Annotated in this window: 50 protein-coding genes (2 of these 50 cut by a window edge); 28 read left to right on the top strand and 22 right to left on the bottom strand. The window is 48.3% G+C overall.

The features are described 5' to 3' along the window. The 4 genes from serS to GWG06_RS22780 all read left to right on the top strand — a co-directional run. Positions 1 to 406 carry the 3' end of a serine--tRNA ligase gene (gene serS / locus GWG06_RS22765; protein ID WP_160716225.1) on the top strand. It extends 863 nt beyond the left edge of the window, so the window shows 406 of its 1269 coding nt (coding positions 864-1269); its start codon lies off the left edge, out of view; it ends in the stop codon at positions 404 to 406. A gap of 216 nt (positions 407 to 622) precedes the next feature. Then, entirely contained in the window at positions 623 to 1165 is a 543-nt protein-coding gene (locus tag GWG06_RS22770; RefSeq protein WP_160716227.1) for a GNAT family N-acetyltransferase, read from the top strand. 25 nt (positions 1166 to 1190) lie between these two features. Continuing rightward, the gene (locus GWG06_RS22775; RefSeq protein ID WP_127039634.1) at positions 1191 to 2276 is read left to right on the top strand and encodes a HesA/MoeB/ThiF family protein; all 1086 of its coding nucleotides are present in this window, start codon (positions 1191 to 1193) and stop codon (positions 2274 to 2276) included. Between the two features lie 2 nt (positions 2277 to 2278). Further along, entirely contained in the window at positions 2279 to 3022 is a 744-nt protein-coding gene (locus GWG06_RS22780) for a sulfite exporter TauE/SafE family protein (protein ID WP_158631496.1), read from the top strand. On the opposite strand, the gene moaA is transcribed toward GWG06_RS22780, so the two are convergent. Both moaA and GWG06_RS22790 read right to left on the bottom strand, forming a co-directional pair. Then, on the bottom strand, positions 3023 to 3997 hold the full coding sequence (gene moaA / locus GWG06_RS22785) for a GTP 3',8-cyclase MoaA (protein WP_160716229.1): 975 nt from the start codon (positions 3995 to 3997) through the stop codon (positions 3023 to 3025). It lies immediately after the preceding gene. Between the two features lie 3 nt (positions 3998 to 4000). Continuing rightward, entirely contained in the window at positions 4001 to 4372 is a 372-nt protein-coding gene (locus tag GWG06_RS22790; RefSeq protein WP_127039643.1) for a DUF7009 family protein, read from the bottom strand. A 79-nt stretch (positions 4373 to 4451) separates the two neighbouring features. On the opposite strand from GWG06_RS22790, the gene moaD reads away from it, so the two are divergent. Next, positions 4452 to 4685: a molybdopterin converting factor subunit 1 gene (moaD, locus tag GWG06_RS22795; protein ID WP_160716231.1), complete on the top strand. Its 234-nt coding sequence runs from the start codon at positions 4452 to 4454 to the stop codon at positions 4683 to 4685. Positions 4686 to 4697: 12 nt separating this feature from the next. Further along, a complete protein-coding gene (locus GWG06_RS22800) occupies positions 4698 to 5096 on the top strand; it encodes a molybdenum cofactor biosynthesis protein MoaE (RefSeq protein WP_127039649.1) in 399 nt (132 codons plus the stop codon). On the opposite strand, the gene GWG06_RS22805 is transcribed toward GWG06_RS22800, so the two are convergent. Both GWG06_RS22805 and moaC read right to left on the bottom strand, forming a co-directional pair. Beyond that, positions 5093 to 5686, bottom strand: coding sequence for an NTP transferase domain-containing protein (locus GWG06_RS22805; protein ID WP_160716233.1), 594 nt, complete (start codon positions 5684 to 5686; stop codon positions 5093 to 5095). The two genes, GWG06_RS22800 and GWG06_RS22805, sit on opposite strands and share 4 nt — an antisense overlap. Then, a complete protein-coding gene (gene moaC / locus GWG06_RS22810; RefSeq protein WP_127039655.1) occupies positions 5670 to 6155 on the bottom strand; it encodes a cyclic pyranopterin monophosphate synthase MoaC in 486 nt (161 codons plus the stop codon). Before moaC ends, GWG06_RS22805 begins: the two co-directional genes overlap by 17 nt. A gap of 43 nt (positions 6156 to 6198) precedes the next feature. On the opposite strand from moaC, the gene GWG06_RS22815 reads away from it, so the two are divergent. From GWG06_RS22815 to GWG06_RS22825, 3 genes are all read left to right on the top strand, one after another. Next, positions 6199 to 7407 (top strand): molybdopterin molybdotransferase MoeA, encoded by a 1209-nt coding sequence (locus GWG06_RS22815; RefSeq protein WP_202183098.1) that lies wholly within the window; start codon positions 6199 to 6201, stop codon positions 7405 to 7407. A 99-nt stretch (positions 7408 to 7506) separates the two neighbouring features. Continuing rightward, complete coding sequence (locus GWG06_RS22820; protein WP_235938500.1) at positions 7507 to 8955, top strand: DUF1800 domain-containing protein; 1449 nt, start codon at positions 7507 to 7509, stop codon at positions 8953 to 8955. An 18-nt stretch (positions 8956 to 8973) separates the two neighbouring features. Then, positions 8974 to 10167, top strand: coding sequence for a DUF1501 domain-containing protein (locus tag GWG06_RS22825; RefSeq protein ID WP_160716235.1), 1194 nt, complete (start codon positions 8974 to 8976; stop codon positions 10165 to 10167). 1 nt (position 10168) lies between these two features. On the opposite strand, the gene GWG06_RS22830 is transcribed toward GWG06_RS22825, so the two are convergent. The 3 genes from GWG06_RS22830 to GWG06_RS22840 all read right to left on the bottom strand — a co-directional run bounded on the left by GWG06_RS22830 (position 10169) and on the right by GWG06_RS22840 (position 14782). Next, complete coding sequence (locus GWG06_RS22830) at positions 10169 to 10684, bottom strand: hypothetical protein (protein ID WP_160716237.1); 516 nt, start codon at positions 10682 to 10684, stop codon at positions 10169 to 10171. Between the two features lie 131 nt (positions 10685 to 10815). Beyond that, positions 10816 to 12861, bottom strand: coding sequence for an OPT family oligopeptide transporter (locus tag GWG06_RS22835; protein ID WP_160716239.1), 2046 nt, complete (start codon positions 12859 to 12861; stop codon positions 10816 to 10818). 208 nt (positions 12862 to 13069) lie between these two features. Then, on the bottom strand, positions 13070 to 14782 hold the full coding sequence (locus GWG06_RS22840; protein WP_127041331.1) for a peptide MFS transporter: 1713 nt from the start codon (positions 14780 to 14782) through the stop codon (positions 13070 to 13072). A gap of 169 nt (positions 14783 to 14951) precedes the next feature. Between GWG06_RS22840 and purD the strand changes: the two genes are divergently transcribed. The 12 genes from purD (at position 14952) to GWG06_RS22900 (ending at position 33729) form a co-directional block, all read left to right on the top strand. Further along, positions 14952 to 16229 (top strand): phosphoribosylamine--glycine ligase, encoded by a 1278-nt coding sequence (gene purD, locus GWG06_RS22845; RefSeq protein ID WP_160716241.1) that lies wholly within the window; start codon positions 14952 to 14954, stop codon positions 16227 to 16229. A 302-nt stretch (positions 16230 to 16531) separates the two neighbouring features. Then, positions 16532 to 17554, top strand: a complete 1023-nt coding sequence (locus GWG06_RS22850; RefSeq protein WP_078669179.1) for a rod shape-determining protein — start codon at positions 16532 to 16534, stop codon at positions 17552 to 17554. A gap of 89 nt (positions 17555 to 17643) precedes the next feature. After that, positions 17644 to 18531 carry a rod shape-determining protein MreC gene (gene mreC / locus GWG06_RS22855; RefSeq protein WP_160716243.1) on the top strand — a complete coding sequence of 296 codons (888 nt, stop codon included), beginning with the start codon at positions 17644 to 17646 and terminating at the stop codon, positions 18529 to 18531. Next, positions 18528 to 19037: a rod shape-determining protein MreD gene (mreD, locus tag GWG06_RS22860; RefSeq protein ID WP_127041337.1), complete on the top strand. Its 510-nt coding sequence runs from the start codon at positions 18528 to 18530 to the stop codon at positions 19035 to 19037. The genes mreC and mreD overlap by 4 nt, the downstream gene beginning before the upstream one ends. 134 nt (positions 19038 to 19171) lie before the next feature. Continuing rightward, entirely contained in the window at positions 19172 to 21106 is a 1935-nt protein-coding gene (gene mrdA / locus GWG06_RS22865) for a penicillin-binding protein 2 (RefSeq protein WP_127041339.1), read from the top strand. 36 nt (positions 21107 to 21142) lie between these two features. Next, entirely contained in the window at positions 21143 to 22429 is a 1287-nt protein-coding gene (gene rodA / locus GWG06_RS22870; RefSeq protein ID WP_127041341.1) for a rod shape-determining protein RodA, read from the top strand. 168 nt (positions 22430 to 22597) lie between these two features. Beyond that, positions 22598 to 26884: a DUF5977 domain-containing protein gene (locus GWG06_RS22875; RefSeq protein ID WP_160716245.1), complete on the top strand. Its 4287-nt coding sequence runs from the start codon at positions 22598 to 22600 to the stop codon at positions 26882 to 26884. A gap of 18 nt (positions 26885 to 26902) precedes the next feature. After that, positions 26903 to 31072: a DUF6443 domain-containing protein gene (locus tag GWG06_RS22880; protein ID WP_160716247.1), complete on the top strand. Its 4170-nt coding sequence runs from the start codon at positions 26903 to 26905 to the stop codon at positions 31070 to 31072. Between the two features lie 257 nt (positions 31073 to 31329). Then, the gene (locus GWG06_RS22885) at positions 31330 to 31611 is read left to right on the top strand and encodes a hypothetical protein (protein ID WP_160716249.1); all 282 of its coding nucleotides are present in this window, start codon (positions 31330 to 31332) and stop codon (positions 31609 to 31611) included. Positions 31612 to 31742: 131 nt separating this feature from the next. Continuing rightward, a complete protein-coding gene (locus GWG06_RS22890) occupies positions 31743 to 32489 on the top strand; it encodes an MBL fold metallo-hydrolase (protein ID WP_127041347.1) in 747 nt (248 codons plus the stop codon). Between the two features lie 12 nt (positions 32490 to 32501). Beyond that, on the top strand, positions 32502 to 33347 hold the full coding sequence (locus GWG06_RS22895; RefSeq protein WP_160716251.1) for an AraC family transcriptional regulator: 846 nt from the start codon (positions 32502 to 32504) through the stop codon (positions 33345 to 33347). A gap of 37 nt (positions 33348 to 33384) precedes the next feature. After that, entirely contained in the window at positions 33385 to 33729 is a 345-nt protein-coding gene (locus tag GWG06_RS22900; protein ID WP_127041351.1) for a nuclear transport factor 2 family protein, read from the top strand. Positions 33730 to 33879: 150 nt separating this feature from the next. Here the strand turns inward: GWG06_RS22900 and GWG06_RS22905 are convergent, their stop codons facing one another. From GWG06_RS22905 to GWG06_RS22940, 8 genes are all read right to left on the bottom strand, one after another. Then, positions 33880 to 34371, bottom strand: a complete 492-nt coding sequence (locus GWG06_RS22905; RefSeq protein WP_127042670.1) for a hypothetical protein — start codon at positions 34369 to 34371, stop codon at positions 33880 to 33882. 3 nt (positions 34372 to 34374) lie between these two features. Continuing rightward, positions 34375 to 35091 (bottom strand): hypothetical protein, encoded by a 717-nt coding sequence (locus GWG06_RS22910; protein ID WP_127042668.1) that lies wholly within the window; start codon positions 35089 to 35091, stop codon positions 34375 to 34377. Between the two features lie 97 nt (positions 35092 to 35188). Then, on the bottom strand, positions 35189 to 35746 hold the full coding sequence (locus tag GWG06_RS22915; RefSeq protein ID WP_127042666.1) for an RNA polymerase sigma factor: 558 nt from the start codon (positions 35744 to 35746) through the stop codon (positions 35189 to 35191). A 196-nt stretch (positions 35747 to 35942) separates the two neighbouring features. Next, complete coding sequence (locus tag GWG06_RS22920) at positions 35943 to 36908, bottom strand: transketolase family protein (RefSeq protein ID WP_127042664.1); 966 nt, start codon at positions 36906 to 36908, stop codon at positions 35943 to 35945. 50 nt (positions 36909 to 36958) lie between these two features. Next, complete coding sequence (galE, locus tag GWG06_RS22925) at positions 36959 to 37987, bottom strand: UDP-glucose 4-epimerase GalE (RefSeq protein WP_160716253.1); 1029 nt, start codon at positions 37985 to 37987, stop codon at positions 36959 to 36961. Positions 37988 to 38018: 31 nt separating this feature from the next. Beyond that, positions 38019 to 38891, bottom strand: a complete 873-nt coding sequence (rfbA, locus tag GWG06_RS22930) for a glucose-1-phosphate thymidylyltransferase RfbA (RefSeq protein WP_127042661.1) — start codon at positions 38889 to 38891, stop codon at positions 38019 to 38021. A 149-nt stretch (positions 38892 to 39040) separates the two neighbouring features. Next, positions 39041 to 40045: an inorganic phosphate transporter gene (locus GWG06_RS22935; RefSeq protein WP_127042659.1), complete on the bottom strand. Its 1005-nt coding sequence runs from the start codon at positions 40043 to 40045 to the stop codon at positions 39041 to 39043. A 42-nt stretch (positions 40046 to 40087) separates the two neighbouring features. Further along, on the bottom strand, positions 40088 to 40738 hold the full coding sequence (locus GWG06_RS22940; RefSeq protein WP_127042657.1) for a DUF47 domain-containing protein: 651 nt from the start codon (positions 40736 to 40738) through the stop codon (positions 40088 to 40090). A gap of 181 nt (positions 40739 to 40919) precedes the next feature. Between GWG06_RS22940 and GWG06_RS22945 the strand changes: the two genes are divergently transcribed. The 4 genes from GWG06_RS22945 (at position 40920) to GWG06_RS22960 (ending at position 46860) form a co-directional block, all read left to right on the top strand. After that, positions 40920 to 41750 carry a UDP-2,3-diacylglucosamine diphosphatase gene (locus tag GWG06_RS22945; RefSeq protein ID WP_160716255.1) on the top strand — a complete coding sequence of 277 codons (831 nt, stop codon included), beginning with the start codon at positions 40920 to 40922 and terminating at the stop codon, positions 41748 to 41750. 141 nt (positions 41751 to 41891) lie between these two features. Further along, complete coding sequence (locus GWG06_RS22950) at positions 41892 to 42326, top strand: hypothetical protein (RefSeq protein WP_127042653.1); 435 nt, start codon at positions 41892 to 41894, stop codon at positions 42324 to 42326. Positions 42327 to 42584: 258 nt separating this feature from the next. Further along, a complete protein-coding gene (locus GWG06_RS22955; protein WP_160716257.1) occupies positions 42585 to 45377 on the top strand; it encodes a TonB-dependent receptor in 2793 nt (930 codons plus the stop codon). An 85-nt stretch (positions 45378 to 45462) separates the two neighbouring features. After that, complete coding sequence (locus GWG06_RS22960; RefSeq protein WP_127042649.1) at positions 45463 to 46860, top strand: hypothetical protein; 1398 nt, start codon at positions 45463 to 45465, stop codon at positions 46858 to 46860. A gap of 362 nt (positions 46861 to 47222) precedes the next feature. On the opposite strand, the gene GWG06_RS22965 is transcribed toward GWG06_RS22960, so the two are convergent. The 6 genes from GWG06_RS22965 to GWG06_RS22990 all read right to left on the bottom strand — a co-directional run bounded on the left by GWG06_RS22965 (position 47223) and on the right by GWG06_RS22990 (position 53041). Then, positions 47223 to 48293, bottom strand: a complete 1071-nt coding sequence (locus tag GWG06_RS22965; protein ID WP_160716259.1) for a cytochrome-c peroxidase — start codon at positions 48291 to 48293, stop codon at positions 47223 to 47225. A 24-nt stretch (positions 48294 to 48317) separates the two neighbouring features. After that, positions 48318 to 48599, bottom strand: coding sequence for a YHS domain-containing protein (locus GWG06_RS22970; protein ID WP_160716261.1), 282 nt, complete (start codon positions 48597 to 48599; stop codon positions 48318 to 48320). Between the two features lie 17 nt (positions 48600 to 48616). Further along, the gene (locus tag GWG06_RS22975) at positions 48617 to 49423 is read right to left on the bottom strand and encodes an MbnP family protein (protein WP_160716263.1); all 807 of its coding nucleotides are present in this window, start codon (positions 49421 to 49423) and stop codon (positions 48617 to 48619) included. A 9-nt stretch (positions 49424 to 49432) separates the two neighbouring features. Then, positions 49433 to 50341, bottom strand: coding sequence for a transporter family protein (locus GWG06_RS22980; protein WP_160716265.1), 909 nt, complete (start codon positions 50339 to 50341; stop codon positions 49433 to 49435). Between the two features lie 141 nt (positions 50342 to 50482). Further along, entirely contained in the window at positions 50483 to 50854 is a 372-nt protein-coding gene (locus GWG06_RS22985) for a hypothetical protein (protein WP_160716267.1), read from the bottom strand. 126 nt (positions 50855 to 50980) lie between these two features. After that, positions 50981 to 53041: a M13 family metallopeptidase gene (locus GWG06_RS22990; RefSeq protein WP_160716269.1), complete on the bottom strand. Its 2061-nt coding sequence runs from the start codon at positions 53039 to 53041 to the stop codon at positions 50981 to 50983. A gap of 155 nt (positions 53042 to 53196) precedes the next feature. Here GWG06_RS22990 and GWG06_RS22995 point away from each other — a divergent pair, with 155 nt between their 5' ends. The 3 genes from GWG06_RS22995 to GWG06_RS23005 are packed head-to-tail and all read left to right on the top strand — an operon-like array spanning position 53197 to position 55376. Beyond that, positions 53197 to 53682, top strand: a complete 486-nt coding sequence (locus GWG06_RS22995; RefSeq protein ID WP_160716271.1) for a hypothetical protein — start codon at positions 53197 to 53199, stop codon at positions 53680 to 53682. 10 nt (positions 53683 to 53692) lie between these two features. Continuing rightward, on the top strand, positions 53693 to 54094 hold the full coding sequence (locus tag GWG06_RS23000; protein ID WP_127041166.1) for a group III truncated hemoglobin: 402 nt from the start codon (positions 53693 to 53695) through the stop codon (positions 54092 to 54094). A gap of 25 nt (positions 54095 to 54119) precedes the next feature. Beyond that, on the top strand, positions 54120 to 55376 hold the full coding sequence (locus GWG06_RS23005) for a replication-associated recombination protein A (RefSeq protein ID WP_160716273.1): 1257 nt from the start codon (positions 54120 to 54122) through the stop codon (positions 55374 to 55376). 128 nt (positions 55377 to 55504) lie between these two features. On the opposite strand, the gene pbpC is transcribed toward GWG06_RS23005, so the two are convergent. Further along, positions 55505 to 57671, bottom strand: the 3' portion of a protein-coding gene (pbpC, locus tag GWG06_RS23010) for a penicillin-binding protein 1C (protein WP_160716275.1). Its footprint extends 239 nt past the window's final position; only the last 2167 of its 2406 coding nucleotides appear in the window; its start codon lies off the right edge, out of view; its stop codon occupies positions 55505 to 55507.

Consider the following 57671-nt stretch of genomic DNA (forward strand, 5'->3'; position numbering starts at 1 on the left):
CGTGCAGATCGTACATCCGGAAAAATCCTACGAGGCGCTGGACGAAATGGTGGCGCATATCGAAAAACTGCTGAACGCACTGGAACTGCCTTACCGCATCCTGCGCCTCTGTGGTGGCGATATGAGCTTTGCTTCTGCCATCACCTACGATTTTGAAGTGTACAGCGCCGCCCAGCAAAAGTGGCTGGAAGTAAGCTCTGTATCCAACTTTGAAGCCTACCAGACCAACCGGATGAAGATCCGTTATAAAGAAAACAACGGCAAGCCACAGCTCACCCATTCCCTGAATGGCAGCTCCCTGGCACTGCCACGTATCATGGCCAGCCTGCTGGAAAACAACCAGACCCCGGATGGAATCAGGCTGCCGGAAGTACTGCACAGGTATTTCGGCGATACCACCATTTAATAGCTGGCTATTTGATTATTTGAGATTTCTCTTTGTTATAAGTGCCCTCTGGTCCATCCGGAGGGCACTGTTATTTGGTTATTTGGTTATTTGAGATTTGGTTATTTGTCATGCAGCGAAGACCTGAGTGGAAATGAATATATGCTCAGGTCTTCGCTGCATGACAAATAACCAAATCTCAAATACCCAAATAATCAAATAAATCTATTTTTGTGTATGCGACACTTTTTGCCCAATGGGGAGGAGCTTACTATCAGATGGCCTGAGATCGGCGATGCGCCTGGTTTGCTGGCGAATTTTCAACGGATGATCGGAGAAACGGACTTCCTGTTGTTTACGCGGCAGGAGGCGGGAGAGCTGGATGTAAAGTCAGAAGAAGAGTTTATTAAGTCTTATCTTAACTCCGGCGATCAGCTGATGCTGTTGGCGGTGGCAAGAGATACCATTGTAGGATCTGTTACGGTGAATCACAGCGGGTATCATAAGAAGGGACACATCGCTGAAATGGGTATTGCCGTGGAGAGAGCCTGGGGGAATATGGGAATCGGGCGGCGGCTGATGACGGCCATGATACGATGGGCGGAAGCGCATAAAAAGCTGCAGATCATTTACCTGAATGTATTTTCTACCAATGAGAAAGCCATGCAGCTATACCGTAACTTTGGTTTCCTGGAATGTGGCCGTATGCCGGCAGGTATAGCCCCGCGCGATGGTGAATATGCCGACCTTGTAATGATGTACCGTCGCGTGAAACCATAATTTTTCACGATTCAAGCAGAAGAATATGCAACGATATGACCGTCAGACGAGACTGGAAGGCTTCGGGCCGCAGAAGCAGGCCCTGCTGCAACAGGCTGCCGTACTGGTAATAGGCGCGGGAGGCCTGGGAGTCCCGGTTTTACAGTATCTAACGGCAATGGGTATAGGAAAAATCGGTATCGTGGAAAATGATACCGTTTCCGTCACCAATCTGCAAAGGCAGGTACTTTATGCTACCGCCGATGCTGGTAAGCCAAAATTGCAGCAGGCCGTTAAACGCCTGCAGGCACTGAATCCGGAGGTGACCTTTATATCGCATGATACCTGGCTTACCGTTGATAATGCCCTGGAAATTATCAGCGCCTATGACGTAGTAGCAGACTGCTCCGATAACTTCGGCACCCGTTACCTGGTCAGCGATGCCTGTGTGATTGCCGGAAAGCCGCTCGTGTACGGCGCTATCTATAAGTATGAAGGGCAGGTCAGCGTATTCAATTACGATGGCGGCGCCACCTATCGCTGTATTTTTCCGGAAGCGCCGGAAGACGGAGAAATGCTGAACTGCAGCGACATCGGCGTATTGGGCGTACTGCCCGGTATCATTGGCTGCTACCAGGCCAACGAAACGGTGAAGGTCATCACCGGTATCGGTACCCCGCTGAAAAATCAACTGCTTACGATAGATACCCTGCATAATACCCATCTTATTTTTAACATAACCCCGGTGCCGGCCAATCAGCAGCTGACGCAGCTGCAGGCAGACTACCACCAGACCGTTTGTGAAGTGAACCAGATACAATCCTTATCCGTTCAGGAATTGAACGAACGTCTGCTGACAGACGATAACCTGCTGCTCCTGGATGTCAGGGAAGATGATGAATGGCAAATATGCCATATTCCGCAGGCACTGCATATCCCTATGGGACAGGTGTTACAGCGGGTGCAATCGCTGCAGCCGGAAAAACCGGTGGCGGTCATCTGTCATCATGGTATGCGTAGTCGCGCGGTAGGCCAGCGGCTGGCAGAGCTGGGCTTCCGCCAGGTGTATAATGTGGAAGGCGGTATTCATGCGTGGGCCTGCGTAATTGATCCTCAGATGCAAACCTATTGATAGTGGTAACAGAACTCTGCTTTCTTTTTTTCCTGGTGGCGCTGGCCTATTCTGCTGCCGGTTTTGGCGGCGGTTCCAGCTACCTGGCGCTGATGGCGCTGTGGAGTGTGGATTTTCAGCTGATGAAATCCACTGCATTGCTATGTAACGTAGCCGTAGTTGCCGGCGGTGTCTATCATTTTTACAGAAGCGGGCACCTGCCGCTGAAGAAGGCCTGGCAATTATCGCTGGTGAGTGTGCCCCTGGCCTTTGCAGGTAGCTACCTGCCATTGAAGCAGGAGACTTTTTTCCTGTTGCTGGGCATTGCATTAACACTGGCGGCGGTGTTTATGTGCTACCGGCTTTTCTTTGAGAAAGAAGGCGATCCGGCAGCGCTGCGTAGCGGAAACGGAATGCTGTATGGTGTTATCGGCGGTGGTATAGGGCTGCTGTCCGGTATGACAGGCATTGGCGGCGGCATTTATCTGTCGCCGGTATTGCGGCTGGGAAAGTACGATACTGCGAAGAATATAGCTGGTCTCAGCAGCTTTTTTATATTGGTGAATTCTATTGCCGGTCTGCTGGGGCAGGCGGCGAAACATGCCATTGTTTTTAAGTGGGATTTTGCCGGCCCGTTATTACTCTCCGTGATTATCGGCGGCCAGGTTGGCTCACTGCTCAGTGCGCGGATACTCAAACCGCGGTGGGTGGCCGGTGCTACGGCATTGCTGATATTATATGCAGGGGTGAGAATGCTGATTAAATAATTATCCTCCTATTACAGACATGCTTTCCGGCAGATGCAACAGTTGCTTTTCTGCTTCAAATCCGTTTGCAGCACGGTGTTGCAGCGCCTCGCGAACTGCCCCCAGCAGCGCGGGGGCGCCGGCATTGCTGCGCAGCATATCCCGTACATTTAATACATCTGTTCCGTACAGGCATGTTTTGATACTACCGGTAGCGGATATACGCAGCCGGTTGCAGGACCCGCAGAAAGTACGGCTGTAGGCAGGTATCACGCCAATGTTGCCCTGGTGGCCGGGGATGCCGTAATGTAAGGCGGTAGTATGCGGGGCATCGGGTAATTTATAGAGGTCGTAACGGGAACGGATATACTGTAATATTTCGCGGTAGTTCCAGCGTATGCCTGAAAAAGCGTGTCCCTGGCCGTTGAAAGGCATCTCTTCAATGAACCTGACAGATATGGGATATTGTGCTGTCAGCGCGGTAAAGTCCAGCAGTTCGTCGGTATTCACATCTTCCATGACCACCACATTTATCTTTACCTGCATGTCATGGGCCAGGAGGTTCTTCAGGGTGAGCATAACGGCATCGAATTTAGGCCGGCGGGTAATCTGCCGGAAGCGCTCCGGCTGCAGGGTATCCAGGCTGAGGTTCACTTTGGTGATACCCAGCGCTTTCAGTTCGTGGACGTAGCTGTGTGTCAGCACACCGTTGGTAGTGATGGAGATAGTATTGATACCTGGGATTGCTTTTATTTTTTCCAGGAGCGGGAGCAGCTGCGGGCGAAGGAAAGGTTCTCCGCCGGTGATGCGCACCTTTGAGATGCCGTTGCCGGCAAGTATTTCCAGCAGGGTGATGATTTCCTGATCGGTGAGCAGTGCGGCGGATGGCACAAAATGCATATGTTCCGGCATGCAGTAAGTGCAGCGGAGGTTACAGCGGTCTGTAACTGACAATCTAACGTAATCGATTATACGATGATGTGCATCCCTGAGCATGGCCTAGCAGTTTTGTCCGGCCTGCGGATTGTCAAATGCGTTACGGTCGTCTTCATCGCGTGAGGTGAGGCACTGGAAATCCTTTTCCACCAATACTTTCAGCTCGGAGCCGTCTGCATTGGGAAGAATAAGTTCAAACCCCACCTGATCCGGCGCATACCAGGACTGCAGCCTTTCTGCAGGGAGCAGCAGGTGTACGCCATCATGTTCCAGCCGGATAACCGGATCGGTGATATCCCGGGAGCGCAGCACGAAGTGTAGTGCCCCTGTGCCGATATGCGTGATAGACTCCACTTTGCCGGCTTCTTCCAGCAGGGATACATCCAGCTTATCTAACCGGTACCGGATGCTGTTGCCTCTCAGTCTTATCTTCATAAAAATTGATTTTATGCCATACTAAAAGTACTACATTATCAGGGCTATATTGTAGTTTTAGGGAACAATTTTGATGGATATGGGCATATTGCTGTTCGGTGTGGCAAAAGATATTGCAGGCACGCCGAAGATGGATTTACCGGAACATATTACCGATGTAGGCGCGTTGAAGCAATGGCTGTACAACCACTACCCTGCGCTGATGCAGCTCAGTTCCATGATGATAGCTGTTAACCGCAGCTATGCTACTGACGGGCAGGCCATTACCGCAGCAGATGAAATAGCCGTGATACCGCCTGTCAGCGGAGGATAATAACTGTTTACCATGGATGTATTAATCAGTATAAAAGAAACAATTACCGTACAGGAAGCGCTGGACTTCATTCAATCGCCGGAATGCGGCGGGGAGGTGATTTTTACAGGCACTATACGTAATCATACCAAAGGCCGCGGGGTGGTGAAGCTGTTTTATGAATGCTACGAAGCGATGGCCATTTCCGAAATGCATAAAATTGCAGATCATGTAAAAGCGCAATGGGATATAAAGAAGCTGGCGATGCTGCATGCCACCGGCGATAAATATCCCGGTGATATAGCGGTGGTAATAGCTGTAGCATCGGCGCACAGAGGTATCGCCTTCGATGCGTGCGAATATACCATTGACACCTTAAAGGAAACGGTGCCTATCTGGAAAAAGGAATTTTTTGAAGATGGCCGTGACTAGCGTTTCCGCAGCGCCTCCTGTTTTTCTTCCTGCGTGTTGGCGTTGAACTGCTCTGCTGCAAAGGGGTGCGTAAGCAGTTTTATGGAAGCGGAGAGCAGCGTTTTACGCGGGCAGTTTTTATTTTCTATCATTACATTCTGCCATAAAGCCTGCAGCCCTGCAGGTTCCCAGATGGCGATCAGCGGTTCCGGCAGTTCGTTTACCGGGCTGATGAACGCTGTGGCGGCCTGTTGCGGGTCGCGGGAGCGGATCAGCAGCTCCGGTGTCTGCGCTGTAATGAGCGGCAGATCGCAGGCCAGCACCAACCAGGCTGTATCAGGCTGCTGCCGGTGCGCGCTCAGAATACCGGCCGACGGGCCGCCATTGGGCACATTATCGGTAATCAGCCGCGGGTAATCAAATAATGCTGCCTGCTCCGGTCTGCAGGAGATAAATACCTCCTCCAGCACAGATTGCAGCAGACGGGTCAGATATTGCCATTGCGGTACGCCATGGTAGGCGATCATACTTTTGTCTTCCTGCATCCGCGTACTGTAGCCGCCGCAGAGTACCAGTCCTTTTAAAGGTGCGTTGTTATCTGCTGTAGTCATGTTTACCACCGGTTTTACTGATGAGTTTTGTTTCGCGGATAATCATCTCCTGTGAAAATGCCTTACACATATCATAGATGGTCAGCGCGGCGATGCTGGCTCCCGTGAGGGCTTCCATTTCCACACCTGTTTTACCGGTGGTTTTTACCGTACAACGGATCACCGCTTCTTCTGCTGCGAGCTGAATCTGCACATCGCAACCATCCAGCAGCAGGCTGTGACAGAGCGGAATGAGATCCGGCGTTTTTTTGGCAGCCATGATGCCGGCAATGATGGCGGTCTGAAATACAGCGCCCTTGCGGGTTTGAATGTCATTGTCCCGGAATTGTTCCCGGATAACCGCGGGTAAAAATACCCTGCTCTCGGCAACGGCTATACGATAAGTATGATGTTTACCGCTGACATCTACCATCGCCGGCTGGCCGGCTGCATCGAGATGGGTGAATTCACCGCTTGATGGATTGGACATAAAATCATAAATTTAATCATCTTCCTCCCTGTAAAAATAATAAATGATGCTGAGTGTAGCTGACGCATATAAGGCTGTTTTGCAAACTGTCCGGGATACCGGTACGGAAGTAGTGCCTTTTGAATCGGCTACAGGCCGTATTCTGCGGGAATCCATACAGGCCGACAGGCCCTTCCCGCCCTTTGACCGGGTAATGATGGATGGGATTGCTGTGGATTACGACAGCTTCGCGCGCGGGCAGCATATCTTCGGTGTGGAAGATATACAGGCCGCCGGCGCTCCGCGCCTGCAGCTTTCCAATACAGCCAACTGTATGGAAGTGATGACCGGCGCCATTTTACCGGAACTGACAGATACAGTTATTCCGTACGAACACCTGAGTGCTACCGACCATGAAGGATTCCGGCGCTTTACCATCAACGCGGCCGTAAAGAAAGGACAACATATTCACCTGAAAGGATCTGATGTAACCGTGCATGCCACACTGCTTTCACCTGGGCGCTTACTGGGCCCTGCGGAGGCAGGCGTGCTGGCTACGGTGGGGAAAACGCATGTTACCGTGAGCAGGCTGCCCCGCGTGGTGGTTATCGCTACAGGTAATGAGCTGGTGCCGGTGGAGGCCACTCCGGAAGAGCACCAGGTACGTATGTCCAATATATACAGCCTGCTGGCATCGCTGCAGCAGGCGGGCATCTCCGCCCGTTATGTGCACCTCAATGATGACCGGGAAGAGATGGAAACACAGCTGCGCCCGTTGCTGGAAACAACGGACGTGTGGATCAGCTCCGGCGCGGTATCAGCCGGAAAATATGATTATCTGCCAGCCGTACTGGAGCAGTTAGGCATGCAGCAGATATTCCATAAAGTACAGCAGCGCCCCGGAAAGCCTTTCCTGTTCGGCATTTTCAAAGATGGCCCGGTGGTGTTTGCGCTCCCCGGCAATCCGGTGTCCGGCTTCATGTGCTTTTACAGGTTTGTGTTGCCCTGGCTACAAGCCGCTATGGGCGCGGAAGAGCGGCCGCAGGCATATGCGGTGCTGCAGGAGAATGTTATCTTCGAACCCGCGCTGGAATACTATCTTCCGGTAAAATTATTCCCGCAGCCCGATGGTATTACTGCCGCCAGGCCGCACTCCTACCATGGTTCCGGCGATCTGGCCAGCCTGCTGCTGGCAGACGCTTTTATGGCTTTGCCGGCAGACAGCAACTTCTTCGAAAAGGGCCGTCCTTACCCGATCTGGCGGTTTCGTTAACCTGGCCGTTGCCTCCTGAAAAATTTACTGTTGCTATAAACATACCGTGCCGGTTAAACTTTGCCGGCAGGACATAGTCATACATTAAATTAATTGCATATGCCTGATGTTACCAGAAAATCGGAGATGCAACACCTTGCCTGGCGCGCCGGCTTCGGTGAAACGTTGCCTGTAATTACTGCCTGGGCACAGAAAAAAAGGAAGGAAATAGTCAGCCATATATTAACAGGCCCTAAAGGTTTTGTTACTGAATCCGTAGATGTCATCAACGTTACCGACCTGCCGGATTACAAGCAGGAGAAGGGAATGACCGGAGAAGAAAGAAAGAAGGTCCGGCAGATGAATACACAGGGTATCAAAGACCTGAACGTAGCCTGGATGAATATGATGGTGAAAAGCGAACATCCGCTGCAGGAAAAGATGAGCCTCTTCTGGCACGGACATTTCGCCTGCCGCACACAGAACGTGTTGTTTAACCAGCAGCTCATAGGGCTTATCCGGGAGCATGCCACCGGCGATTTCGGCGCCTTGCTGAGCGCTGTCTCCAAAAGCCCGGCCATGCTGCAGTTCCTCAATAATCAGCAAAACCGTAAACAGCACCCCAACGAGAATTTTGCCAGGGAAGTGATGGAGTTATTTACCATGGGCCGTGGCAATTATACCGAAAATGATGTGAAAGAGGCCGCCAGAGCCTTCACCGGATGGGGCTTTGATGCAACAGGCCATTTTGTTTTCCGGGAAAAGCAACATGATGACGGAGAGAAAAATATTTTAGGGAGAAGCGGCCGCTTTAACGGTGACGATGTGCTGAAGATATTGCTGGAACAGCGGCAGACAGCCAGGTTTATCACCACAAAAATTTACAGGTATTTTGTAGATGATAACCCGGACGAAGCACGTATCAATGCGCTGGCAGACAGGTTTTATCATGCCGGTTACGACATCCGTACCCTGATGCACGATATCTTTATGGCCGACTGGTTTTATGACAGCAGCATCATCGGCAACCGTATCAAATCGCCGGTTGAATTGCTGGCAGGTATCCGTAAAAGTATACCCATGGCCTTTGAACAGGAAGAAGTAACGCTGGTGTTTCAGCGTATACTGGGGCAGGTGCTTTTTTATCCGCCCAACGTTGCCGGCTGGCCCGGCGGCCGTAACTGGATAGACAGCTCCAGCCTGATGTTCCGCCTGCGTGTACCACAGGTAATCCTCTACTCTCAGACGCTCAACATACGTCCGAAGGAACTGATGCCTGAAATGGGCGATGGCAGCAATTATAAGATGACGTTGCAGATCAACGAATTCCTGAAACGGCAATATGCGCGGAAAGTAAATGCGCGCATTAACTGGGAGCCCTACCTGCAAAGCTTCAGCGATGTTCCGCGGGAACAACTGGCCGGCGCTGTGTCCGGGCTGCTGTTGCAGCAGCCGGGGAATGTGAGCCGGCAGCTCCTGGAGAAATATGCTGACAGCAGCTCCAGGGAGAATTACATCAAAACGGTGACCATTGATGTGATGAGTACGCCGGAATATCAATTGTGTTAACGCTAAAATTCTTCGGCCATGCAAAGGCGTCGTTTTTTACAGGTAGGCTCGCTGGCATCCGCTGCGGTGATGATGCCCAAATTCCTCAAAGCGCTGGAATCAGGCGCCCTCGTGCCTCCCGGCAACAAGGTGCTGGTGATTGTGCAGCTGTCAGGAGGCAATGACGGACTCAATACCATCATCCCATACCGCAATGATATTTACTATCGCTCCCGCCCGACACTGGGGATTCAAAGAGAAGCAGCGCTTGCACTGAATGATGAACTGGGTATTCATCCGGCGTTGCAGGGGCTGAAGGCATTGTATGATGACGGCGCGCTGGGTATTCTCAACAACGTAGGTTATCCCAATCCGGACCGTTCCCATTTCCGCTCCATGGATATCTGGCATTCAGCCAGCCCTGCTTCGGAATACTGGAACGATGGCTGGGTAGGCCGTTACCTCGATGCGCAATGCAATGGTTGTGATAAGCCTACGCAGGCACTGGAAATTGATGACACGCTGAGCCTGGCGCTCAAGGGAGGCCATGCCAAAGGGCTGGCGCTCACGGACCCGGCGCGGCTGTACGGCTCCAGCAATGATAAATACTTCCGCGAGCTGCTGCAGCAACATCATCCGGAAAATGAACACCGGCATGTTGATTACCTGTATAAAACCATGGGAGAAACAATTTCTTCTGCCGCCTACATACAGCAGCAGTTTAAAACATACCAGTCGAAAGAATCCTATCCGGATTCCGCACTGGGCCGGAATATGCGTACTATTGCCAACCTGATAATGTCGGATATAAATACCAAGGTATATTACGTATCCCATGGCAGCTTTGATACGCACGTCAATCAGCAGGATCAGCAGGCGCGATTGTTCAGGCAGCTGAGCGATGCGTTGACGGTATTTACCGGCGACCTGAAAAAGAATAACCGTTTCAGTGATGTGGTGGTGATGACATTTTCAGAATTCGGGAGAAGAGTGGGGCAGAATGCCAGCGGGGGAACGGACCACGGAACGGCCAACAATATGTTCCTGGTGGGCGGCGGATTGAAAAGGCAGGGTATATTAAATGAAGGCCCCGACCTGCAGCAGCTGAAAGACGGGGACCTGCAATATAAAGTTGATTTCAAAAGCGTGTATGCGACCCTGTTATCTTCCTGGCTGGGTGCAGATGATAAGCAGATATTGAAGCAAAGTTACACGCATCTTGATTTTGTATAGCTTACTGGCTGATGGTAGTGATGATGGCTCTGAAAGCGCCGTCCCGTACCGTTCTGGAGCCGCTGATGCTTGAAATGTCGCGCAGCGGTCCTGAGAAAGAGCCCTCTACATTTACATTATCTATTCTGGAAATAGTGATGAAGCAGCTGTTGCTTCCTCCGGAGGCCAGCGTTGCCGGCATGTTGCTGTTGGTCACCATGATAATGGAGTTGCCTTGTTTGGAGCAGGGGTAGATGCCTGGTTTGAAAGGCAGTACAGGAGCCACCAGCGTAAGGCTTATCAGATCTCCGCTATAGGTTTGCCCGCTAATTTCCATTTTAGGATAATCGTTTAACGGATCATCGTCGGTGAAATTTGGTGCATGAATAATCCCTTTGGGATCTTTGGACAAGTAGATTTTATTATCCAGCTTAAATGATACAAATCTGCGGTCGCGGCTATCGTCTTTTCTTTCTTTTCCGCAGGAAGAGCCCAGCAACACAGCGGTGCTGAGTAGTGCGGTTACAAGTATGCGCATAGGTACTTATTATCAAAAGTTGTAATAAAGATCCGATAAAAATAATCATTTTCAAATTTAAAAACGGATGCCGGTACGGGATTGTTACATCCGGTACCGGCATCTGTTGTGTATCTTGAAAAGATTAAAGATTATTTGCGGGCAGTTCTGTAGAGATACCAGCCCATGAAGGCAAATAAAGCACATCCCAGCACGTAGTAGCCGCCTTCATGAATGATTGAAACGAGGCCGCCATGCATATTCAGCTTCGCCAGCACGGCTGCTGACCCGTCGAAGCCGGCTAATACCGCAATGATAACGCCGGCCACTGCACCACCGGCCACCAGGCCTGTAGCAAACAGATTGCCTTTGCCCAGTTCTTCTTCAGCAGCAGAAACTTCTTTCTTATTTTTTTTGTTTTTATGATCCACCACGCCACGGATAGCGCCACCAATGAAGATAGGCAGTGTGGTAGACAATGGCAGATAAGCTCCCACGGCGAAAGACAGTGAGTTAACACCGCACAGCTCCATGGTGATGGCGAGGAAAACACCTACCAGCACAAACTGCCAGTCGAGGTTAAAGGACAGTATCCCTTTTGCCAGTGTAGCCATGAGCGTGCCTTGCGGCGCAGGATAATACGCGCTGCCGATAGCATGTTCCGTAATACCCTTGCTCACCATTTCAGCGGTGGGTTTATCGAGGAATTTCACGGTCAGGCCGATTACCACAGAAGAAACGATAGCGCCGATAAACAATGCCAGCTGCTGGTACATAGGTGTTGCGCCCACAATATAACCGGATTTGAGATCCTGGGAAGTACCGCCGGCATTAGCCGCCGCAATACATATCATACCGCCTACAACCAGTGCCATCGGCTCGTATACCTTGCCGGTCCAGCCAACCGCGATGAATACCAGGCAGGTGCCCATCAGTGTAGCGATGGTCATACCGGAGATCGGGTTGTTGGAAGAGCCGATCAGTCCTACGATACGACTGGACACCGTTACGAAGAACGCGCCGAAAACAACCACCAGCAGACCTACCAGCATTTTTTTACCGATAGAATCGCCCGGAAGTTGCGGCAGAAAAGCCATCAGCAATATCAGGGCAATACTGCCGAACAGTACTACTTTGAGGCTCAGGTCCTTTTCTGTTCTGGGAACATCATTATTATTACTGCCATTTTCTTTACCATCCTTGATAGCGCCGATGCTGCCTTTGAAAGAAGAGATAATGGTAGGAATGGTTTTGAGGAGGGTGATGAAACCGCCTGCAGCTACAGCGCCTGCGCCTATCTGACGTACGTAGCCATAATAGACGGCTGCGGAGTAATCGGCAAAGGTATGGGTAACGGGATCCCAGGAACCTTGTCCGCCGGGTGTTTGCAGGTTAGCCAGGTAGCCGATCTTCACCAGCTGGCTGGCAATAACGTCTGCCGGTAACAGGGATGACAGCAGGGGAATGAGCGCCAGCCAGGACAGTACGCCACCGGCCACCAGTACGCCTGCAATACGTGGTCCGATGATATAGCCCACACCCAGGTATTCAGGTGTAATATCAGCACTGATTTTGGCAGAAGGGAAGTATTTGTTGACCTGTTTGGTCATGTATTCCGGTGTTTCCGCGATGAAGTGCAGCACCTTTTGCAGGGTGGCATACACAAAAGCGAAGCCCAGTCCGTAGAAGGCTGTTTTGGCAAAGTCGCCGCCCTTTTCACCGGCAATCAGCACATCGCCGCAGGCGGTACCTTCCGGGTAAGGCAGGGTAGCGTGTTCCTTTACAATGAGTGAGCGTCGTAAGGGAATCATCATGAGAGTACCCAGAATGCCTCCGAAAATCGCGAGTATCAGGATGGTGAAGTAGTTGAAGAACTGTGCGCCGCCGCCGTCGCTCAGAAAGAGGAACCCCGGCAGTGTAAACACTACACCGGCTGCAATAGATTCGCCGGCAGAACCGGTTGTCTGAATGATATTGTTTTCCAGTATCGTGGTGTTAAAGAATTTTCTGCCCAATGTAATGGCAATTACGGCGATAGGGATAGATGCGGAAACCGTTAAACCGGCTTTGAGTGCGAGGTATACGGTAGCTGCTCCGAAGATAATACCGAATATGCAGCCCAGCAGAATGGATTTGAGGGTAAATTCTTTCATGTGCGCACCAGGTGGCACAAAAGGTTTGAAATTGTTGTCAGCCATAGTTTTTAGTTGCTAGAGCTGGGAAGTTAGGGAAAAAAATTACGAATTACGAATTAGGAATTGCGAATGATCGCGAAGATAAAAGCGAAGACCAGAGCCTATACTTTTATGTATAAATACTCTGGTCTTCGCTTTTATCTTCGCGATCATTCGCAATTCCTAATTCGTAATTCGTAATTAAAATAAAACGGCATCACGAATAATAGCTTTATTTAACTCCGTGCATCCATTTTTTCAGGAAGCTGGTAGACAGGAACAGTAACACTGCCGCACCGCCTGGCAGGATCACGAACACCATAAAGAACTCATAGAGGTTATGGATGGTGAATCCGGCGAAAGTAGGGTAATGGGTGGCAAGTTTCAGTTCATGTAACTTATCGAGTTGTTGTGCGGTAGCGGTGATAGTACCATCCAGGACAGCTTTCAGGTCGATGCCTGCTTCCTGTGCCTTCTGGAATTTATCGGCGGTAGGTGGCAGCAATGCGCCCAGGGTACCTGCCAGTGCGTAGCCGGCTGCGTTGGCGAGGAACCATACTCCCATGAGCAGGGAGGAGAAGCGGTGCGGCGCCAGTTTGGATACGAGGGAAAGGCCTATCGGAGAGAGGCACAGTTCACCCAGCGTATGGAACAGGTACATGATGATTAACCAGATAACGCCCAGTTTTTCATTGGAGCCGAGGTTTTTCACCTGCAGTGCGATAATGAAGAAGCCCAGTGCCAGCAAAGCGAGGCCGATGGATTGTTTTACCGGGGAGATGGGTTCCAGGTTGCGTTTCTGTAATTTCAGCCATAACCAGCTGAAAGGCAGTGCAAATACGATGATAAATATAGAGTTGGCGTTCTGGATAAAGCTTGGCGGCATATCCCAGCCAAAGAGGCGACGGTCGGTCTGGTAGTCAGCGATGAAGGTCAGGGAAGATCCTGCCTGTTCGAAGCATGCCCAGAAGAAGATGACGAAGAAAGCCACGAAGTAGAGAACGAGGATTCTTTGTCTTTCTATTTTGGTGATGGATTTATCGGTGAGGATCAATACTGCGAGGCTGATACCGGAGGCATAGATGAAGGGATACAGCCAGGATTTGATCGGGTTGGGATCTATGGAGAGGAAGTGGATACCGAAGAACAATACTACCAGCAGTACTACAACGCCTAATATGGATTTCTGGGAGAAGTGAGCTTTGTCAGCTTCGCCGGTAGCCACGTGTTCAGAAGGCTTGCTGAAGTCTGGTTTGGCGCCGATGGCTTTACCATCGGGGGTAACCACGTATTTGTCTTTCAGGAAGTAGAACAGGATGGTGCCGAGGAACATGGCCAGGCCGGCAGCGAGGAAGCCCCATTTGAAGGCGCCTACCATTCTTACGCCGTCTATTTTTACGTCTCCCAGGATAGGGCAGATGAGCATACCGAGGAAGGCGCCCATGTTGATACCCATGTAGAAGATGGTGAAGGCGGCATCCAGGCGGCGGTCGCCTTTCGGATAGAGCTGGCCTACCATGGAGGAGATGTTGGGTTTGAAGAAGCCGTTACCGAAGATGATGACCAGCAGTGCGAGCCATACAATGACTTTGGCGGTTTCTACATTGGTTGCGTAGAGGGTGGCACTGAGTACCATGAGCAGTTGTCCGATACCCATGATAAAGCCGCCTAATAAAATACAGTTCCTGTTACCGAGGTAGCGGTCGGAGATATATCCGCCGAGCATAGGTGTAAGGTAGCAGAGGCCGAGAAAGCCACCATAGACATAGGAGGAATCAGCTTCAGAGAAAGCCAGCGCATTTACCAGGAAGAGCGTCAGCAGCGCTCTCATGCCATAAAAGTTAAACCGTTCCCACATTTCCGTGGCAAATAATACAGAAAGACCCTTAGGATGGCCTTTTTCCGAGGCGACCGAGGGTTCCTGTGCAACAGCAGTTTGCATCATAAATGGTTAGTTTTAGCAATAGTTGTTTTAAGGTTCTGTTAAGTCTCTAAAGGTGGCAAGTTAAATAAATTCATTTATCTCGTAAAAAAATGGTGGAAATGCGCCCTTTTTGTCCTTTTTTGATCTTTCTTTGCATTTTCTACGCATCTGCATTTTTTAGGCAATTCTTATGAACATATTATTACTTGGTAGTGGTGGCCGTGAACACGCATTGGCCCGCAAAATGTCACAAAGCTCCCATTGTGGAAAATTATTCATTGCGCCCGGAAATGCGGGCACAGCGGAATGTGGTACCAACATAAACATCGGTGTCAGCGATTTTGAGAAGATAAAGGCATTTTGCCTGGAGAATACGGTGGATCTGGTAGTGCCTGGTTCGGAAGAAGCGCTGGTGAATGGTATCTACGATTTCTTCGGCGCAGATGCTGCACTGCAGCACATACCGGTAATGGGCCCTTCCAGAACGGGAGCTCAGCTGGAGGGCAGCAAGGCTTTCGCCAAGCTGTTCATGGAGCGCCATAACATCCCGACGGCCGGGTACCGGGAGTTTAACGCCGGTAACTACGGGGAAGGCGTGGCTTATATTCAGCAGCATTCCTTACCAATTGTGCTCAAGGCCGACGGGCTGGCGGCTGGCAAGGGGGTGGTGATTACCTCTTCCCATGAGGAAGCCCTGGAAGAATTTGAGCAGATGATCCAGTCCGCCAAGTTCGGCGATGCCAGCAAAACCGTGGTGATAGAGCAATTCCTCTCCGGTATTGAGTTGTCTGTATTCGTACTTACAGACGGGCATACGTATAAGATATTACCTGAAGCAAAGGATTATAAACGTATAGGCGAAGGCGATAAAGGGCTGAATACCGGCGGTATGGGAGCTGTATCCCCTGTACCTTTCGCTGACAAGGCTTTCATGGAAAAGGTGGAAACAAAAATTATCCGCCCGACCGTAGCGGGTTTGTCTGCCGAAGGGATCGTTTATAACGGATTCATCTTTTTTGGCTTGATTAATGTGGAAGGAGAGCCTTTTGTGATAGAATACAACTGCAGAATGGGCGACCCTGAAACGGAAGTAGTGATACCAAGGCTGCAGAATGATCTGCTGGAGCTGTTTACAGCAGTATCCGAAGGGAAGCTGTCCGCACAAACCATTTACACGGATTCCCGTGCAGCCGCTACGGTGATGCTGGTATCCAAAGGGTATCCGGAGGCATATGAGAAGAATAAGGCTATCAGTGGTATTCCTGCGCCGGCAGACGATCAGATTGTATTTCATGCAGGCACCCGCCAGGATGGAGAAACGGTGCTGACCAACGGTGGCCGCGTGCTGGCTATCACCTCACTGGCCGCAAGCCTGTCGCTGGCATTGTCGCATTCTGCCCAGACAGCCGAAAAAATCAGTTTTGAAGGCAAGACCTATCGCAGAGACATCGGTTATGAGTTCATTTAATTATCTGGTTATTTGAGATTTGATGGAAGCGGAGATGAACATACTTCTGCGTTTCCATCAAATCTCAAATAACCAGATAGCCAAATAAAAAAATACAGAGGGGGGGCTGTGTGGGAGAGCAATTAAAACGGGAGATTTCCGTTCATGTGTTCAGGGCATAAAGAGAGCTGTCATAGTGCCATTTTTATAACAAATAAGTTTTTTTAATATTTAGCCGTATTATTGCAAGAATATCCATTTTTTGCATCGTATATTCGTTGGAATTATTCATTTTTGCATTCTAATTTTTGACCGTATCAACAATGGGATTTTTTAATTTTTTAACGCAGGAAATCGCGATTGATCTGGGTACAGCGAACACGCTGATTATACATAATGACCAAGTGGTTGTGGACGAGCCTTCCATTGTAGCGATAGAACGGGCTAGCGGTAAAATTGTGGCTGTTGGTAAAAAGGCCATGATGATGCACGAAAAAACACATGAATATCTTCGTACAATACGTCCCCTGAAAGATGGCGTGATCGCGGATTTTAATGCCGCTGAGGGAATGCTCAGGGAACTCATAAAAATGGTTTACCCCAAGAAGCCCCTGTTTGCTCCAAGCTGGCGCATGGTGATCTGTATCCCTTCCAGTATTACGGAAGTGGAGAAGAGAGCGGTGCGCGACTCTGCCGAGCAGGCGGGCGCCAAAGAGGTTTACCTGCTGCACGAGCCGATGGCAGCTGCGCTGGGTATCGGTATTGATGTGGAAGAACCGGTTGGTAACATGATCATCGATATAGGCGGCGGTACTACCGGTATCTCCGTGATAGCGCTGGCTGGTATCGTGTGCGATCAGAGTATCCGTATTGCCGGTGATGAATTTACCGCAGATATTATGGAAGCGCTGCGCCGCTACCATAGCCTGCTGATCGGTGAAAGAACCGCTGAACAAATCAAGATCCATATCGGGTCTGCCCTGAAGGAACTGGATAACCCACCGGATGATATCCCTGTGAATGGCCGTGACCTGGTTACCGGTATCCCCAAGCAGATCATGGTATCTTACCAGGAAATTGCAGAAGCCCTGGACAAATCTATCTTTAAAATTGAGGAAGCCATCCTGAAAGCGCTGGAAACAACGCCACCGGAGCTGGCATCAGATATTTACCGCAGAGGCTTATACCTGACAGGCGGCGGTGCGCTGCTGCGTGGTCTGGATAAACGCCTTGCCCAGAAAATCAAATTACCTGTGCATGTAGCAGACGATCCGCTGCGCGCCGTGGTAAGAGGTACCGGCATTGCACTGAAGCATGTGGGTAAATATCCGTTCCTGATGCAATAAAAACTATTTTGAGATTTACGGATTTTGTGATTTCGGAATTTAAATCACAAAATCCGTAAATCCCTAAATCTCAAAATCTCTACGCGCTTGTGCGGAATTTAATCATTTTCTTTAGGCGATATTTTAACTTCTTCTTATTTCTGCTGCTGGAAGTGATTTGTATTGTATTGGTATTTCAGAATAACAACTTCCAGCGATCAGCCTACCTTAACTCCGCCAATAATGTCAGTGGAAAGCTGTATGATAAATACAACAACGTACAGTACTACTTTCACCTGAAAGCCACAAACGATAGCCTGGTAGCTGAAAATACCCGTTTACACAATACTTTGGGAACCAGTTTTGATACCATGATTACCTCCAACGGTTTCAGAACAGATACCATCCGTCAGTACAGCGACGATACCCTCCATAAGGTAACCGGCACCAGGATCCGCCGTTATGAATACTTTGAAGGCAAAGTAATCAACAACTCCGTTAACAAACCCATCAACTATATTACCATCCACCGCGGCAGCGCGCAGGGTATACGGCCTAACATGGGCGTTATCAGCAGCAGTGGCGTGGTGGGCGTTGTAAGAAGTGTGAGCGAGAACTATGCCGTGGTATTATCCATGCTGTCAAAATCCAATTCCGTATCTATCAGCGCCCGTCTGGGACAGGGAAAGGAAATGGGTTCTGTACACTGGGACGGGGAAAGCGCCGGCTATGCCCTGCTGAAAGATATTCCTAAAAGCGCCAAGGTACATAAAGGCGATACGGTGGTGACCAGCGGCTTCTCTGCCCTGTTCCCGGAAAATATACCTATCGGGTATGTGGATACCGTTACCATTGCCGATAAATCAGGCACTTCGTTCAATATCCGGTTGAAATTGGCTACCAATTTCTATAACCTGCAGTACGTGTATGTGATAGAGAACTTATTGAAAGATGAACAACAACGACTAGAGGACTCAACTTATAAGTTGATTAAATGAGTATACTGTTAAGAAATATCATCCGATTTGTATTCCTGTTACTGATACAGGTATTTGTGCTCAATAAGATATTGATCGATCAGCTGGTGAGCCCTTATCTGTATATGCTCTTTATCCTGGCGCTGCCGTTTAACCTGCCGCGTCCGGCAGTCATGCTGCTGGGATTCCTGATGGGCATGTCACTCGATATGTTTATGAATACGATGGGGCTGCATGCTGCTGCCTGCGTGTTTATTGCGTATCTGCGCCCGTTTATTATCAATATTCTGTCGCCGCAGGGTGGTTTTGAAACCACGCAGAAAACGCCATCCATGACCAGCATGGGCGTATCCCAGTTCCTGATATACGCTGCTGTCCTGGTATTTCTGCATCATACTGTCTTTTTTACGCTGGAAGTCTTCGGCTTTAAAAACCCACTGTACCTGGTGCTGAAAATCGTTTTGTCTACTGCCGCCAGTCTTTTCCTGATTGTGTTGTACGAACTGCTCTTCTTCTCCCGGAAATAACGGTTACAGATTAAAATGTTGTTAGTAATGCACGATTAGCTTTCCTGATGCGAGCAGCGTAACATTATTATTAATAAATTTATACGAATAAATAAATCGACAGCTGACGGTTAACACCAACAGCTCATTGCTATATGTCAGTTTTTAATCAGCCCAGAAAGAGAGTTATACAGGCGATAATACTTGGGATGGTTGTGCTGATCATTACCAGGTTGTTTTTCCTGCAGATAGTAGAGAAGAAATACGCAAAGCTCGCGGATGCCAATGCGGTACTGCGGAAGGTGGTGTATCCCAGCAGAGGTATCATTTTTGACCGCAAGGGGCGCAGCATCCTCAGCAACGATGTGCTCTACGACCTGGTGGTCACGCCTTCCAGCGTTAAAAATATCGATACTGCCTATCTCTGTAATATTCTCCGGATAGATAAGGAAGAATTCAGAAAACGCATTGTCAATGCTATCGTGAAGAACGGCCGCGTCAGACAATCCGTTTTTGCCGCCCTGCTGCCAGCCGAAGTGTTCGGGCAGCTGCAGGAAAGTATGTACCTCTTCCAGCCTGGATTTGAGCTGGTACCCCGCCAGATACGCTCCTATCCTTATGCTGCCGCCGCCAATATCCTCGGTTATATCGGGGAAATTTCCCCGGAACGCCTGAAAGACTCGGCCTACGCGTCTTACAACTCCGGCGACTACCTGGGGCTGGCCGGTCTGGAAAGAACCTACGAGTCTGTATTGATGGGACAACGTGGTATTCAGTATCTCGTAAAAGATAATCTTAACCGCCCACAAGGCGCCTACGAAGGCGGTGAATTTGACAGCGCCGCTATCGCCGGCAAAAACCTGCGGTTATCGCTGGATATAGATTTACAGCAGTTCGGGGAAAAGCTCATGAAAGGTAAGATGGGCAGCATCGTAGCCATAGATCCGCAGACCGGCGGTATCCTGGCAATGGTGAGCGCACCTACCTTTGATCCTAACCTGCTCACAGGCTCCTACCGCAGTACCAACTCTGTACTGCTGAACAGGGATACTACCAAACCTACCTTTAACAGGGCCATTCAGGCTACTTATCCGCCGGGATCTACGTTCAAGCCCATGATTGCGCTGGTCGGACTTGATGAAGGCGTTATCACGCCCAGCTTCGGCTATCCCTGCGGCGGTGCATACTACGGTTGCAGTCGCCCTATCAAATGCGAGCACCATGATGCCGGACACGCCGCCAACCTGCGGCTGGCGCTCTCCCACTCCTGTAACTCCTATTTCTCGCACGTGTACCGCCTCAGTGTTGATGCCTCCAAATTCGGCGGTATCAGGATCGGCGGCCTGCAGAAATGGTCTGATTACATGAGCAGCTTCGGCTTCGGACACCGTATCGGTGTGGATGTTCCCAGCGAGGCCAGGGGTACGGTACCTAACCCGGCATTCTATGATAAGATGTATAAAGGCAGCTGGAACTCCTGTACTTCCGTATTTTTGGGTATAGGTCAGGGTGAGCTGACGCTGTCGCCCCTGCAGATGGCTAATGCCATGTGTATTGTGGCTAACCGCGGTTCTTATTTCATTCCGCACTTTGTACAAAGTATAGATAATGATAACACCAACCTGCTGGCGAAATATAAAGAGAAACACATAGTGGCGCATATCACGGATACTGCCTACAGTGCTGTAATTCATGGTATGGCTGATGTAATCACCAGTGGTACCGGCCGTATTGCCCAGATTGAAGGTATCAGCATCGGCGGTAAAACCGGTACGGTGGAAAACTACGGATTTGTGGATGGAAAGCGTGTTAAACTGAAGAACCACGCGGTGTTTGTGGCTTTTGCCCCGGCAGAAAAAGCGCGTATAGCCATTGCTGTTATAGTGGAGAACTCCGGCTTCGGCGCCAGATATGCAGCGCCTATTGCCAGTCTGATGATGGAGAAATACCTGAAAGACTCCATCTCCACCAAACGGCAGGCACTGATGAAAACCGTAATGGAAACGGTTACCATGGATAATGCCATGGTATTAAAATCCAAACTGGATTCACTGAATGCAACCGCCGCCTTGAAAAAGAACGGAAAGTAATTATATACTTCATCGAATAAACTGAGTTAACAAGCAATGAACCGCTCACAAGCCAAACTGACACAGGGGATTGACTGGCCTATCGTAGGCCTCTACCTGGCGTTGGTGATCATCGGCATTATGTCCATCTTCGCGGCAGAATACCGCGGTGAGGACAATATCTGGCAGGATATTATTCATCTGAATAAAAACTATTCGCGCCAGATGATGTGGTTTGGTGTGTCGGTTGTACTGGCATCGGTCATCTGGTTAACAGACAGTAAATTCTTTACGGCCACGGCCAATCTCATGTACGCGGGAGGGTTGCTGCTGCTGCTGCTGGTGCTGGCGATCGGTAAAGATGTAAAAGGGTCGCATTCCTGGCTGGTAATTGGCGGATTTCAGTTTCAGCCGGCAGAGTTAACTAAGCTATGTACCAACCTGGCGCTGGCCAAATACCTGTCTTCCCAGGAAACGGATTTTACAAAACTACGGTCACGGCTAATCGCAGCTGCCATTGCACTCATCCCGGCAGGTATCATCATCCTGCAGGACGAAACAGGGCTGGCGCTGGTATACTTCTCCTTCTTCCTGGTCATGTACCGCGAAGGGCTGCCCGGTGTATTGCTGGTCATTGCCTTCTCAGGTATCGTGCTGGTATTATCTGCCCTGCTGGTGGATAAATATGTCCTGTTCATCATCTTCTCCGTTATTACTGCACTGGTCATCTATTTCATGCGACGGGAGATAAAGCGAAAGCGTTCCCGCCTGCTCGTTATTCTGGGCGTATACGCCTTCTGCTCCGTTTTTGTGATGTTCATTGTTCCCTTCGCATTCACCAAGGTGCTGAAAGATTACCAGGTACGCCGTATCGAGGTAATGCTCGGTAAGGAAAATGATCCCAAGGCTACCTATAATACGCGCCAGAGTATGATCGCCATCGGCTCCGGAGGCTTCTGGGGCAAAGGATATCTGAAAGGTACGCAGACCCGTTATGACTTTGTACCTGAACAAAGTACGGACTTCATCTTCTGTACTGTCGGGGAAGACTTCGGCTTCCTGGGCAGTGTCATCTTCCTGGCGCTGTATGTGTCGCTGCTCTTCCGGATCATCTTTGTAGCGGAACGACAGCGCTCGACATTTTCGCGCGTGTATGCGTATGGGGTAGCCAGTATTGTCTTTTTTCACCTGGCCATCAACATTTCGATGACGATAGGTCTGGCGCCGGTTATCGGGATTCCCCTGCCCCTGGTGAGTTATGGCGGATCTTCCCTCATGACATTTACCATGCTGATATTTATCATGCTGAGACTGGATGCCGACAGGCAGATGGTATTACGCTAATTATCCAGCCGGAGAAAATTACAGGCATTTATTTTTTTAGTTTTATTATTACAATGAAGTGCAATCATTGTGTTACGTTGCTATGTCCCTGACTGTGAATACACAGAAATAGCCTTTGATTTGACTGGTTAGCCTTCCCTTTTTTGTCAACAGAATTTCTGCGTACCTATGTTACATGTTTCCTGTAGCTCAAAGCTGCGGCATGTGTATGCTATGTGCATAGCCATGCTGCCATTCACTGTGCACGGTCAGAAAGTGAGCGTAAATATGAACCCCTCACAACCCAACGGCCAAAGCAGATTCTTTATCCCAGCCTCTCCCAATGCGGCCAGCCTGGGGATTTTCGGACAAATTGCCACCACCGGTTTTAACGGCCTGCCCGACATTAATGTGCCTGTTTACACCATCGACTATAAGGAGCTGAGTGTACCGGTAAGTCTGAGTTATCATGCGGCCGGCAATAAGCCTGATATCTTCCCCGGCCCGGTAGGTATGGGCTGGGCGCTGAATGCAGGCGGTGCTGTTACCGCCATCGTAAGAGGATTACCGGATTATGAACGGGTAGCTTCGGATGATATGCTGCCGTATGTTTCCTATCCGCCTACCAGTTCCCCTACCTGGAGCTCCGCCGAAGATCTGAAGCGGGGGCTGAAAGGCTACCAGGCAGCGGATGACAGAGGTAACCCGGATGAATACCAGTTTAACCTCAACGGCGTTACCGGCAAAATTTACCGCGATCATGAAGGTGTTTACAGGATCAGCAGTAAGTCTGATAAATTCTTTAAGGTGGAAATGGAGATAGCGGAAAGCCGTAATATCAAAATGCCGCCGATGCCGCAGAATATAACGCCGCCAAGAATCAGCGGTACCTATTCTGATATACTGCTGAAAACAAAAATGGTATATAAAATTACCATGACCGATGCCCATGGCATTAAGTATATTTTCGGCGGAAATGATGATGCAATAGAGTTTACCAGGCCCGGATTTGAAGCTGCCACCTACCCCTCTGACCTGACGCTGGCCAGCAGCGTACTGCCTTCTACCTGGAACCTGACGGCTATTGAATCGCCTAACGGCTATCGCATACGTTTCGAATATGTAAGACGTAACTACGTTACGAAAACCAGTTTTACGTATGTTGCCGCCTATTCCTGGCCCGTTATGGTACCGATCCGGTATACTCCTCCGCCGGTAGTGAAGGGCGAAAAAGGGCTGATGATGACAGGTTCATTTCTCTCTAAAATTGTATCGCCGAAAGACTCGCTCCTCTTTTACAACAGCATAGCAGATAAGCAGCTGCAGTATGTGGAAAACCCGTCCCTCGATAATATGGCGGGCGGCAACCTGCGTTATTTTGATTTTTATTACGATGTACATCAGTCAAAAACAGAAGGGCTTTGTCCGCTGAAACTCGATAGTATTATACTGTGTTATCCTGATGGCGCTTTCAACAGAAGCTATAATTTCTCGTATACGGAAAACCTGAATACCCGTTTGAAATTACTGGGGATGACCGTAAAGGGTGCTGCGCGCGTGAAAGGATTCGACTATCGTTTTGAGTATGACCAGCGGCCTTTACCGCCATATTTATCCAATAAACTGGATCACTTTGGTTTCTATAATGGCCGTAGTACCTATTATCCGCAGTCCACTAATAACGGCTTCCCCGATGCTGACCAGGAAGCGATGACGCGTTCAAAAGACCCGGATACAGCATTTGTACAGTCGGAGATACTGAAGAAGATTACCTATCCGACCGGTGGCTATACCGTTTATGAATATGAACCTAACTACTACAGTTCCACTGTTACCACCTGGCCTTTCGGCGTAGCCCCCAATACACCGCTCGTTAATAAAATCACCGGCGGGGTAAGGATCAGGTCTGTGGCTTCTTACGATGCGCCTGGTCATAAGGCCAATGAAAAAACATTCTTCTACACAAAAGATTATAAGAATAATGGTACGCTTTCCAGCGGTGTACTTGCCTTTCAGCCCAGCTATTTCCTCCGTTATGAAGGCGAGGTGAAACCGCCGTACCGTCAGGCTTCCAGCACTTCCACCTACAGGGGAAATATTGTCAGCTGGAAGATGGCCAGCAACCCTATTTATCCGATGGCTGCCACAAGGGGTAATCATATCAATTATTCAGAAGTGACAGAAGTAAATGCAGATGGCAGTTTCGTTGTGCATACCTATAAAAATCATGATAATGGTTATGGAGATAAACCGGCAGATAATGCTGTGAGCGATAATACGGAGATATATGAATTCTGGAAAGAAGATGAAGGCAACAGCATGATACTGGAACGAGGGCAGGTGTTAAAAGAAGAGTATTACAATAATGCGAAGGCGAAAAAACGGGAAGTCAGCTATCAGTACAATGATGACCCGCAGCGTTTTGAGGAGCATGTAAGAGTATGGACGCAAAGCCCAAACAGTATTGCAGATGATAATATTCCTTCGTACAGGGTAACGGCCTCCCGCATTTATACTTATTTCCCGTATCTGAAACAAACAGTTAGCACTGCTTACGAAAATGGAGTGGAGCTTAATGAACTCACTCAGTTTGCGTATGATGTCAATAACAGGAATCTGATAAGTACTAAAATTACCAGCAGTGAAAATAAGCAGATAGAATCCCGTACAGATTACGTGAGCGATGCAAATTTATCGCCGGTGGTCAGGGAAATGTATCAACGCGGAATGGTAGGCGTATCCATCGGGAAAAGCAGGCTGGTGAATAATAATCTCACCGCTGTGGAAGCAACGGAGTATAGCAGGACGCTCGCCACCAAAGGAGGATTGTATCTGCCTGCATATCTGAAATCTTCTGATGGTTCCATCCCTGCAGAAACCAGGACGGTATTCAATAAATATAACGACATCGGTAATGTGCTGAGCATGAATGTGAGTGGTGGTATTCAGACCTGCTATGTATGGAGTTATAACAACCTGTATATCGTAGCAAAAATTGAGAATGCCAGTTACAGTGATGTAGAAGCCGCATTGGGCGGGGCGCAGGCGGTAGCGTCAGCAGCAGCCCGCATCATGACAAACAGCCAGCTGGAAGCATACCTGACGCCATTGCGTAACAGTGCTGCGTTACAGCAGTCCGCTATTACCACTTATCAGTATGATCTGCTCAACGGCATCACTATGGAAACAGATGTCAATAACCTGAAAAAATATTATGAGTATGATAACCTGGGCAGACTGGCAGTTATCAGGGATCATAAAAAGAATATCATCAAAACGGTCTGTTATAACTATAATGGTCAGACGGTGGAATGTATGTTCTATGTGAATACGCGGCAGACAGGTTATTTCAAAAGCAGAAGCTGTGAAATTGGCTATGTGAGCGGATTAATACCGTATAGTATTGAAGCAAATTCCATAGCGTCCACCATCAGTGTAGAAGATGCCAATCAGCAGGCATTGCGTGAAATAGCGGCGCGGGGCCAGCAATATGCAGACTCAGTCGGTGGCTGTGTATTTAATGATATGGGTGGTAGCGGACTTTACGGCTACGCCAGTACGCCTGCCGGGCTATGTAATGTAGCCTCCCAGTGGTGGCCTGTAACCAGCGTTACTGTGGGAACTTCGCTGACGCCGGGTATCTCCGGTTCCAGGCTATACAGCGGTTCCGGTCTGCAAAACCTGCTGGGACCGGGCTTCTTCAGTTCTACTACCAATAAAACAATTCCTACAACCTATCATTATGTGGAAGACGGAATAGTGATGTATACCACTACCTGTGTAGCAGGAGCGGCATATATACTGCGGTACCGCCATTCGCTCCCCGCCGGAAATGCCGTATGTGATACTTCAGGGCCGTGCCGCGCTGCCTTTGCCAATGGTCCGCTGGCCGCCGGTACTACATTATACGCAGATCATACCCGGACAACCGTAGTGATGGATGGATATTATTTCTATGACGGCAAATATTTCCTGGTAACGGATGGGGTTATCGGTGCAGTAAATAATTGCGATGCTTATGTAAGTATTACACGAGTGAAAGCAGGGGCAGGTCTGCAATTAGCAGACGCCTGTGCAGCCCCGAAAGTGACGGACATCTATTATAACAGTACTCCTTTTGTAGGCGTGGGCACTGTGTTGTATAGTAATGAAAGTCTTACCGTACCGTTACCCGCCGGCTATTATGCCGTTGATGGCGGACAGGTGTATGTAACAGGCGCCAATGGAGTGATCACCAGTCTGTCCGGATGCGCGGTCTCTGTAACCCTATCTCAGGGTCCTACAGCTGCGGCAGCCTGTACCACTATCAGAACCATACCGGTATATTTCACCGGACAGCTGATAGACAGGTTTACACTTTTGTTTACAGATGCTGCCATGACGACCCCGCTGGCGGCGGGCTATTATTCAGATGGTGTATATGGTTACCGGGTAAGCTCCCTGGGCGCTGTTACATCCAAAACCCCTTGTCAATAATATTAAATGCCTTACCAGATGAAACAGCTGATAACGTTTTTATTATATAGCCTTTGCCTGGGAATACCGGCTGCAGCGCAGCTGAAGCCGGATAATTCACTGAAACCGGTGATACCCGCCGGTAGCATTCAACCTGTTCCGGTTTATCCTGCCGGCATGCCTGTAAACTTTATCAGGATGAGTATTCCGCAGTATGCAGAAAGTAATCTGCACAAGGTGCTGGATACCAGTGCCGCGGTTTCCAGGATACAGATGACCACTACCTATATGGATGGCCTGGGGCGCACGGTGCAAACCGTTGCCAAGAAAGGGAGTGCAGGAGAAAGGGACCTGGTGTCCATGTCTGTGTACAATGTGATGGGAAGAGAGCAGTTTGGTTATCTGCCGTATGTATCGCGGGAAAATAATGGGTTGATAAAATCCGGTGCATTCACGGAGCAGAAAAATTTCATGCTCGCCAGGTATCCGGATGAGCAGATATATTACAATGAAACCCGCTTTGATGCCACACCAGACGGCCGTGTGCTGAAACAGCTGGCCGCCGGCAACAGCTGGGGAGGCAGCAATAAGGGCGTTGCGCAGACGTATGAACTGAATACACCGGCGGATAATGTAAGGTTATGGTCTGTACAACTGCCGGAAGGAAGCATGCCACAAACGCAGGCGTTGTATGCACAGGGTGCTTTGTACAAAAACAGTACTACAGACGAAGCCGGTAATACTACCATCACCTTTAAGAATAAGCAGGAGAAGGTAGTACTGGTAAAAACGTCTGCCGGTACGGCCAATGGCAACATAGGCGGATGGTTTTGCACTTACTATATCTATGATGATAAAGATAACCTGAGATGTGTATTGCCACCGGCTGCAGTATCAGTACTTAACGGTAATGGTTATACGCTGTCTGCAGCATTACGTGATGACCTGTGTTACCGTTATGAATACGATGCGCGCAACCGGGTTATCGTGAAGAAAATCCCCGGCGCAGGTCCTGAAGAGGTCGTATACGATCAGCTGGACAGGCCCGTGTATTCACGGGATGCCAATATGATGAAGAACGGAGTGTGGCTGGTAACGTTTTACGATGTCTTCAGCCGGGTAACGGCTAAGGCCATCAATACGCTGAATGTAACACGCAGCGCGCTGGCGGCAACAATGTGGAACAGAACGACGCCGGATATTGGTGCTACTCCGCTGAGTTACATTTACTATAACTATTTCGATAACTATAGCTATGCCGGTGCTAAACCTGCAGTGCATCAGGACCTGCAACATCCTGATGCAGACGGAGCACCCAATGCTGAACGTGTCACCACAACCAGTATTTTGACACGCGGATTGCTGACAGGCGCAAAACAGAAAGTGCTGGGCAGCAATCCTGAGAAGTGGATTGTCACCACCTGTTATTATGATGATAAGCAAAGACTGCTGCAGGTATTGTCAGATAATATAGCCGGTGGTCAGGATGCATTAACGATGTTATACAATTTCAATGGTAATGTATTAAGTACATATGCCAGCCATACCCATCCGAAAAGTGCTGTGACCCCGCGTATCACAGTTACAACTGTCAGTAAGTATGATAACGGCGGACGTCTGATCACCGGGCGGCAAAGAGTTAATGATGAACCAGCTTTCAGAACAATATTCACCAACAGGTATAATGAACAGGGAGAACTGCTATCAAAACAACTGGCAGATATTGACAGCCTGGAGTATGATTTCAATATACGTGGCTGGCTTACAGCTATAAATAAAGGGTATGTAATAAATGGTGCTGCAGAAGGGAAAGGGCACTATTTTGGAACGCAGGTATTTTACGATCATGGATTTTCCAGGAAACAATTCAGCGGTAATATTTCAGGGGTTACCTGGCGTGGGTATAATGATGCTGTATATCGTGCATTTGGATATGACTATGATGGAAATGACCGGCTTACCACAGCAGATTTTACACAGCAGGATCAGCCTGGAGGTACTTTCACTAGTGGTACAATGGATTATTCAGTAAGTGGTATACAGTATAATGCCAACGGCAGTATCCTTACTATGAAACAAAACGGAATGGATGGCATCAGCAAAGTGACCATAGATAACCTAACCTATAACTATGCTGTTAACAGTAATAAGTTATTATCTGTTGCAGATGCCGGTGGAACAGCGGCGCCTTTGGGTGATTTTAAGAATGGAGTGAATGCAGGAGATGATTATGATTATGATGACAATGGTAATCTTACTAAAGATTTAAATAAGAAGATTACCGGTATTACCTATAACTACCTCAACCTGCCTGAATTTATAGACTTTGGTGCGAAGGGAAATATCCGGTATCTCTATGATATCAGTGGCAGAAAATTACAGAAAATTGTTACAGAACTGTCACCGGTTGCCAGAACAACAGTAACGGATTACATCGGAAAACTGTTTTATAGGAATGACTCGCTGCGTTTTATCAGCCATAGCGAAGGGAGGACAAGAGTTGTGTATAAGACAGGTCAGTTGCCTCAGTATGTGAATGATTATTTTGAGAAGGATCACCTTGGTAATACGCGACTGGTGCTTACAGATCAGACTGATTTCTCATTTTATGCAGCATCGATGGAACCTGATGCAGCACCGAAGGAAACGGCGCTTTTCAGTAATGTGGATGAAACCCGTCAACCCTTACCGGCGGGGTATCCTGCTGCCGGTAATAAAACCAACGGATTTGCCTCGAAGCTCAATGCAAGGCAGGGACAGAAAAGTATTGGGCCTTCTCTGGTACTGCGCGTAATGGCAGGTGATAGTATACGGATCGCTACTAAAGCATTTTATAAAACTACTACTGGTAATGATAGACAGTCGCCATTAAAGCAGCCGGAAAACATGCTGGCTGATCTGATTGCTGTTGCCGGCTACAGTACTGCTGCCGGAATGACTCATGGAGGAAATGTTACAAGTCCTCAGATACCATTTACAGCCGATTTTTACAATCATCAATATCAACAGTTAAAACATAAAGATCCGCAACAGCAACCGGAACAGCCCAAAGCTTATCTGAACTTCGTTTTGTTTGACGATCAGTTTAAACTCGTTGACAAGAATAGTGGTGTTAAAAGAGTGAAAGCTGAACCTGATAAAATACAGTCGCTGGTACAGGAAAAAATGGTCATCGCTAAAAGTGGTTTTCTGTACATTTATACAAGCAATGAAAGCTCACAGGACGTATATTTTGATGATGTAGAAGTGTTCGATGCCAAAGGGCCATTACTGGAAGAAACGCATTATTACCCCTATGGATTAACAATGGCAGGTATCTCCTTTAACGCTTTCTCTGGTAAAAACTATACTGAAAATAGGCTGAGGTATAATGGGAAGGAATTACAGGCTATGGAATTCAGCGATGGAAGCGGGTTGGAATGGTATGATTATGGAGCAAGACTGTATGACAGTCAGATAGGAAGATGGCATACACCTGATCCGTTAAGTGAAAAATATTTCGATTGGACACCATACAATTATGTAGCTGGCAACCCTGTTAAGTTTGTAGATCCTGACGGAAGAAGTATTGCATTCGGAGAAATGACTAAGAGTGAAAGGGATAAGGTAATGGAATGGTTACAAAAATTAACCATAGATAAAATCCGGTATAATGAAAAGACCGGCAGGGTAGACATTGTTCAGATGGCCGCCAGGAATGACAACCGCTTAGCTGCAGGTACAGCATTGCTCAGAGGGGTAATCGGTCATGAGAAAACAACGACCATTGATTTTAAAAAGAATGAAATAAATTCCGGTGCTTCTCCGCTAAATGATAATGCCTCTCAGAACGGTACTGGTTCAGATGTAGCCATGACTTTCACACCTAATAATGTACATGCACAGGTATCCAGAAATGGGAAAACTGTATCCGAAAAGCAGCTGGAATATATTGTACTGGCGCAGGAGCTGGTTCACTCGCTGGTAATGATGGATGGTTATGACCGGCCTAACAGCAATACGAAACTTAATACCTTTACTGGTGTAAGCGGTAAAACCTATACAGAAAGAATTTCTTTGGGTGAGTTGGAAGCGCATGGTATTGGAAATTACACTATCCCGGGAAATGCCAAAAGAAGTAATTATCCAACTGAGAACATTATACGGCAGGAGCATAAGCTTCCTGTCAGGGTGGCCTATAATCCGGCTTATTTTTTTACCAATAAATAAAACAGATAAATATGTATGGCATCATATTACTGGCATTACTCAGCACTGGTTTGTATCTGTCCGGTTGTTCCGGGCAACGGCCGCCTGATCAGCAGATGAATGAATCTGATTACAGGAATTGCAGCCTGCAGATAGAATGTCCTGGTAATGCTTCTTACTATATCATCAGTTTTGATAACCAGGGAGCCGGAACTGTAAACTTTTGCTTTGAGAAACGGGATACTATAAATTATGTGTCAGGGAAGAATGATTCAATCATGAAAATATTAACATTTCAACTTTCCGAAGTTGATAAAAAGCAGACCGATAGTCTGCTGACAAAGATTCAATCACTAAAGCACATAAACAAAACTGTACCGCATGATACTTTCAGATATATATTAAAGCTGGACAATACAGTTAGTTTTGAGGGAAGTAATGCTGAAGCCGATCTGTTTAAACTGCTGAAGATTGTTACGGATAACTTTGCAACAGAAATCAGGAAGTATGATTATTGTGGTTTTTTTGAAGTTTTTCTTAACAGGCAAAGCACTCCTTAATATTAGTATAAAAAAAATTACGATCCTGGAGCTACAGATATTATCTGGAGCTCCTTGCTTATTATTGGAGACAGGAAGGCCATTAAGCCTGCTGGTACAGTTTAAAACCCGGTAAGTCTTATCTTTGCCCTATGGCACGTATTATTCCATTATCAGAAGGTTCATTTACGGTAGACGCTACCAAACGTTTCTCTCCATTCAAAGCAGGCGTGGACAATCTACAGGATCGTCCGCACGGCTCCCTGCTGGTAGAGATTCAACCATTTTTAGTAATAACTGACCGCGATTATATCCTGTTTGATACCGGGCTGGGATTCCGTAATCCTGACGGCGTTTTACAGATTCATCAGCACCTGATAGACCACGGCATCAACCCGATGGAGATTACCAAAGTACTGATGAGCCACCTGCATAAAGATCATTCCGGCGGCGTTTCCGCTGCAGATCCGGTTACAGGCGAACGTACCCTGACTTTCCCCGGCGCTACCTATTATGTTAATAACGAAGAAATGCTGTACGCAATGGAACATGCCGGTAAATCCTACCTGGCAGAAGATATCGTTCTGCTGCAGCAACGTGATAATGTTGTGTTCACTACCGGCAACGGTACTATCGACGGATATATTCATTATGAACTGACCGGAGGACATTGCCCTTATCACCAGGTATTCCTGGTTGACGACGGAGAAGATAAAGTGTTTTTCGGCGGCGATGTGGCGCCACAGATATCACAGATGAAAAGCCGCTTTGTAGCCAAGTATGACTATGACGGCAAACGCAGCATGGAATTACGTCAGGAGTTCCTGGAGCGTGGTAAGCAGGAAGGCTGGACATTCCTCTTCTATCACGACACCAAAGAGCCAACCGCTAAATTCTGATAGTAAACGCATATGTATACCTTGTACCATAATTTCAGGCTGGCAGGGCAATACAATGTCAGAACATGGCAGCAGCAGGGCCATCCCTGGGCTGCCTTCAGTGAATACAGGCAGCCGGTTACCCACGGCCTGTATATACCGCAGCCTGTATTGAATTTAATACTCAGCGGCCGCAAAAGAATGTATGACGGCACAAAGGTGCATCACCTGCGTGCCGGCGATATATTCCTGATTCCTGCCGGCGCTGTCATCTGCTCCGAAATTCTTTGTCCGCAGGAAGATTTTGTGAGTATCAATATTGTACTGCCGGAAGAGCAGCTCAGGGAATACCGGTTTACGCCTGCCAACGGTTTTCCTGCCGGACACACTACTGCATTACCCCGTTCTCCGCACTGGTGGAAGTTAAGCCGGCAGCTGTACCGCGATTTTCATGATAATACCAGGCCCGATTACCAAGCCACCATTCAACAGGTTTTGTATCTCCTGCAGCAGGAAGATAAACACATACTGCAGTTGCTGACATCTTCCCTGCCTTTGCCTGAGATGATGGAGAAGTTGTGCCGGGAATTGCAGCAGGTGCGGCAGCTGGATGATGTGGCAGCCATGGGATATATGAGTACAGCCACCCTGAAGCGCCGTTTCCGGCGTGTGTATCACCAGAGCCCGATGCAGTGGGTCTGGGAAAAAAGGCTGCAGATGGCGGCTTTCCTTCTGCGCACCACTGTCCGGCCTATCCCTGAAATAGCTTACAGCAGCGGGTTTGAAGACGTTACTCACTTCTACCGCCAGTTCCGGCATTATTATCACCTCACTCCGCTGCAATGGCGCAACGGAGAAAGTGATCTTTTCAGCAAATAATCACCCGGCTGCAATCCTTATCTTTCTGAAAAAAACAATGGAAAGTCTCACCGCTATCGCTGAAGCATGGCTGCATGCCTGGAATTCCCATAACCTGGAAGACATTATGTCCCATTATGATGAAGACATCGTATTTTATTCTCCCTTCATTGTGAAGATCAACAATGACCCGTCCGGCTGTATCCGTGGTAAGGCAGCGCTGCGCGCCTATTTTCAGCGTGCGCTTACCGCCTACCCCGACCTGCACTTCGATTTATACCACATTCTGGAAGGCGTAAACTCTGTTGTTCTTTACTATAAAAGCGTTCAGGACAAACTCAGTACGGAGATGATGATTGTGAAAGAGGGGTTGGTGGTGGAAGTAAGAGCGCATTATAAATAATGAAATTACGAATTACGAATTGCAAATTACGAATGTAGTAGCGAAGAGCTAAACGGAGATTAAAGGTATGAGTACTAAATATCACCTTTAATCTCCGTTTAGCTCTTCGCTACTACATTCGTAATTCGTAATTCGCAATTCGTAATTATTTTACATTTGTCTTTTCCGCATCATTCCCTGATTCATTCTATTCAGGCGTTGATTATGCAGGTGATTAAGCATGATGGTGCGGAATTCCTTTTCGCTCCGGAATATGGCGCCGGCTTTTCTGGCGGGGAGTACCCGCTGGAATTCGGAGGTATATCGGGAGCGGATGTCGTACATTCTTTTTTCGTAGCCGAGGTCGTTGTCCATGTTACGTTTGGCGATGGCGTCGGCATCTTCGCCGATAAGGCGGTTCTGTTGTCTTTTGCTATGGCGGTCTGCGATGAGCAGTTCTACTTCTTTCGTATAATTTTTATAGATAGGCCAGAATTTCTGGGCTTCATCGGCGGAGAGGTCCAGTTTTTTGGAGAGGTATTCCATCTGGAGGGCCTTGATTTTTTCAGCGGCTTCTTCAGACGGTGGTTGTTGTGCCGTACTGATGTGGGTTATCATCAGCAGGCCAGACAAGACAATCCATATAATATTAATACTCTTCATGCATCACTGATTAGGTAATACCTCTTTTGACAGAACGGGTTCCAGATATTTTTCAATGGCATCGGCAGGAATTTCTTCCTCCAGTTTTTTCTGCAGGTCTTCAGAGGCCTGGTCTTTGCCGTCTGTGCTTGCGAAAAAAATGTCGTTGTCAAAAGCGTCGGTATGGGTTTGGAGATAGTTCACAATATCCTGGTCGCTGACGCCTTCCAGTTGTCTTTCTATATTAAAGCTGTTTTCTTTTTGCAGAAATATGAGTGCAGTAGTGCCGGTAAATGCCACGAGACAGGCTGCCACAGCCCATTTGAGCCATGTGCCGGTGATGTTCCGGTGAACGGTGCGCATAGGCGCAGGCGTTGCCGGTGTTGCAGGCTTCAGTGTGTCGAAATAGCCGGCTGGCGCTGAAAAGGGCATCTGCCGCGGGATGGCGGCCAACAGGGGAGACAGGGTAGCCAGTTCTTCCTGTATGGGATCGGCAGCAGTATGCAGTCGTTGCAGGATAGCTTTGGGTAAAGCGTCGAAGTAACCGGAAGGAACTGAAAATGGATGACTGGGCTTAACGGACTGAACGGGGGGAGTTTCCTCTTCCTGAATTCTTTGCAGCACGGCGGCGGGCAATTGCGCGAAGTAACCTGCCGGCGCCGTAAAGGGCGCTTCAGCGGGCCATCCGGCTCCCGGTACGAGCTGTTCCAATTCAGTGATAATGTAGCTTTCCCTGTTCATATACAGTTTTTAGACAGTAGCCCTTATTAATAGTTTAATATAATTTTAATCTTTTGGCAAAAATCTTTAAAGTTTGCTTAAAATAGAAAACTGAGATTCAGATATCGTTGGATTTGATATATTCTTCAATCTTTTTAACGGCATGGTGATAAGAGGCTTTCAGGGCGCCTTCGGATGTATCCAGTACCCGGCTCATTTCTTCATAGGGCATCTCGTCATAATACCGGAGGTTGAATACGATCCGCTGTTTTTCTGGTAATTGCAGGATGGCCTTTTGTAGTTTCCATTCCAGCTTGTTAGGGTCAAACTGGCTGTCGGCACGGAGCTTATTGCTGAGTCCATCTTCCACATCTGAAAGTGAAACGGCCTGTTTCCGCTTTTGCTGTTCCAGGAAGGTAAGGCTTTCATTGGTTGCGATCTTATACAGCCAGGTATACAATTGAGCATCCTCCCGGAAGTTCTCCAGGTTTTTCCACACTTTAATGAATACGTTCTGCAGCACATCATTGGCATCATCATGCGCAATCACCAGCCGGCGTATATGCCAGTAAAGCCGTTCCTGGTATTTGCGGATGATTAACGTGAAGCCTTCTTCCCTTGACGCAGGTATCCGGTACAGTGCCAGTAATGCTTTATCGTCCTGTGTAACGGCCATAGGTTAAATGGTTCTGGACAGGTTTTTTATATCCTGAATATAATACAATAAGATGCTTTAGAGGCCGGAAAGTTTAATCATTTTATTATTTTATTATTTGAGATTTTTCTTTAAAAAGAAATGCCCCCCGGAGGTCCGGAGGGCATATATATCAGAGACAAATCTCAAAATCTCAAATAATCAAATAACAAAATGATTATTGTTTTTTCTTGCGTTGAAGGGCTTTTTCGGCTGCGGCCACAATATGGTCTGCATCCAGTCCGTATTTCTTCAGCAGTTCAACGGGTTTGCCACTTTCGCCGAAGGTATCGTTGGTACCTACGTATTCGATAGGTACGGGCACGTGACGGGCAGCTACCTGTGCGATACTGTCGCCCAGACCACCGAGTACGTTATGTTCTTCGGCAGTAACGGCGCAACCGGTTTTGGAGAGTGATTTGATGACAGCAGCTTCGTCCAGCGGTTTGATGGTGTGGATATTGATGATTTCCACGCTGTAGCCTTTTTCTTCCAGGATTTTACCGGCTTCAACGGCGATCCACACCAGGTGGCCGCAGGCGAAGAGGGTAATATCAGTTCCTTCGTGGAGGATCTGGGCTTTACCGATTTCGAATGGCTGGTTTTCAGGTGTGAAATTAGGCCATTTCGGACGGCCAAAACGCAGGTATACCGGACCTTCATGGTCTGCAATAGCGATAGTGGCGGCTTTGGTCTGATTGAAATCGCAAGGTACGATAACGGTCATACCAGGCAGCATTTTCATCATACCGATATCTTCGAGTATCTGGTGGGTAGCGCCATCTTCTCCTAATGTAAGACCGGCGTGGGATGCGCAGATTTTTACATTTTTGTTGGAGTAGGCAACGGACTGGCGGATCTGGTCATATACCCTGCCGGTAGAGAAATTGGCAAAAGTGGTGGTATACGGGATCTTGCCTCCGATGGTCATACCGGCGGCGATGCCAATCATATTGGCTTCGGCAATACCTACCTGTACAAAGCGATCAGGGAATTCTTTGATAAATGCGTTCAGCTTCATGGAGCCGAGCAGGTCGGCGGTGAGGGCAATAACATTGGGGTTTTTACGACCCACTTCCAGGATGCCCTCGCCGAATCCGGCACGGGTTTCTTTTTCGTTCAGCGGTTGAATATCTTTTACCATTGCGGTTTTTTTAAAATTGAAGCGTAAAAGTAAACATTTAAAGTGACGAATTAGTTACTCAGCACTTTGTTGCGCAGGCTTACTTCCCACTGCCAGGCGGTGCGCATGCAGTCCTCTATACCGATGTTGGGTTCCCAGCCCAGCTTTTCCTTGGCGCGGGAATTATTGGCATAGATGGAGATGACATCACCGGGGCGACGGGGGCCTGTGGTGTAGTTCAGTTTCACGCCGGAGATTTTTTCAAAAGCGCGGATGGCTTCCAGTACGGTAACGCCGTTACCGGTGCCAAGGTTGAAGATTTCGCAGTTGCTGCTGTTTTTGCGGGCAATCAGGTACTGCAGGGCTTTTGTGTGTGCGTTGGCGATATCCGTTACATGGATATAGTCACGTACGCAGGAGCCGTCGCGGGTATCGTAGTCGGTACCGAAAACAGTCATCTTAGGTATTTTACCGATGGCAGTCTGGGTAATTACCGGCACCAGGTTATCCGGTTTGCCCAGCGGCAGTTCGCCTATCAGTGCGGAAGGGTGTGCGCCTACCGGATTGAAATAGCGTAACAGGATGGACTGGGTATCGTTTACCCGGCTGTAATCTTCAATGATCTGTTCTCCCATTTGTTTGGTACGTGCATAAGGAGACTGCGCTTCACCCAGCGGTGTTTCTTCCACTACCGGCAGGGCTTTGGTATTGCCGTAAACAGAGCAGGAAGAAGAAAATACCAGGTGAGGGATATTAAATTCCTTGATGCATTTTAAAACATTGATGAGAGAGGTAAGGTTATTGTGAAAATACAGTAAGGGATCCGCAACGGACTCCGGTACTGTTTTCAGTGCTGCAAAATGTATTACACCCACAATGTCGCGGTTTTCATGAAAAACCGCATGTGTATCTTCCAGGTTGCAGAGGTCTACTTTGTAATTACGGACTCTTTTGCCGGTAATTTTTTCCACGCCGTCCAGGAGCTGGGTAGAGCTTCTGATGTTGCTGTCCACGGACACCACATCGAATCCATGATTGATTAAATCTACAATAGTATGGGCGCCTATATAGCCACAACCACCTGTAACAAGAACCTTCATGATAATTTCAGATTTACAATTTTTTGAGATTTCAGATCATTTTTTGCTCCAGCACTGTTTCCAGGTATTGGCCATAACCGCTTTTCAGCAGGGGTTTAGCCAGTTCCTTCAGTTGGTCTGCACTGATAAACCCTTTGCGGTAGGCAATTTCCTCGATACACGCAATTTTAATGCCCTGGCGTTGTTCAATTACCTGTACAAACTGAGAAGCCTGCATCAGGGAATCGAAAGTGCCGGTATCCAGCCAGGCTGTTCCGCGGGGTAAGATAGAAACTTTTAATTTTCCACGGCGTAAATATTCTTTGTTGACATCCGTAATTTCATATTCTCCGCGAGGGCTGGGCTGCAGGTTTTTGGCTATTTCCACTACGCTGTTATCATAGAAGTAAAGGCCGGGAACCGCAAAATTGGATTTGGGTTTCGCCGGTTTTTCTTCGATAGACAGTACCCGCATATCGTCTGCAAACTCCACCACGCCGTATCTTTCCGGGTCGGAAACCTGGTACGCATAAACGATACCGCCATCAGGGCGGGCGTTATCTGCGAGCTGAGAACCCAGTCCCGCACCGTAAAATATATTATCTCCCAGCACCAGCGCTGCACTGTCTGTGCCAATGAACTCCTCGCCGATCACAAACGCCTGGGCCAGCCCGTTGGGTTGCGGCTGTTCCGCGTAGGAGAGGTTCAGGCCAAACTGGCTGCCATTACCAAAAAGGCGTTGAAAAGAAGGCAGGTCATGCGGAGTGGAGATAATGAGGATATCCTTGATCCCGGCCAGCATTAAAGTAGACAGCGGATAATAAATCATGGGTTTATCATAAACCGGCATTATTTGTTTGCTGATGGCATACGTAATGGGGTGTAAGCGGGTGCCGGAGCCGCCGGCGAGGATAATTCCTTTCATTTCTCAGAACAGTTTTTTATTAAAGTATGATAGCTTTTCACAGTAAAATCGCACAAAAATAGGAGCTATCGCTCACATGACAGCATGTTTTATAAAAAAAGCTCCCTGTAATATACAGAGAGCTTTTAAAAATATGACAGATAATCATCTTACTTAATGAAGAGGCTGACGATCAGATAAGTCAGCGCTGCCAGCAGGCCGCTGATGGGAATCGTTAAAACCCAGGCCCAGAGCAGGCTCACAGTAACACCCCAGCGTACGGCAGACAACCTTTTGGTTGCTCCCACCCCCATGATGGCGCCGGTGATAACGTGCGTGGTACTGGCCGGGATACCCAGGTGCTCCGTGATGAACAGGGTGATAGCTCCCGAAGTTTCAGCGGCAACGCCTTCCAGGGGCGTTACTTTGGTGATACGGGTACCCATCGTTTTCACGATTTTCCAGCCACCGCTCATCGTTCCCAGGGCGATAGCAGTAAAGCACGCCAGCGGAATCCAGTCGGGCATAGACTTAATGTTGGGAATATAACCTGCTGCCACCATGGCTGCGGAAATGATCCCCATTACTTTCTGGGCATCGTTACTGCCGTGACCCAGACTCAGCGCTGCGGAAGAGGCCAGCTGCAAGCGTTTGAACCAGTTTTCGGCCCGGAACGGATTGGCTTTTCTGCACACATTCACAATGATAAGGGTGAAGATAAACGCCACCAGCATACCAATCAACGGCCCCAGTACAATAAAGTATACAATCGGCAATACCTTGTGATAGTTGATAACGTCCAGGGTGCCCGCACTGGTTACTGCCGCTCCGATAAAACCCCCAATCAGGGTATGGGAGGAGCTGGAAGGAATACCCAGCCACCAGGTGAACAGGTTCCAGGAAATAGCGGCCACCAGTCCGCACAGGATCACTTTCAGGGTAATGTATTGTTCAAAGACAGAGCTGGCAACGGAGTTGGCTACCTTAAACTCGCCGATCACATATTTGGCTATAAAAAAAGCCGCAAAGTTGAAGACTGCGGCCCAGAGTACTGCCTGAAAAGGTGTCAGCACTTTGGTCGACACAATAGTGGCGATAGAATTGGCTGCATCATGAAAACCATTAATATAGTCAAACACGAAAGCCAGTATAATAATAACTACTAATAAAGTCATGGTACCACGAGAATTATGCGTTCAGAACAAGATTACCCTTTATCAGGAGTATTTGATTATAATGGTTTCGATCACATTGGCGCAGTCCTCGCACTTATCAGTAGCGATTTCCAGGGCCTGGTATATTTCACGCATTTTAATCAGTTCTGCTGCATTCTGCTCGGTATCAAACAGTTCAGCGATAGCCATATCATAGATATCGTCAGCATGGTTTTCCAGGCTGTTGATTTTTACGCAGGCATCTGTGATAACACGCATATTCTGCATGTTACGCAGTTCAGGAATAGCCTTATGCAGCTCCAGCACGCCCAGGTGAATCAGTTCAGCGAGCTTGCGGATGCTTTCATTCAGGTTATGCACCTTGTACAGGTCCATTCTTTTGGCGGAACCATGGATGTAGTCAGCTACGTCGTCCAGGGTAGCGGCCAGATAGTGAATATCTTCCCTGTCAAACGGCGTAATGAAGTTCTGACCCAGTTCTACAAATATACGGTGGGTATAATCGTCATTTTTGTGCTCCAGGCGCTCGATCAGATGTACCTTGTCTTTACGTACGGCCATGTCATTTGTTGCTACCAGCTCATTCAGCACCTGCGCCATTTCCACAAGGTTGGAAGCCACATCTTCAAATAAAGAATAAAATACCCGGTCTTTCGGCATGAATAATTTTACAAAGGAATTGAAGCCTCCCATACGTTTGAGTTTAAAAATTTGCCGCAAAAATAGCTTTCAGAATCTATCGGAGCCAGAAAAAAACCTGAATTAATAATTCCTTAACACTGGATTAATATAAAAGTAATATAGCGATTTTTCCTTTGTATTGAAAATTTGAATCACAAAACAGGGCCTACAACCTGATATACCTGGTAATTAAATGTCTGATAAACGCCCATTAGATATAGCTGTTATCTCCGATGTACATCTGGGGATATACGGTTGTCACGCCAAAGAACTGATCCAGTACCTGGACAGCATAGAACCCCGGATCCTTATACTGAACGGAGATATTATTGACATCTGGCAGTTCAGCAAACGCTACTTTCCTAAAGCCCATACCAAAGTAATCCGGAAAATCCTGAAAATGATCGGAAAAGGCACCGAAGTGTACTACCTGACCGGGAACCACGATGAAGCCCTCCGCAAATATGCCGGCTTTGAACTGAGCAACTTCTCCATCGATAACAAGCTGGTACTGGAAGTAGACGGAAAAAGGCACTGGTTTTTCCACGGGGACGTGTACGACGTGACCATGAAAAACTCCAAATGGCTGGCCAAGCTGGGCGGCAAGGGGTATGACCTGCTCATTATCATCAACCGCCTGGTAAACAATATTCTGGAGAAAATGGGCCGGGAAAAGATGTCCTTCTCCAAAAAAGTGAAACAGGGCGTGAAGACCGCCGTGAAATTTATCTCCGATTTTGAGCAGACAGTAGCAGAAATCGCTGTGGATAAAGGTTTTGACGTGGTTTGCTGCGGGCATATCCACCAGCCCCTCATCAAGGAGATGCAGGTAGGCGATAAATCCGTGACCTATCTGAACTCCGGCGACTGGGTAGAAAGCCTCACCTCCCTGGAGTATACCAACCAGCAATGGACCCTCTACCAGCATCCTGTGAGTAAAACAAAGATCGTACTCCCGGAAGAAGACGATGATACCCTGCCCGACTGGGACGCGGCGCGTATCATTACCTTCCCCGGTTCCTGATTTTTTTTCTCCCTGCCCTATACTTCACATGATAATATTTTAAATATATTTATATTTTAATATTATTTTCACATAATCATAACAAGCGCTTAATATTAAATTAAAAGTAGACTATTAAGTTTGCCGGAATAATAATCAGGTGTGAGCATTTTGCACCAGCAACTGAAGAAACAAGCGATGAAAGTACTCAAACTACACCCATTAATGACTATCTCCCTATTGCAGATGCAAATTCAACGTTTGTTGTCCTGTAATGTGGCGGTATATGTGCGCAACTCCCTCGCGAATAACTATGATACGCTGAAGGAAGCCGGTTTCGAAGAAGAAGCCCTCGTGGAATTCCCGATAGATGAAACACTGAGCCTGCGCGAATTTGAAGAAGAACTGGAAGAGAAGTTCAACTTCTCCCTGGAATTATGCAGCCGCGATAACAAACCCTTCCGTAATAAGAGCCTGCACCTGTTCCAGATATCTTCCGGCTTGTCTGAAAGAAAAGAGGAAAGAAATTTTTCCATAGATATATCCCTGGATATGCTCCTGAAAAACAGGCACACTCCTCCTTCCTTTCTTATCTGATAAACCCGGCCCATACTGTAGCCTTGTACCCATGTCCTGAACCTATGACCTATTGTTTTCCTGTCTGTTTATTTTCGTTTATACTATAACGTTAGTGAGTTTCTGTCTGTCGTGTGAAACTGTTAACATACTGGTAATGGCGGCTTAACATTGCGTTAATTCGCCCGGGATATTTTTGCCTCCGATATTAAAACGGGATTAAAACGGAATTAGAAAATCCGCCTGCTCCCGATTAAACATGAAATCTAAAATAATATCGTGAAAGGTTATATCTCTGTACAGCTTTGGACACTCCTCCTTTTATTTATAACCAATGCAGCAGTGGCAGGCGATCCTGCTAAAATCACCGGAAAAGTTACGGACAAGAAAACCGGCGATCCGCTGATCGGATTAACCGTACTCGTTTCCGGAACCGGTAAGGGCGCTGCTACCGACGTAGATGGCCGCTACAACATCCCTGTACAGCCCGGCAAATACACGCTCGAATTCAAATTCATGGGATATCAGGCGAAAGTGATTTCTGAAGTAACTGTTACTGCCGGTAAAACCACCTACCTCGATGTAGTAATGGAAGAACCCAGTTCTAAAAAACTGCAGGAAGTAGTTATCACCGGTACCGCCAAACAGGAATCTATCAACGCATTACTGACCCTGCAGAAAAATACCAGCACCGTAGCGCAGGTAGTATCGGCAGAGGCTATACGAAAATCACCTGACAGAAACACGGCGGAAGTATTGAAACGCGTTTCCGGCGCCTCTATGCAGGAAGGTAAATACCTGGTAGTGCGTGGTCTGGCTGACAGATACAACCAGGCTACCGTAAACGGTGCGCTCATGTCCAGCACGGAACCTGACCGTAAAACATTCTCCTTCGATCTCTTTCCTTCCAATATTGTTGAAAACATTATCATCAACAAAGCGGCTGTACCTGAGCTTCCCGGCGAATTTGCGGGTGGTCTGGTACAGGTGAACACAAAAGATATTCCTTCTGAAAACTTCCTGACCATCATGGCCGGAACCGGTGTCAATACCGGCACTACCGGAAAGGATTTCTACAGCTATAAAGGCGGTAAACGCGACTGGCTCGGGCTGGACGACGGTACACGCAGTATCCCCGGCGTTTTCCCGGCTACGAAAAATGAATACTTCGATAATTATACTACCGAACAGAAAATTGCTGTTTCCAAAGCATTCCCCAACAACTGGAGCACCTTTTCCAAAAATGCTCCGCTGAACAGCAACTTCCAGCTTTCCGGCGGTATCAACAAAGGCAGAGAAGGCAGCAGATTCGGCGCTGTACTGTCTTTAAGCTACAACAGCAACGCACGTAACCTGGAAACCTACCGCGGCGACTACGATAACGACGGCACCAAACTGTACGATTTCAACGATCGCAAATACACGAAAAATGTACTGGTAGGCGGATTGGCCAACTTCTCCTATCAGTTTGGAAAAAATAAAATCAGCTTCAAAAACCTGTACAGCATTAACTCTACCAACGCTACCACTATCCGTGGCGGAAAAGATTATCCGTCTGAAACAGATATGAAAGCGTATGAGCTTTTCTTCAACAGCAACAGGATTTATACTTCACAGCTGTCCGGCGAACACTTCTGGAATGCAGCACAGCTGAAGATCCGCTGGAATGGTAATTATTCCAGCCTTAAACAGGATGTTCCGGATCTGCGCAGACTTGGCTACAGCAGCAACATGGGTAAAGATGATTATGTTGCCAACGTAGCCTCCGGTGGTTCCGCTACCCTGACAGGTTCCGGCCGTTTCTACTCCAAACTGAAAGATGATGTTTACGGCGGCGGTATAGACCTCAGCAGGTTTGTTAAAATTGCCGGCAGACAACAGCAGGCTAAGATCGGTTACCTCACACAGCGCAAGGAACGCGGGTTTACACCAAGAGCATTTGGTTATACCATGTTCACTCCTTCTGATCCTGCTGCACAGCAGATCGTACGTTTATCTCCCGATAAAATATTCGCTCCGGAAAATATTACCGACAAACTGCTGCGTATAGATGAAATCACCAACGCACCGGATGCCTACAAAGCCAGCGGTACCCTGAATGCAGGCTATCTCCAGCTGGACAATGCCATCTTTAATAAATGGAGACTGGTATGGGGCGTGCGCATAGAAAATTTCGAACAGTCTATCCGCTACAACCAGGACGGTCCGCAGAATGTGAAAACAAAAGTAACGGATATCCTTCCATCTGCTAACCTGACCTATCAGCTGAATGATAAAACCAATATCCGCTTAACCGGCTCCCAGACTGTAACCAGACCGGAGTTCCGTGAACAGGCGCCGTTCTCCTTCTACAATTTTGAACTGATGGCTACCGAATCCGGTAACAGCAATCTGAAAAGAAGCAAGGTAACGAATGTGGATATACGTTATGAACTGTATCCCCGTTCCGGAGAGCTGTTCACCGTAGGTGCGTTCTATAAGTACTTCGATGCTCCTATCGAGCGCTTCTATAACAGTGGTGCAGGTTCTATCGGTTTAACATTCCTGAATGTGCCGAAAGCCATCAGTGCAGGAGCAGAAATAGAGTTCCGCAAAAACCTGGATTTTATCTCCGGTGGAAAAGAGAACTTCTGGCATAACCTGACCGTGTTTTCCAACCTGACTTACATCTACAATAAAGTGTCTTTCGAGAAGGGCAAAGCGCTGAAAGAGCGCCCGATGCAGGGCCAGTCGCCTTATGTAATCAACGCTGGGCTGCAGTATGAGCAGGCATCTACCGGAACTACGGTGAATGTATTGTTCAACCGTATCGGCCGCAGGATATTCATTGTAGGTAATGACACTGAGCCGGATATGTACGAGGCGCCCCGTTCCCTGCTGGATCTGATGGTAGCGCAGCGTGTTGCTAAACGTGGAGAAATTAAACTGACTGTCAGCGATATATTAAACCAGGCCGCCAACTTCTACCAGGACGCCAACGATAACAAGAAATACGATAAGGGAACAGACTTCCTGCGTATCAGTACAAAATACGGTACCAATGTGAATCTGTCTTTCTCATATAAATTCTAAGTGTAATTTATAATTAATTAATATTTAGTTCAGTTTAAGTTAATATTCGAGTCTAACCTTTGCAAAAATTTTCAATTCAAGACGTATGAAAAAAATCTTGTTTCCTGTAATGATGGCTGCAGTATTCGCAGCGTGTTCGAAGAATGACGATAACAATACGCCACCTCCTACACCTGGCACTACCGACATGACCGCTGCCAATATTAGCAGAACAACTGATAACAGCGAGTTTAAAGAACTGGCTGGTGATACATTGAAAGCGAACATTACTTCCAACACCGTACTGAAAGCCGGTAAAACTTATATCCTGAAGAATTTTGTGTTCGTACTGAACGGCGCTACCCTGAAAATAGAAGCAGGTGTAACTATCAAAGGTATGAAAACAGATAAGGGTACTATCATCATCACCAGAAATGGTAAAATTGATGCACAGGGTACTGCTGACAAACCAATTGTATTTACTTCCAACCAGGACGCTCCCAACAGAGGTGACTGGGGTGGCATAATCATCCTGGGTAACGCGCCTACCAACGGTCTGTACAACGCTACCAGAGGTCTGATGGCGATCGAAGGCGGTGTTAATACTACTGCAACCGGTTACGGTCTGCACGGTGGTAACAAAGCGGAGGATAACTCCGGTACCCTGAAGTATGTTCGTATTGAATATGCAGGTATTGCGTTTGAGCAGAACAACGAAATCAACGGTCTGACTTTCGGTAGCGTTGGTTCCGGTACAACAGTAGATTACGTAGAAGTAGCTTACTCCGGCGATGACTCTTTCGAGTGGTTTGGCGGTACCGTTAACTGTAATCACCTGATTTCCTATCGCGCAACAGACGATGATTTTGATACAGACAACGGTTTCTCCGGCAGAGTTCAGTTTGGTATCGCACTGCGCGATCACAACGTAGCTGACTTCGCAAGCGGCGGTGCTTCCAATGGCTTTGAGTCTGATAACGATGCAGATGGCAGCTCCAATGCGCCTTTCACTTCGGCTGTATTCAGCAACATGACTATCATCGGACCTGCTGCAAACGGTACACCGGTTGCTCCTTTCAAACGTGGCGCACACATCAGAAAGAACAGCAGACTGTCTGTATTTAACTCTGTGTTCACTGCATGGCCTGTGGGTATCTTCGTTGATGGTGTTGCTTCAGAGGCGAATGCAACTTCCAATGCACTGGAAGCAAAGAATAACATCCTGGCTGATTGCGTAACACCGGTAGCTGCTGGCACAAAAGATTTTGATGCGCCAAAATGGTTCTCTACTGCTGCATTCTCCAATAAAATAACTGTAACGCTGCTGGATCTGAAACTGACCAACGTAGCTTACGGCACATTTGATCCAACTCCTGCTGCAGGTTCTGCCCTGCTGAGCGGCGCTGACTTCAGCAACGCTAAACTGGCAAACTTCTCCAAAACTACCTATGTAGGTGCTGCAAGCGGTACTGACACATGGTATAAGGGCTGGACCAAATTCTAATAATCGTATATTAATTTAGATTTCATAAGCTGTATTTACACCGCCCCGGTATATACCGGGGCGGTTCTTTTTTCATATAACCGTTCAGGTGATATGATGCCAGCGTTAGAAAAATTCACATGGAGATAATGCTGTATTTAACATTCCGTTCATCTGTCAGGCCTACTTTTATTGCATGACAGGTGAAGCAGGGAGGAATTGCATAGAATGTCCTGTATACAGACTGTTACTGCCGCAGGAAGTTTAATGGAGCAGGTGCGGAAGGGGATGTGTAACAGCAGGGAAATATGTATGATAACCGTAATTAGTTCATAGCAGTTATTACACCGCCCCGGTATATACCGGGGCGGTTCATTTTTTGTCTAGTCCCGCGGGATAAATCCCGGCGGCGGCTCGAATCGTCTGTCGGTTATAAATTCTTTATCACTCAATGTTCTCAGGAAGGCGGTTAAATCGCGTTTGTCCGTTTCCGTTAGTGCGAATCCGTTTCTGAAGACGGGGTCCAGTGTGGGGCTGTCGAAGAAGTTGTTGTCGTAGTGGTTCATAACGCTTTCCAGGCTGCCGAAGCGGCCATCGTGCATATATGGCGCGGTAAGGGCCACATTACGCAGAGATGGCACTTTGAACCGGTACATATCTTCACCGGCGAGGGTAATTACATAGCGGCCGGAATCGGCGCCGTACATCCGGGGTGCTACCCCGTTGTTACGGAAGCTGTTATCCGTAAACAACGGCGGCTGATGGCAGGAGGCGCATTTCTGCTGAAAAACGGCCAGGCCATTTTTTTCGCTGTCTGTAAAGGTTTCGCGGCCCTGCAGGTAGCGGTCGTAGCGGGAGTTGGCGCTGACGAGCATCAGCATGAACTGGGACAATGCTTTCAGCATACGGGCGCTGTTGATGTCCGGTGAACCGAAGGCCTTTTGAAACAGTTGCTGATAGCGGGTATTGGCTTGCAGCCGCTTGATGACATTGCCCAGTTTCTCATCCATTTCCACCGGATTTTCGATAGGTACGATGGGCTGCAGATCCAGGTCGTGCACCCCACCATCCCAGAAGAAGGTGGTAGACCAGGCCAGGTTCTGGATAGACGGGGAATTGCGGACACCCAGCCGGTCGTCGATGCCGTGACTGACATCATGCCCGTGATGTGTGAAGGCATTGGCCTGAATATGGCAGCTGGCGCAGCTGATAGTGCCGTCGCGGCTCAGGGCGCCGTCATAGAATAATACTTTCCCCAGTGCAAACCCATCGGTGGTAACCGGGTTGTCTGTAAAGCGGTAGGCGGGTTCAGGAAACCCGGCCGGCTTAACAAAAGCGATGTTTTCCGGCACGGGTGGCATGGTTTCCTGTTGTTCCGTTTTGTTACATGATATGAAAAGGATGGTGAGTACAGGCAATAAAATCCCCTGGCCCCACCAGTAACGATGACGCATAAACGAATATTTGGCAGGGATGACCTACTTTTTCAGCTTCGCCATGAATTTCTCCGGCGCTTTGGCAAATACATCCTTGCAGGTGATAGAACAGAAATGGATGGTATCATTTTTATAGACAGTCCACTCATGATAGCTGGTGTCATAGGGCATCTGACAAACCGGGTCCGGCAGCTTGCCGCTGATGTCTGCCTGTTCAGGCGTGGTTGTTTCCACTGCCGGCATTTCCTGTTTTTCCGTTGTCTTGGGCGCCTGGTTGCAGGAAAATATCAGTAAGGCGCTGCTGGCTATGAAGAAGTATTTCATTGTAGATTGTTTTTATGTTATTCGTTATGCACGTGATCAATGATAAACATTTGTGTGTAATTATCCGCAATTTTTGCGGAGAGCGCATCCACCATAACGTTGGGATTAGCTGCAACGCTTATATTGGTGGTACCGTTCAGCATCTTCAGGGCGTCGGCAAAGAAATGCACCTGCGCGCGCCTGTCCTTGCGGATAATAGCTTTGCCATTGTTGGGAATGGTCAGCGTTACCTCACGGGTGTTATTCAGTGTTTTAACCCCATTGTTGAAGCCGCCGCCAAACAGGCCGACATGATAGCGGAACAGCTTCTGCCTGTCTGTTGATGACGGGGAGCTGCCTTCCAGTTTCGCAAAGATATAACCGCTGTTCCATCCCCAGTACATGTCACTGGCGCCGGTAGCAGGGTCCAGCGCGCCGGTACGTTTACTGATGTCCATGAGACTGCGGGTGCTGTCTACCCCGATCATGAATTTTACCTGTACATAATCGCCTGCGGGCACATTTTTCAGCGTATGGAAGGCTGATGCCTTATCTGCTTCACTGATCAGGAAATAGCTGCTGTCCTGAGGAACCGTATATACGTTACCGTTAGCAGTTATAAACCTGAAGTTGCTGACATAATAAGCGAATTTGGTGATAGTCAGTTTCTCGCCTTGCGCGTTGGTATATACCTGGACGCCGAGGATGAGGTCGTCGGAACCGGCGCGGTTATCGAATTCCAGTGTCATGGTGCCTGTTTCCGAAGGGTCGGTAGCAGGAGCAGTGGTATCTTTGGAGCAGGATGCCAGCAGAACGGCGGCTATGAGTAAAATATAATTTTTCATAATAGTTTTTTAGAAGAAGAAATTAACGGTGGCGGATACACGCGCATAGCTGTGGTTGTACCCGTCAGATAAATGCTGGTATACTGGCAGCTGTGCCTGTACGCCAGCAGAAAAGCGTTTGAAATATACATCAGCGCCTATGCTGGTGTGCACCATCTCTCCGCCGGTATAGTCTTTGGTTTTCCGGTCCTGCCTGTCTCCGGCCGCATGCTCATACATAACGCCCGCATATGGCTGCAGGGCTACTGTTTTGCTGACAGGCTGGTAAAGAAACCCGCGTATGGAGGTGTTAAACCTGTTGCCGAACTGGTAGGATTCCTTATTAGCTGTATTGATCCGGTAACTGGCATCGGTGTTGATACCCCATTTGCCGCGGCGCATGGTATAAACGGCATTCACCACAAAGTCGGTGCTGCGGCTGCCGGGCTGGAAGTTCTGATAGATGTTGCCGCCTTCATCAGGAATACCGGTTTTGCCGGTTGGCAGCTTAATACCGCCGCCAGCCTGGAATACATGGTGCCACTTCCTGGACAGGTCCCAGTTGTTGTCGAGGAAGGTATAGTTAGCCATCAGGGTTATATCTCCCAGACCGGAAACGGTGGTAATACTTTTGCCTTCTTCCCGTTTAAAATACTGGAAGGGCACAAAGGCGAACAGCTGTAGTCTTTTGGTAGCGTACCATCTGCCCCACAGCTCCGTAGTATGATAAAACTCCCTTGATTCGTGGTTCATTGTGTTGCCCAGTTCCGTCGGATGGGTAGAGCGGAACTGGCGGTATCCGTACCGCAGGCCGATAAAGTTTTTATGATATTGTGGCAGGATTCCCAGCTGGTATCCGCTGGCAGAGCAGCCACAGATATCGCAGGCGAAGACGCCGGCAGGCATGAGAATAGCCATGATGAAAAATAACTTTTTCATTTTACGCAGGTAATAGCAGGTACACAACGGCATAGCAGTGATGAAACTGCCTGCGCGCCATTGCGACACATTGAGAAAATAAAAAGGATTCCTTACAGCCTGAAACCGGCTGCAGATGCAGTGAAAATAATGATCAGGCCATTACGCCAGCGGGGGATGGAAAATGGTGCTGACAGGACTGTGGGTGGGTTTTATGAGATAGAATGAAATCAGTTCGTTGCTGATAGTGAAGCTATGTGCTTCTCCGGAGAAATGATGCTGCTGACAGAATAGTACAATTTCTTTTCCCTCTTTCTGTGCGTACGGATTTTTTTGTTCCTGCTGTTCTTCCTGTTGCAGCTGTTTACGAAGATGACATTTACCATTGCAATGCAGCTGCGGCTTGTCCCTGTTCTCGCAGAGATTGGCTGCAATATAGGCCTGGTTTATCTTGTAGCTGATAAACAACATCGTCGTACTGAAGTTTTGCAGTAGTATGATGATACAAAGTAATATGCAGGAAACCTTTTTCATGCAGCCGCAAAAGTAGAGAATCATTTTGTTATTTAGTCATTTAATTATTTGAGATTAAAAAAAATGCAGCGAAGATCAGGTAGAGCTTCGCTGCATTTTTAAATCTCAAATAATTAAATAATTAAATTACCAGATAACTACGCGTTCTGCGTCAGGCAATACCATTTTGTTACCTGGAGTGCAACCCCATGCTGCCTGGAATTCTTTCAGGTGTGGCAGCGGGCCGTTGATGCGGAATCTGGCCGGAGAGTGCGGATCTGTCTGGATCTGGTTACGCAGTGCAGCGTCGGTGATGTTGGCGTGCCATACCTGTGCCCAGCCCAGGAAGAAGCGTTGTTGCCAGGTGTATCCATCGACAGGTTTAGGTTCTTCTTTACCTTCGAAGGATTTTTTCAGACCATAGAATGCCAGTGTTAAGCCACCGAGGTCAGCAACGTTTTCACCGATGGTGAGATCGCCGTTGATTTTGAAACCTGGTAATGCTTCGAGGCTGCTGAAGTAGTTGCTGTAACGTTTGGTGAGTTTATCGAAGTTATCGCGGTCAGCTTTGGTCCACCAGTTTTTCAGGTTACCGTCAGCATCGTACTGAGAGCCCTGGTCGTCGAAACCGTGGGTAAATTCGTGGCCTATTACCGCGATGATGCCGCCGTAGTTGATGGCATCGTCAGCATCCGGGTTGTAGAATGGCGGTTGGAGGATACCTGCAGGGAATACTACTTCGTTGTTGAGCGGATTGTAGTAAGCGTTAACGGTCTGCGGTGTCATGCCCCATTCGCTTTTATCAACCGGTTTACCGATTTTACCGATATTTTCTTTATGCTCGTATAAAGCGCTGGCGATAATGTTTTCCAGCAGTTTATCTTTTTCAATGCTGATGGAAGAGTAATCTTTCCATTTGTCAGGATAACCGATCTTGTAAGTGAAGGCAGCGAGTTTTTTATGCGCCATCGCTTTGGTGGAGTCGCTCATCCAGCTCAGCTGATCAATTCTTTCGCCGTATACTTTACGAACGTTTTCGATCATCTGGGATACTTTCTCCTTGCTGCTTTCAGGGAAATATTTCTTGGCGAACAGTTTGCCCAGCGGCATGCCCAGTTGTGCGTCTGTAGAGCGGATTGCTTTTTCAGGGCGTGTTTTCTGTGCTTTTCTGCCGGTCATAACTGTACCGAAGAAGTGGAAGTTTTCATCACCGATTGCTTTAGGCAGGTAGCCGGCAAAGTGAGTGAGGAGTTGCCATTTGGCGTACAGTTTCAAAACGTCTATCGGCGTAGCTTTCAGCAGTTTGTTGGCGTTGGAGATATAGCCTTTGTTCTGCAGTACAATGGTATCAGTTTTAATATCCTGTTGCTGCGTGAAGGCATCCCAGTCGAAATCAGGCGCCAGTGTTTTCAGTTCAGCGTAAGCGGATCTGTTGTATGTTTTAACAGGATCGCGCAGTTCCACATTGGACAGCTGTATTTTAGCCAGCTGTGATTCCAGTCCCAGGATGGTAGCGCCTGGATTGGCATCTGTGAAGCCTGCGAGAGAGAACATTTTATTTACGTGATTGACAAATTCGCTGCGTACATTTTTGGTAGCAGAATCCTGTCTTTCATAATAGCTTTTTTCGCCCAGACTCAGACCGCTCTGGCCCTGGTAGAGCACATTCATTTTGCTGTCTTTGGCATCTGCTTCAGCGCCGAAACCAATAAAGCTGGATACACCGATTTTCTGGAGTTCACCGGAAACATTGGACCAGTCGGCCAGTGTTTTTACCGCATTAATCTTATCCAGATAAGGCTGTAACGGAGTGATACCGCGTTTTTCGATGGTAGCGGTATCCATGTAGGAAGTGTAGTAGTCTGCGATTTGCTGCTCTTCAGAGCCTTTTTTCAGCTCTTTTTTGCTGGAAATTTCTTCGATGATTCCTTTCAGGCGTACTTCCTTGTTTTGTTTGTCAAGGATGTTGAAGGCGCCCCAACGACTTTCAGTAGAGGGGATAGGGTTGTTTTTCTTCCAGCCGCCGTTAACGAAGTTATCGAAATCGTCACAGGCTTTGTAAGTGGTGTCGAGATCTGCCAGGGGAAACGCAGGCACTTTGGCGGTTGAGTCTGCCCCGTGCTCCTGCGTGGAACTACCGGAATTGCAGGCCGCGAAGGTAATCATGGCAGCCAGCAACGGTAGTTTTACCGCATTAGTTTTGTTCATATGTAAAACAGGTTTAGTCTTTAAAGTTATGGAAAACAAGGAAGCAAAAGTCATCCGTTTTGTATGAACGGCAATGAAAGGCAGAATTGCCGGGAAACACCCGCCCCGAATCTCTAAATAATTAGTAGGTTTGTGACGGTAAAAACGATTTTTTAATGAGTTTCAGGTTTAAATTATATAGGATTTTAACGGCGCTGGCATTGATGATTACGGGTTTTTTCACGTTCGGCGGGATATTGTTTGCATTTGTCAACTTCCCCGCACTGGTATCTGCCGTGATCTGGGGGGCCTGTTTCATACATAGTATTTTATCTGTATATCTTCAGCGGAGTATCATGTTCCCGGAAATTACACTGAAGGAAAGCTCGCCGGGAGGCATCCGTATTATGGGCGGCATCACGCTGATATTTGCTGCGCTGTTGTTTTTCTGCGGACTGGTACTGCAGATGATCCCGACGGAAGTACTGAAGGAAGTGATGGCAGAGGCTATGAAACAGAACAACGGCAACCTGAGCATCGGCTTCCTGCGCGGTATGGGGGTAGCGCTGTTACTGATCAGTTTAATCCTGACATTTAACGCAAATCTTTCTTTTTATTTTCTCCGCCAGTGGACGAAAATGAAGGAAGGCAGGGAAGAATAAAGGAGATCATATGGAAAGGAAGGAAATCGCCGGCAGGGAAGATATTCAGCTGCTGGTAGACAGTTTTTATGACAAGGTAAAAGCAGATGACAGGATAGGCTTTATCTTCAACGATATTGCGAAGGTAGACTGGCCGCATCATCTGCCCATCATGTACAATTTCTGGGAAAGCCTGTTGCTGGATACCGGCGTCTATGGCCGGAATACCATGGAGCCTCACTTTGCGCTCAACAGGAAAATTCCATTGGAGCCGCCTCATTTTGAGCGTTGGCTGCAACTGTTCGAAGCTACCGTGAATGAACATTTTACCGGGGAAAAAGCAGCGCTGGCACTCACCCGCGCCCGCTCCATCCAGGGTATCATGCAGCTGAAAATGCAAAAGATCAATCACCCGGAAGCCGGCCAGAAATAAAATCCTCACACTTAACTATTCGTGTATGCAGCCATTAGCAGAGCGGTTAAGACCGGTAACGCTGGACGAACTGGTTGGCCAGGAACACCTTACCGGTAAAGACAGTATATTAAGAAAAGCCATACTACAGGGAAAGATCCCGTCCATGATATTGTGGGGCCCTCCGGGCGTAGGTAAAACCACTATCGCCAACATCATTGCCCATACCCTGCAGGTGCCGTTCTATACCCTCAGCGCTATTTCCGCGGGAGTAAAGGAAGTACGCGAGGTCATCGAAATAGCCCGCCGGCAGCAACATGCCGTGCTCTTTATTGATGAGATCCACCGCTTTAATAAATCACAGCAGGACGCCCTTCTGGGAGCCGTAGAAAAGGGGATCATCACCCTCATCGGGGCTACCACTGAAAACCCTTCTTTTGAGGTAAATGCGGCCGTATTATCGCGCAGCCAGGTATATGTGCTGAAGCCGCTGGGCAACGAACAGCTGATGCAGTTGTTGCAGCAGGCCATGGAAAGGGATAAATGGCTGCAATCCAAAAATATAGAACTCAGGGAAACGGCAGCGCTGTTCAACATCTCCGGCGGAGATGCCCGCAAGCTGCTGAACCTCTTTGAGCTGGTAGTAGGCACCCTGCAGGAAGATCCCGTTGTCATCACCGACCAGAAAGTGATGGATATCGCCCAGCAACGTGTAGCCATCTATGATAAAACAGGAGAACAGCATTATGATATTATCTCTGCTTTTATCAAATCCATCCGCGGCAGTGATCCCAACGCCGCCGTATATTACCTGGCCCGCATGATTGATGGCGGAGAAGATGTGAAATTCATCGCACGCCGCCTGGTCATCCTCGCCTCCGAAGATATAGGCAATGCCAATCCCAACGCCCTGCTGCTGGCTACCTCCTGCTTCCAGGCGGTAAATCTGATCGGTTATCCGGAATCCAGGATTATCCTGTCGCAATGCGTGACCTATCTCGCCTCCTCCGCCAAAAGCAATGCTTCCTATATGGCTATCAACAATGCCCAGCGCATCGTTGCCCAAACCGGCGACCTGCCTGTACCCATGCATATCAGGAACGCACCTACGAAAATGATGAAAGGAATGGGATACGGCAAAGGCTACGAATATGCCCACGACCACGAAAACAATTTCGTACTCCAGGAATTTCTCCCCGACGCCATCAAAGGCACCAAACTGTACGATCCGGGAAATAACCCACGCGAAGATGAGCTGAGAAGGCATTTGAAGCAGCTGTGGAAGGACAAATATAACTATTGAGAATTACGAATTACGAATTACGAATTGCGAATGAGGAGCGAAGACATAAGCGGATACTAAATAGTATTGTTCGCTTATGTCTTCGCTCCTCATTCGTAATTCGCAATTCGTAATTCGTAATTCATAACTCAATTCCTTTCTTTATCAATTATCTCAAACTCCAACCCTGTTCTTTCGCCATTTTCATCCACCAGTGTAATCGTGTGTTTGCCTGCGGGCGGGTGCAGGGCCATCTGGTGAAATTCGGAGGTGGCGCCGATGAAGGTGTTGTCCAGGTGCCAGAATATTTTGGCAGCGGGGTTTCTGTGGGTGGCGGTGAAGATGGTCTGGCCGGGTTTGCCGTCGATTTCAAGGGGAACAAAGATACGGGCGTTGGGCCGCGGATAGATGAGTTCTATCGGGGCTTTGTCCTGTCCGAGGGAGGTGAGGCATTCCGGTTTGTAGGGAGGTAGTGCAGCGTAATAGTTTTTGCTGCGGTAATAATATTCCTGTGAGGGAGGAAGTACAAACCAGGATTTGTGCTGCATGAACTGCGGCGATTCGCAGTTCTCTGTTACGCGCCACTGGCCGGTTCTGTCAAGGTGAATGAGTTGGTGAAAAGGACAGATGCCTGCGCGGATGCCTGCGGGAGGTACAAAGATGGAGTCTCTTTCCTCACAGAGTTCGCTGGCGCGGTAACCGCTTTTCCGGCATACTTCAATTTTCCGGAGATGTGCATAGGGAGGTGTAAACCAGCTGCCGGTACGGAGCTGACGGAATACATCGAAGAGGATAGGCGCAGCGGTGGATACGCCGATCAGGCCCGGACGGCCTTCTCCATCGGCATTGCCTACCCATACACCTACTACATATCCGGGTGTTACGCCGATAGCCCAGCCGTCGCGGAAACCGAAGCTGGTACCGGTTTTCCAGGCAATGCGCTGAGAAGAGGAAAATTGCTGCCAGAGCAGTTCCTCTCCCGGACGCATCACTTCTGTCATGGTTTCAAATGTCTGCCAGATAGCGCCTGCATTCAGGAGCCCTTCTTTGCTGAGTCCGTATTTCGACGAGCGACTGATGTTCAGCTGATAGTTGGGCGGGTGAATATCATCCATGTCATATCTGCCGTTGTATTGATCCAGATGTATCAGTGTGCGGGCCATGCTGGCGTACATACCGCACATTTCCCAGAGCGTGGTTTCACCGCCGCCAAGGATCAGCGAAAGGCCATAATGGTCCGCGGGTTTGTTGAGGGTGGTGATTCCCATCTTCTGCAGCAGTATATGAAAACGTTCGTATCGGTACTGCTGGAGCATGCGTACGGAGGGGATGTTGAGCGATCTTGCCAGTGCACGGGAGGCGGGCACAGCGCCGTCGTATCCGAGGTCAAAGTTCTGCGGTGAATAACCGGCTATCTGTGTAGGAATGTCCGGCACCAGCATATCCGGCAGCAGCAATCCGTCGTTCAGCATAGCTGCATATAAGATGGGTTTGAGTGTGCTGCCTGGGCTTCTACGTGCCTGCACCACATCTACATGACTCTCCATTTCCGGATCTGACGGATGATAGATATTGCCGACATAAGCCAGCGCATTGCCTGTTTCCACATCCAGAACCAGAACAGCCGCATTGTTGATGCCATTGGCCTTATAGGTATGGTGGTATCTTTCTGTGATAGCGCTGACATTTCGTTGTAGTGCGCCATCTATGGTACTTTTGATGCGGGTAGGACCTTCTTCGTGCTGCTGCAGGTAATCGGCGTGAAAGCGGTCCAGCAGATGCGGCGCATCCTGCGGTAAAGGCAGGGGCTGTGCCGGCAGTGGTTCCAGCTTGGCCAGCTGACAGGTAATGCTGTCGATGGTTTTACGCTGATACAATTTATCCAGCAGCTGATTTCGTTTAGTCATTAACGTTTGACGGTTGCGGCCCGGGTGCACCAGCGCCGGACTGTTAGGCAACACTGCCAGCGCGGCCATTTCGCCCCAGGAGAGCTGATCGGCCTTGCGGCCGTAATACCGCCAGGAGGCGGCTTCCAGCCCTACTACATTACCGCCGAACGGCGCATTGGAAGCATAGAGCGCAATAATCTTTTTCTTGGAAGCACCGAATTCAAGACGGGTAGCCAGTACGCCTTCCACTAACTTCTGCCAGATGTTACGCGGCTGATTGCGCGACAGCCGGATGACCTGCATGGTAAGGGTGCTGCCACCACTCACCACACGCCTGCCCTGCAGATTCTGTTTTACCGCACGGGCTACTGCTACCGGATCTATCCCCCAGTGGTAATAAAATCGTTTATCCTCATAGGTGATAATA

The organism is Chitinophaga solisilvae (assembly GCF_009928525.1).
GTDB lineage: Bacteria > Bacteroidota > Bacteroidia > Chitinophagales > Chitinophagaceae > Chitinophaga > Chitinophaga solisilvae.

Coding starts and splice junctions, on each gene's coding strand:
- GWG06_RS22770 (WP_160716227.1), top strand. CDS start 623: ATGCGACACTTTTTGCCCAATGGGGAGGAGCTTACTATCAGATGGCCT.
- GWG06_RS22775 (WP_127039634.1), top strand. CDS start 1,191: ATGCAACGATATGACCGTCAGACGAGACTGGAAGGCTTCGGGCCGCAG.
- moaA (WP_160716229.1), bottom strand. CDS start 3,997: ATGCTCAGGGATGCACATCATCGTATAATCGATTACGTTAGATTGTCA.
- GWG06_RS22790 (WP_127039643.1), bottom strand. CDS start 4,372: ATGAAGATAAGACTGAGAGGCAACAGCATCCGGTACCGGTTAGATAAG.
- moaD (WP_160716231.1), top strand. CDS start 4,452: ATGGGCATATTGCTGTTCGGTGTGGCAAAAGATATTGCAGGCACGCCG.
- GWG06_RS22800 (WP_127039649.1), top strand. CDS start 4,698: ATGGATGTATTAATCAGTATAAAAGAAACAATTACCGTACAGGAAGCG.
- GWG06_RS22805 (WP_160716233.1), bottom strand. CDS start 5,686: ATGACTACAGCAGATAACAACGCACCTTTAAAAGGACTGGTACTCTGC.
- moaC (WP_127039655.1), bottom strand. CDS start 6,155: ATGTCCAATCCATCAAGCGGTGAATTCACCCATCTCGATGCAGCCGGC.
- GWG06_RS22815 (WP_202183098.1), top strand. CDS start 6,199: ATGATGCTGAGTGTAGCTGACGCATATAAGGCTGTTTTGCAAACTGTC.
- GWG06_RS22820 (WP_235938500.1), top strand. CDS start 7,507: ATGCCTGATGTTACCAGAAAATCGGAGATGCAACACCTTGCCTGGCGC.
- GWG06_RS22825 (WP_160716235.1), top strand. CDS start 8,974: ATGCAAAGGCGTCGTTTTTTACAGGTAGGCTCGCTGGCATCCGCTGCG.
- GWG06_RS22830 (WP_160716237.1), bottom strand. CDS start 10,684: ATGCGCATACTTGTAACCGCACTACTCAGCACCGCTGTGTTGCTGGGC.
- GWG06_RS22835 (WP_160716239.1), bottom strand. CDS start 12,861: ATGGCTGACAACAATTTCAAACCTTTTGTGCCACCTGGTGCGCACATG.
- GWG06_RS22840 (WP_127041331.1), bottom strand. CDS start 14,782: ATGATGCAAACTGCTGTTGCACAGGAACCCTCGGTCGCCTCGGAAAAA.
- purD (WP_160716241.1), top strand. CDS start 14,952: ATGAACATATTATTACTTGGTAGTGGTGGCCGTGAACACGCATTGGCC.
- GWG06_RS22850 (WP_078669179.1), top strand. CDS start 16,532: ATGGGATTTTTTAATTTTTTAACGCAGGAAATCGCGATTGATCTGGGT.
- mreD (WP_127041337.1), top strand. CDS start 18,528: ATGAGTATACTGTTAAGAAATATCATCCGATTTGTATTCCTGTTACTG.
- mrdA (WP_127041339.1), top strand. CDS start 19,172: ATGTCAGTTTTTAATCAGCCCAGAAAGAGAGTTATACAGGCGATAATA.
- rodA (WP_127041341.1), top strand. CDS start 21,143: ATGAACCGCTCACAAGCCAAACTGACACAGGGGATTGACTGGCCTATC.
- GWG06_RS22875 (WP_160716245.1), top strand. CDS start 22,598: ATGTTACATGTTTCCTGTAGCTCAAAGCTGCGGCATGTGTATGCTATG.
- GWG06_RS22880 (WP_160716247.1), top strand. CDS start 26,903: ATGAAACAGCTGATAACGTTTTTATTATATAGCCTTTGCCTGGGAATA.
- GWG06_RS22885 (WP_160716249.1), top strand. CDS start 31,330: ATGAAAATATTAACATTTCAACTTTCCGAAGTTGATAAAAAGCAGACC.
- GWG06_RS22890 (WP_127041347.1), top strand. CDS start 31,743: ATGGCACGTATTATTCCATTATCAGAAGGTTCATTTACGGTAGACGCT.
- GWG06_RS22895 (WP_160716251.1), top strand. CDS start 32,502: ATGTATACCTTGTACCATAATTTCAGGCTGGCAGGGCAATACAATGTC.
- GWG06_RS22900 (WP_127041351.1), top strand. CDS start 33,385: ATGGAAAGTCTCACCGCTATCGCTGAAGCATGGCTGCATGCCTGGAAT.
- GWG06_RS22905 (WP_127042670.1), bottom strand. CDS start 34,371: ATGAAGAGTATTAATATTATATGGATTGTCTTGTCTGGCCTGCTGATG.
- GWG06_RS22910 (WP_127042668.1), bottom strand. CDS start 35,091: ATGAACAGGGAAAGCTACATTATCACTGAATTGGAACAGCTCGTACCG.
- GWG06_RS22915 (WP_127042666.1), bottom strand. CDS start 35,746: ATGGCCGTTACACAGGACGATAAAGCATTACTGGCACTGTACCGGATA.
- GWG06_RS22920 (WP_127042664.1), bottom strand. CDS start 36,908: ATGGTAAAAGATATTCAACCGCTGAACGAAAAAGAAACCCGTGCCGGA.
- galE (WP_160716253.1), bottom strand. CDS start 37,987: ATGAAGGTTCTTGTTACAGGTGGTTGTGGCTATATAGGCGCCCATACT.
- rfbA (WP_127042661.1), bottom strand. CDS start 38,891: ATGAAAGGAATTATCCTCGCCGGCGGCTCCGGCACCCGCTTACACCCC.
- GWG06_RS22935 (WP_127042659.1), bottom strand. CDS start 40,045: ATGACTTTATTAGTAGTTATTATTATACTGGCTTTCGTGTTTGACTAT.
- GWG06_RS22940 (WP_127042657.1), bottom strand. CDS start 40,738: ATGGGAGGCTTCAATTCCTTTGTAAAATTATTCATGCCGAAAGACCGG.
- GWG06_RS22945 (WP_160716255.1), top strand. CDS start 40,920: ATGTCTGATAAACGCCCATTAGATATAGCTGTTATCTCCGATGTACAT.
- GWG06_RS22960 (WP_127042649.1), top strand. CDS start 45,463: ATGAAAAAAATCTTGTTTCCTGTAATGATGGCTGCAGTATTCGCAGCG.
- GWG06_RS22965 (WP_160716259.1), bottom strand. CDS start 48,293: ATGCGTCATCGTTACTGGTGGGGCCAGGGGATTTTATTGCCTGTACTC.
- GWG06_RS22970 (WP_160716261.1), bottom strand. CDS start 48,599: ATGAAATACTTCTTCATAGCCAGCAGCGCCTTACTGATATTTTCCTGC.
- GWG06_RS22975 (WP_160716263.1), bottom strand. CDS start 49,423: ATGAAAAATTATATTTTACTCATAGCCGCCGTTCTGCTGGCATCCTGC.
- GWG06_RS22980 (WP_160716265.1), bottom strand. CDS start 50,341: ATGAAAAAGTTATTTTTCATCATGGCTATTCTCATGCCTGCCGGCGTC.
- GWG06_RS22985 (WP_160716267.1), bottom strand. CDS start 50,854: ATGAAAAAGGTTTCCTGCATATTACTTTGTATCATCATACTACTGCAA.
- GWG06_RS22990 (WP_160716269.1), bottom strand. CDS start 53,041: ATGAACAAAACTAATGCGGTAAAACTACCGTTGCTGGCTGCCATGATT.
- GWG06_RS22995 (WP_160716271.1), top strand. CDS start 53,197: ATGAGTTTCAGGTTTAAATTATATAGGATTTTAACGGCGCTGGCATTG.
- GWG06_RS23000 (WP_127041166.1), top strand. CDS start 53,693: ATGGAAAGGAAGGAAATCGCCGGCAGGGAAGATATTCAGCTGCTGGTA.
- GWG06_RS23005 (WP_160716273.1), top strand. CDS start 54,120: ATGCAGCCATTAGCAGAGCGGTTAAGACCGGTAACGCTGGACGAACTG.